Here is a 54,438-nt window from a genome sequence, read left to right on the forward strand (position 1 = left end):
ATCTGATCTGCGGGCCAGACTCGAAGGTCTCAGCTGAAGCACAGATTCACCTTCCCCCCTCCGCCTCGGCGTCCCGAGGCAGATTCAATAAACAAGATCGAAGATACCAATTCAAGATACAAGCTGAAGCGGAGCGTTATGTGCTCAATGAACAACCCTCACAGAATGAATGTTATAGGAAATAGAGCGGCATGACGTCGATGACAGAAGTTAACGGCTCTGCATATCAACCAATCAAGGAGAGTCAAAATGAGTTGATCAAATAGTCTGTGTATGATGATCGTATGCTTGATCTTTGCCGGTTATGTGGCCGGAGCAAATCAGGCAGCGGGTGCTGATAACGGGATCGCCGGAAAATATTTTCTTTCAGTAGACCCGTTCCAATATATTCAACTGCACCCCGATGGTACTTGTCTTGCGGGCGCAAGGGAGCTTACCCCCAGCGGTACGTTTAAAGGGAGCATCACGGTGCTTAAGATGACCTATGGAGTAAAGGGGGATATCATTACGCTGACAGGGGGACCTCAAGGGAACAGCATTGACTTCAGGCTCGAAGGCAATGCCCTTGTGCCGCTGCAGAAACAGAGAGGCACACCTGCCATGAAGAAGGCCATGGAAGGATCAAAATATATAAGAAGATAGGCTTTTCATCCCTGTATGAAGCCGAGGTGTTCGATGAAGTAGCGAGCAGATCAAGGAGGAATACCGTGAGATCCTTCATTGTCGTCTGTCTTTTGATGCTGGCAGTCGGCTCGGCAGGCGCCGAGCTTGGCACGGCGGTTGTCGAGACTCGGCCATACAGTCAGAACAACGCCTCGCTTGAGGTGAGCATGTGGGATGTGGGCGGGGGCAACTTCTTCAGGCCGAACGCGAATATCATACTGAACATTCATGGGGCAAGGGCATCAAGGGTTACGCTCTCATCGCTCGACAGCAATGGTGTCCTGACGGAGATCCAGGCTCTTTCCTGCCGGGACGGGGAGAGGGTCAACTTCAACACAAAATACAACATTGGCGGCACCCGCGCCTTGGTGATCCGACTATTTGACGCTCGGAACAACATGTTGGCTGAACTGACAAGGAATGTTCCTTAGCAGCGGCCGGGAGTCCGTGTTTCATGCGGTTCCTTGGGGCGACGAGGTTCCTCCTTGTCCATATTCCATCAATAAAAAAGGCCCGTATTATTTCCGGGTCTTTCGAAGATGTTCGGGCTTCTGAACGAGAGGCGAACGGCGCCCAAGCTAACGCACGGCCTGTCGAGCCATAGGCAAACCGAGCTGCCGTCCGCCAACGATCTCCGCTTCGACAATGCTCGAATCGGAGGCTGAAGGCAAGATACAAGGCATACAACCATAGGTGGTAAAGAAATGATCGTGTCCGTGATTCTCGCGCACCCAAATTCCCAGAGCTTCAATCATGCAATCGCGCGGACTGCCGCGGATGAACTGAGTCGGAACGGACACGAGGTCCGCTTTCATGATTTGTGCGCGGAAAAATTTGACCCGATTCTATCGAGCGCGGAAATCCCGGACACGGCCGTTGTTCCAAATATAATCGAAACTCATTGCCGGGAGGTTGCTTCTGCCGATGGAATTGTCATAGTTCATCCAAATTGGTGGGGACAACCTCCCGCCATTTTGAAGGGATGGATCGACAGAGTATTACGTCCTGGGGTTGCATATAACTTTCTGGAAGGGAACGCTGGTGAAGGGATTCCGATCGGATTATTAAAGGCGAAAGTTGCTATCGTCTTTAATACATCGAATACACCAGAAGAACGAGAACAGGAAGTATTTGGTGACCCACTCGAACTCATATGGAGACAATGCATATTTGATCTTTGTGGGGTAAATAATTTCTGTCGGGAAATGTTTCGGGTTGTTGTCACAAGCACGCAAAGTGAACGTGCTGAATGGTTAGAAAAGGTTAAGAAAACGATCAATATTTATTTTCCTCAAGAATTATATGTTGATGCCTAACAACGGGCTGAATCTGACGGCTAACCTCTTTCTCGTTCAGTTCCCGCAGCTTAGCCCGAGCGTTAGACGCACTTTCATTTTTACACCGTAGGCACCTTGCCATGTGTTTCTGCCAGTGGTACTCTTAGATGTACTATAGGAGGTGACTCTGATTGGCAAGGTGCCGAATATCATTCCGATCTCCGATCTTCGCCAAGATGCAGCAGCTATTGTGAAGCGTGTCCGGGTCTCGAAAGAGCCGGTTTTTATCACGCAGCGGGGGCGATCTGCTGTGGTGATAGAGAGTACCGAGTCATATGAAAAGAAGGAACACGATCTCGAACTTCTTCGCCTCTTGGCCCAGGGGGACAGGGAAATTGCAGCGGGGAAGGGGTACGATCTCGACACGGTTATGGCGGAATTGGATTCCCTGCTCGCGGAAGGCTAAATGGCGAAAATACTATTCACGCCATCCGCTCGCGCCCAGATCATTTCCGCTATCAATTATATCCAGAGAGAAAATCGTGAAGCCGCTCGTCGTTTCCGGCGGCGTGTTGAAACCGTCTTGCGACGGTTGAACAAGTTTCCTGACTCCGGGCGGCAGATCCCAGAGTTTCCAAGTCTTCCGCACAGGGAAGATATCGTTGCGCCATATCGATTTTTCTATCGCGCCGTTGGGAAAAAAGTATGGATTGTCGCGGTGTGGCATGGGGCGCAACTCCCCGAAGTTCCAGAAAATATTGAAGGCGTCTAACTACCGGCTGGAGCTGCCGGCTCGCCATTGTTGAGGCATGAGCGCCCGCAGAAGCGGAGCGTCTGGCCCGGCTATGCCGGGAATGATGAGAACCGATGGAAGATTTGATATCCTGCTTCGCAGAATGGTGTGAAGAGGACGGATTGCATTGCCGACGATAAAAATTATCGGGGCGTATCGGTTTTTCTTTTATAGCAACGAGGGAGAGGAGCCACCGCATATTCATGTGACGAGGGAAAAGAGCTCGGCAAAGTTTTGGCTTCGACCTATTCGGCTTGCATATTCCAACGGATTCAAGGGGGCGGAACTTCGTAATTTGGAAAAAATCGTCACGAGATATCAGGCACAATTTCTGGAGGCATGGGATGCGTACTTCAAAGGCTGAAGTTATTCCGCGTGCTCAAGCCGTGAAAGTAACGGCAGATGATCTGATCGTGGAACTGACTGATGGAAGGAGCATTATCGTTCCGTTGGCTTGGTTCCCGCGGTTACTTCATGCGACTACTGCACAACGAAGGAAATGGGAATTTGTAGGGGAAGGCGAAGGAATCCATTGGCCATTGATCGATGAGGATCTTAGTGTGGCAGGACTACTTCGCGGAACCCCCGCACCACAAAAATCTCGCCGAGCGGGCTAACAACGGGTTGAAGCTGACGGCTCCTTCGTCGGTCGCGCTTTTTATCTCTCCTCGTCGGGAAAAAGCGTTCCCTCCTCGGCCCGCAGCTTAGCGCGAGCGTTAGACCGGCATAGAGGTATAAATACAAAATGTGTCAGCGCAAACGAGTATTAGCATTAGTCCTCATCATCGTGTCATTTGCGCCCATTCAAAATTCACATTCCAATACAGTATGTTCAGTTGATACACAAGACGAAATATACCTAATAAATAATTGTAATTACAATTAAGACGAAATATAAATACACATTAGTAGAGCACAGTTGGTGGTGATAAAAATATTTCCGTCTAACTACCGCTTGCAGATGACGGCTCGCATCTTTTTCGATGAGCGCCCGCAGTTCAGCCGGAGCGTTGGGCAGAAAAAAAAGCTGAGTTGGAGAACCAAATTGGAGTGTTGCATTCCTCGACGAGTTGTGTAGGATTATGTGTAGATGCTGATGGGGGTGCATTATGCCGACGAATCTTCATATCGAAACGAAATTGCTCGAGGAGGCGCAACGGTTGGGGCAACACCGCACGAAACGCGAAACGGTCAACGAGGCGTTGCGCGAATATATCCAGTATAGGAAACGCTTGCAAGCGGTGAAGGCGTTCGGAACGATCGATTTTGACCCGGGCTATGATTACAAGAAAATGCGGAAAGCCCGTTGATCGTTGTCGACACGTCGGTTTGGTCGCTGGCATTTCGGCGGCGCAACTGGCCGAAGGGGGTTATGCCAGGGGTTGTCCAACTCTTGGAGAAATTGACTCGCGACAAACAACGAGTGGTCGTCCCAGGCATAGTTAATCAGGAACTATTGTCCGGGATCAAAGAGCCATCTCAAGCAGAGAAAATAATGGGGATTATGGAAGGGTACCCCATACTATTGGCAACCCAGGACCATCACATAAAAGCGGCAAATATTTCTAACGTTTGCAGAAAAGCGGGTGTTTCAGCCGCAACTGTCGATTGTCTGATTGCGGCTCAATGCATTATGGAAAAAGGAATTCTACTCACGATGGATGATGATTTTTCCCTCATGGCAAGACATTGTACGTTACGACTTTATCCGATTCCAATTGATTGAATATTACGCCACTTTCGCGGTGTTTTTTTTATTCTGCCCAACTACCGCTTGCAACTGACGGCTCGCACCTTTCTCGCTGGGCGCCCGCTGAAGCGGAGCGTTAGGAGCACGATATTAGCGAAGATCAATAATGATATGACGGCTTGACGCTATGGCGTCATGGCGGTATGATGGGCATATGAAAACAGCGATGAAAAGAGCAACGGTATATTTCGATTCCCAGATCCACAGGGCTCTGCGTCTTAAGGCCGCCGAAACGGAACTATCCGTCTCGGAATTGGTCAACAAGGCTGTAAAGTTGAGCTTGGCTGAAGACGCTGAAGATTTGGCCGCTTTTGAGGAGCGAGCCCACGAACCGAATCTTGCCTTCGAGGATTTCCTTAAGGATCTGCGGAAACGTGGCAAGCTATAGGCTTTCCATCAAGCCGTCTGCCGCCAAAGAGATAGAAGCCCTCCCTAAAAACGATCGTATCCGCATTATCAAGCGGATAAAAGGCCTCGCTGAAAATCCTAGACCTCCTGGTTCCGAGAAGTTAACAGGAAATGACAAATATCGTGTCCGCCAGGGGCAGTATCGAATTGTTTACTCGGTTTCAGAACAAGAGCTTATTGTTTTGGTTGTTAAAGTTGCACATCGTCGTGAAGTTTATCGGTGACGGCACCTAACTACGCGCTGAAGCTGGCGGCTCCTTCGGGTCACAGTTCTTGCAATTTGACGGCAGCTTGAAAAGCTTTGTCCTTCGGGGCAAGACCAGTGCCCCTCGACCCGCTTAGCGCGAGCGTTATACGGACTTTTGATGGGTATTGAATTGCTTGAAGCTTCGCCTCCACAACTTTTCGGATCGAAGAGATAACATCATCTCGCCCTCCGTCACGAAGCTCCAAGCATACTGTGAATACCGGATCCCGCCAGAACTCATCAGCCCGATCGTTCATATGAATAACTACAAATCCTCGGGTGTCAGGCCCGTTCGCTTCCCGATGCGGGCCAACATACGAGGACCAATTTCTTCACGGTCGTGAAAGGAAAAAATGAAGTCCGGAAATCCAGGTTATGAGAGCGTGCGGTGGGAACCGGATTGACGTTTGATCGTCTAACCGATTCGAAGTAGAGATGCTAATACCTGTCTGGCGCGGCTACTACGCCATTCGCTCATGCGGCTTCAAATGAAATGGTCGTTAGATCCGGTCCCGCCTCTCCGTTTTCTATACGATCCGCAATCACGCGCAGGGCAAGTGCTTGGACCCGCGGTTTCGCCTCTTCGAGGGTTTTTCCATAGCACATAACACCTGGGAGTTCGATCACCTCGGCGATCCAACGCCCATCAGACTCTTGCTCATTCTCGACCAAGAACTTCATGGCCTCGACTCCTTTCCCCTTCGCACTATCATACGCATTTTCCATATCGCTGGCGATAGCCGGCTCTTCAGAATTTGTAGTGGGTTGACGGGTTTTTGGGGTCACGGCCGTCAGTTTGTTTGTCGCTCTTTTCCATCTGTCGGATAATGTTGTCCGCCACGGCGCTTTTGAACGTCGTTTGTTCCCCGGAACGCGCAGCGGAGGGAGCCGATGCAGGACCGTGAGCTGTACGCCCGGATTCTGGGTATCACCGACCCGTGGCAGGTGGAGCGAGTCGAGTTGAAGTTGGAGATCGGAGAGGTGCATATCGTTCTCGGGCACGCCCCCGACTTGCGCTGGCCATGTCCGGAGTGCGGCGCTTCGTGCACGCTGCACGATCATCAGCCGGAGCGGCAGTGGCGGCATTTGGACACGTGCCAGTACAAGACGATCCTTCACACGGCTCCGCCGCGCAGCAACTGCCCCGAGCATGGGCCGCGCCCGGAATAAAGTGTTACCTATCAGCCCGATCATTCACTGAAACCTATTTATTGTAGACTTCTTTCCTGTTGCCTATCCTCAATATGATTACTTCCTCCCCGATAAGAACGTAAATAATGCGATAGTCCCCAAGCCGATATTTTCTGAGTCCAGCAAACTTGCCTTTCAGTACTGGAATGGAATCAGGATGCTTTAATAAGTCTTTTTCTATTTTATCCATAATGCGGGAAGCTTCTGGCTTGCCTAATTTTTTTAGATCTTTCAGGACCGATTTTTTATAAACGATCCTATAAGCCAAGTGCTTTTCTCATTTCTTCGCTTGTAATAACGTGATCAGACTTGTCTCGCAGTCGATCAAGGGCGACTTGGAGATCGGCGTAATCCTCAAGGTAAACCTCCAATGCCTTTTGCAATATGTACGACCTCGGCCTGTCCGTCTCCTTGGCGATACCTTCCAGTTGTTTCGCCAACCCATCAGGTAGTCGGATCGATATTGCGACACTCATGGCGACACCTCCTGCATTCTTTGTATTACATTGTACGCAATGTCGCCAACGATTGCAATGGTTGCTCTCCAAATAAAGTTGAAAATCTAACAATGCGCTTAAGCGGGCCGAGGGCCGCGCTTTTTAGCCCCGCGGCCCAGGATCTTCAACGCCCGCGGCAATTGCTAAAAGCGTGACCCGAAGGAACCGTCAGCTTTATGCGGCGGGATCCCACTTGATAGATAGACGTCTTCCCGCCCCAGCACAGTCGCGTAAATAAAGATTAATAAGCGTCTGATAGGGCATTCCCAAGTCAGCAGCCATTTTCTTAAAATAGTTGATAGTATTTTCGTCAAGGCGGATCGTAACCTGCTTCTTGAAATGCTTCGCGTACGGGTTACTCTTCGCCTTGGAAAAATCGTATTCCTTTCTCATTTTTAGAGTGACGCTTGACGTGAATATGGCCATCGGATAGCAGCATCCAACTACCGCTTGCAGCTGGCGGTTCCTTCGGGTCACGGCTCTTGCATTTTGACGGCAGATTGAAATACCAAGGCTGTCGGGACAAGACCAGTGCTACGCCGCCTGCAGCTTTAACCTGGCAGACAGGTACTTGGAAGTCCACAAAATAACAATACGGTGGAGATTCCGTGTTGAATAAATTCAAGCCGATGGATTCCGATTACGAGGCACGCATCCGATCCAGTTTCGAAAAACAAGTTGTCATGAAGACGATCGGCGCGGCCCTGACCAAAATCACGCCCGGAGAAGTGGTGATCGAATTCGCTTACGATATGTCGCTTACACAGCAGCACGGGTACGTCCATGCCGGCGTGGTAACGACGGTTGTCGATAGCGCATGCGGCTATGCTGCGTACACCCTGATGGCCCCGGATTCCGAAGTGTTGACCATTGAGTACAAAGTGAACTTCATGTATCCGGCCAGAGGCGAGCGATTCAAAGGAATAGGAAGGGTATTGAGATCCGGACGGACCGTCACGGTGTGCTCTGGGGACGTAGTCGCAGTTGAGAACGGTAAGGAAAAAGTTGTGGCGACCATGCTGGCAACAATGATCTCGGTGGTCAAATAAACATGCTGTGCTACAAGCATTTCGCTGCCAAACCGCCTATAGCTGACGGCTCGCCCATGTTGGGGCATGAACACCCGCAACCGAAACGGAGGGGTCGGAGTACATACTGCATGAAATGAGGATAGGGGGAAAATGAGAAAGATCTATTGGGACGACTTGCAAGAGGGGGAACGCCTTTTGTGCAGTCCCATTGTTTTCAAGAAGGAAGAAATAATCGGCTTCGCGGTCCGATTTGACCCGCTGCCGTTTCATGTCGATGAAGAAATTGCGAAGGCGTCGATTTTCGGAGGACTCATAGCGTCTTCGCTTCATACGCTTTCGGCGTGCACCCGCGCCGTGGTGGATGCCCAAGGCAACCTGGCCATATTGAGCGGACTGGGAATTGATGAGGTTAAGCTTTTCAACCCTGTCCGGCCGGGAGATGTTCTTTCCGTTGAAGCGTATTGGTCGGATCTCAAACGATCACGCAGCAAACCGGACCGGGGAATCGGAAATTTGAAGTGCAAGGTTTCAAACCAACGGGGAGAGCAGGTTGCCGTATATGGCTACAAATATTTGGTGGCTTGCCGCGATCCCGATACGGAATGACCGGTCCGGCACCGCAAGGCTTGCCGGACGGACGCATGGTGACCGATCAATTGGAGATGACGGCCGCACGAAATAAAGCTCCATTGCACGTGGTTACCGGCGCTTTCGGATACTCCGGGAAGTACATTGCCCGGCGGCTCATGGCCGAGGGCGTTCGGTTGCGTACGTTGACGAATTCGATCGATCGGGAAAATGAATTCGGGAACGCGCTGGAAATCCACCCTTACAACTTCGAAAATCCGGAGGTGCTTGCGGGATCGCTGGCGGACGCTTCGGTGCTTTACAACACCTATTGGGTACGGTTTGACCACAAGGAATTCAATCATGACAAAGCCTTGCGGAATACGCTTACGCTTATCGGAGCGGCGAAGAAAGCGGGAGTCAAGCGGATCGTCCACACAAGCATAACGAACCCGTCGGAAGATTCGGATCTCCCGTATTTCAAGTGCAAGGCGTTATTGGAGCGGGCTGTAAGGGACTCCGGTATCCCGTACGCAATCCTGCGCCCGACCGTGTTGTTCGGCAAGGAAGACATACTTATCAACAACATCGCCTGGATGCTCAGGTGCTTTCCCGTTTTCGCAATCTTCGGCGACGGAAAGTACAAGCTTCAGCCGATCTACGTGGATGACTTTGCGGCTCTCGCGGTCGAGCAGGGGAAAAAAAGCGGTCATGCGACGATCGATGCCGTCGGGCCGGAAACGTTCGCTTACAGAGAACTTGTCGAGGCCATCGGATGCGCAATCGGAAAGAAAAAATCGTTGATTAACGTACCGCCGCAGCTGGTATATCTTATCGGCCGTCTCGTCGGGGCAGTGGTCGGAGACGTTGTGATTACCATGGAGGAGATTCGGGGTCTCATGGCGAACCGGTTGTATACAAGCTCATCTCCGGCCGGACCGACTCGCTTCACCGACTGGATGGCGGATCATGCGGGCGAACTCGGCAAGCATTACTCGAGCGAGCTGGCGCGGCGGCGCGACCGCAGAACAGGCTATGATGTCTTGCGAAAAATATGAGGGAGAACGGGAAGAATCCGATCGGCGCCGTCCTGCAACGGCCAAGGTCAGGTAGCCTGTGATATAAAGATCGGGCAACCGATTGCAGATGTCGGCCGTACTGGTCGGGACCCGGGAGCGCATAACCAGGACGGTGCGTCAAGCGGTGGCCCACGGCCCGAACCGGAGGACAATCCATGCGGATAACTGAACGCGTCCATGCATTGAAATTACCGTTTCAGGTGACGACGCCGGCAGGCGTCAAGATAGACAGGTACGTTTATGTGTATGTAATCTTCGGGAAGCGAATAATCCTTGTCGACAGCGGTGTTGCGAATTCGGAGCGCGCAATATTCGAGTACATTCGGAAAGAGGGGCGGGATCCCGAAGATATATCCTGCTTGCTCCTCACTCATTCCCACCCCGATCACATCGGAGCCGCGCGCGCCGTCAAGGAAGCGACGGGATGTTCGGTCCATGCCCACCAATACGAAAAATCGTGGATCGAAAATGTCGAACTGCAAGCGAAGGAACGACCCGTTCCCGGTTTCGACGCCCTCGTCGGCGGTTCCGTAACCGTTGATCGATTATTGGAAGCTGGGGAAAAGTTCGAGATGGACGAAAACATTTTGGTCGATGTTTTTCATACCCCCGGGCATTCGAAGGGTTCGATCTCTCTTCGCCTGCAACCGGAGGGGATTCTGTTTACGGGGGATGCTATTCCGGTTCCCGGCGATATCCCGATCTATGAGGATGTCGAATCAACGGTCAGGTCCATAAAAATTCTTATGAATCTCGAGGGAACCAGGTATCTGCTTGCCTCCTGGGACGATCCCCGACAGGGAGAAAAGATCGACATGCTTTTTCGTTCAAGCCTGGAATATTTGCGGCGGATTTACGACGCGGTTTCGAAGGTCGCGGTTCCAGGATTGGCCCCTATGGAATTGTGCCTGCGGGTTCTGGATGATATAGGGCTGCCCAAGGCTGTCGCCAATCCACTGCTGGCGGCGGCATTCGTGTCGCATTCGAAGGTGCGTGCGAAAAACGATTTGTTCATCGCCTGACGTTCGCTTGCCGGCGGCGATCGGCAAGCCTTAAGACGCCGGTCCGAATCGTGGCCGGAGCCACGGGCGTTATCGAACGATATCGCAGAAAGCGAATCCCGAATGAGCGAGAAATACGTGCATGGCTACACGCCGAGGGAAAGCCTGAGACTTATCGACCAGGCCACGACTCTGGCGGACAAGCTGCATTCGGACACGGTGTATCCGTCGGGAAGCAGTGTGCTCGAAGCGGGGTGCGGCATCGGCGCGCAGACGGTCCTGTTGGCGCGCAATAACCCGGACGCGTCGATTACCTCCGTGGATTTATCGGAGGATTCGCTTCGCGCAGCGAACGAGCGCCTTTCTTCGCAGGGCATCACGAACGTTACATTCCTCCAAAGCGATATATTCCACTTGCCGTTCGGTGATGAAAGCTTCGATCATGTATTCGTCTGCTTTCTTCTCGAGCATCTGCCGAACCCGGTAGATGCGTTGCTTTGCCTGCGAAGGGTCTTGAGAAAGGGGGGGACGATCACCGTGATAGAGGGAGATCACGGTTCCACGTACTTCCATCCCGACAGCGCTCTCGCGAGGGAAACGATCCGGTGTTTGATAGACATACAGGCCGGAATGGGCGGGAATTCACTTATAGGAAGACAGCTGTATCCGTTGTTGAAGGAATCGCGATACCACGAGATAAGCGTATCTCCCCGAATGATTTATGTGGATTCAAGCAAGCCTGACCTTGTCGAGGGTTTTACGAAAAACACTTTTATCGCGATGGTCGAAGGAGTCAGGGAGCAGGCGATACGTGCAGGTCTGATCGAAGTGGAAAAATGGGACCGGGGAATAAGGGACTTGTTCGGAACTACGGAGGAAGGCGGGACGTTCGTATACACTTTTTTCAAGGGAGTTGCTTCGAAATAAGAGGGACGCACCGCCATCGCGCAGGTGAATGAGAGTGATAAACCGGCAAATATTCGACTCCCACCTGCACATCATCGACCCGGCGTTCCCGCTTGTGCCGAACAGGGGATATCTGCCCGAACCGTTCACCGTCGTCGATTACCGCAAGGCCGTGCGTCCGCTGGGCGTTACCGGCGGCGCGGTCGTTTCCGGATCCTTCCAGGCTTTCGATCAGGGGTATCTTGTAGATGCGCTCGCGCGTCTTGGCCCTACGTTCGTCGGCGTAACGCAGTTGCCGGTATCGGTTTCCGACGCGGAAATCCTTCGCCTCGACGAAAAAGGCGTGAGAGCGGTCCGGTTCAACCTGAAGCGCGGCGGCTCCGAGTCGGTCGAGCACCTCGAGTCGTTCGCGAAGCGGATCTTCGATCTTGCCCGCTGGCATGTGGAACTGTACGTGGATTCCCGCGAACTTCCGGGATTACAGGGGCCTTTGCTGCGTCTGCCGGCCGTCAGTATAGACCATCTGGGGCTGTCGAAAGAGGGCTTCCCCGCATTACTTCGACTGGCGGAAAAAGGCGTTCACGTCAAGGCCACGGGGTTCGGTCGCGTCGATTTTCCGGTTGGCGATGCCCTTCGTGCCATCCATGCCGCGAATCCGCATGCCCTCATGTTCGGGACCGACCTGCCGTCGACGAGGGCGCCGCGTCCCTTCCAGGCCGGCGATATCGAACTGATCTTCAAATCGCTCGGAGACGGTGACGCGGAAAGGACGCTTCTGTCCAACGCCGCCCGGTTTTATCGTCTTCCTGAATATGCGCCTTGACCATCGTCCGAAGCCGGGCGCCTGCGTGAACCATCCATATTTCTATCGTTGACGCGCCATGGCGGGTCATCGTGAGAGAAGGAGGGATGCCGAATGAAAACGACGATCGCTGCGGCGGCGTTTCTGATCTTTTTCGCCGCTATGGCGTGCGATGCGCAGGAAACAAGACCATCGTCCGATGAACCTTACCCGGTCGTCCTTAAGTTGGGCGAAACATTCAAGATCTGCCTTTCCGGACAGTTGGTCTGCCCGGCGACCGGCCCGATCTGCGACGATCTGAAAGTCGCCGCGCCCGTCGATACGCCGGACGGCCTGGCGTTCGAGGCTACTGGCCCTGGAACGACGCTTTGTTCGGCGGCGAACCCTTCCGGCATGAGGCGCGTATTCCGCATTCATGTGCGTAAGCAGGAAAAGAGATAGCGGCGGCAGGCAGACCGGCAATTTTCCGGTTCGCTCGAGGGGAGAGTAGCGAATTTACTCCTGTGATGCGCGGATCAGGATGTTGCGGGTCCGCGGTCCGTCGAACTCGCATAGAAAGATCGCCTGCCACGTTCCAAGAACCAGCTGGCCGGCCTCTATGAATACCGAGACGGACGATCCAACCAGGCTGGCCTTCGCGTGGGCGTGGGCGTTTCCTTCGGTGTGCAGATAATTTCCATGGGACGGGGCCAGCGCTTCGAGGATATTGATAATGTCCCGACGGACGTTCGGATCGGCGTTCTCGTTTAAGGTCACCGCGGCGGTGGTGTGGGGGATGAAAATCGTGCATGTGCCGCGCGCGACGCCGCTTTCACGAACCACGTGTCGAACGGTCGCAGTAATATCCACGAGCTGCTGCGCACTTTCCGTACGAACGGTAACGGTTTTGAGGCTCATCCCCACCTCTCTTGGCATCCCTTTGTAGCACAGGCCCTCCGGGGGGTCAAGGAATGATGCCTGTCGCCGAACTTCCCGCTATAATGTTTCTCCGTGGCTCCCGAGACATGCTTGATACTGGCCTCCGCTTCCCCGCGACGAAGGGAGCTGATGCGGTCAATAGGCGTCCCCTTCCGGGTGATTCCTTCCCGCATCGAAGAGATACCTCGCCCGGGAGAGGCACCGCTCCGGTTCGTGCGGCGGGCAGCCCGGGAGAAGGGGGAGGAGGTTTCCTCCCGCCACCCCGATGCGTTCGTCATTTCGGCGGATACCGTGGTCGTTGTCGGGGGGCGGCTTCTCGGGAAGCCCACGGACCGGCGGGAGGCGCACCGGATGCTTTCGCTGCTCGCGGGACGGGAGCACCGGGTGCATACGGCTGCGTGCCTTGTGCAGGAGCGGCGTGGATATATGGATGAGACCTGCGTGACAACGAGGGTGCGGTTTCGCCCGCTGACGGGCCGGGAGATCGCCGCGTATACGCGAACGGGTGAGTGCGACGACAAGGCGGGCGCATACGCCGCGCAGGGGGCGGGGAACCTCCTGATAGAAAGGATCGCCGGCTCCTTCACGAACGTGGTCGGACTCCCGATGACTCAAACGCTTGCGATGCTTCAGCGGGCGCGCATACTCTCCGTTGCCCGAAGCGGTTCCGGCTGGTACGAGCTTGCGGGATAATGCATGGAAGAGACGATAAAGGAACGCGTGGAAGCCGTCCTGGAGCGGATAGCGCGGGCAGCGTCCCGGTCCGGGCGTTCCCCGGAATCGGTGCGGCTGGTGGCGGTGTCGAAAACCCAGCCGGTCGAACGGATCGCCGAGGCGTACGAAGCGGGCCTTACTGTCTTCGGCGAGAACTACGTCCAGGAGGCGGAAGAAAAGATCCGTGTGTTCCCCGAGGCGGAGTGGCACTTCATCGGGAAGCTCCAGGGGAACAAGGTCAAGAAAGCGGTTTCCCTGTTCGGATGGATCCAGACGGTCGATTCGAACCGGGCGCTGTCCGAGATCTCCCGCAGGTGTGAGGAAGCAGGCAAGACAATGCCGGTGCTCATCGAGGTCAACCTCGGGGGTGAAGAGAGCAAAGGGGGCGTATCACCGGTCGAGCTGCCGTTCCTGCTTGCATCGGCAGCGGGGTTGCCGGGTATCCATGTTAGGGGGCTCATGGCCATACCGCCGCTGACGGATGACCCCGGGGAAAGCAGGCCGCGGTTCGTTCGTCTGAGGGAGCTGCGGGACCGGTATGCTTCCAACTGCGGAATGGAAGGGGAGAGGATGGAGCTGTCGATGGGGATGTCGAACGATTTCGAGGCGGCGATAGAGGAGGGGGCGACGATGGTCCGGATCGGCACCGCCATCTTCGGGATCCGCTCGCGGAGGGAACGATGAAAAAGGTAGGGTTCATCGGCGCCGGGAACATGGCGGAGGCGATGATCAGGGGAATGGTCGGCGCGAAACTGCTGCCCTCCCGGGGCATCTTTGTCCATGACGTGCGTCCGAAGCGAATGTCGGAGCTTTCCAGAATGTACGGCGTTTCCGTTTCAGCTTCCCTTGCGGACCTTGTCGGAAAGTGCGGGACGATAGTATTCTCCGTGAAACCGCAGGTCGTTCCGGATGTGCTGCGAAAGATGCCGAAGGACGGCGGGATGGGGAAGTTGTTCGTGTCGATCGCGGCCGGGGTAAAAACGGGTGTGTTCCTCTCCACGCTCGAAAACGCCCGCATCGTCAGAGCGATGCCGAACACCCCGGCGCAGGCAGGAATGGGGAGCACGGGGCTATACTTCGCAGACGGAGTGACTGCCGCGCAGAAGGAGTGGGCGCGGAAAATCTTTTCTTCCTTCGGCATCGTGGCCGAGTTCGGGCGGGAGGATCTCCTTGACGTCGTGACCGCGCTGTCGGGTTCCGGACCTGCCTACGCCTTCCTGTTCATCGAAGCGCTGGCCGACGGAGCGGTCCGCAGCGGCATGGGACGGGAAGAGGCCTTGCGGCTCGCGGCCGCCACCGTGGAAGGTGCGGCGCGGATGGTGCGGGAATCGGGAAAGCATCCGGGGGAACTTAAGGACATGGTCACCTCGCCGGGAGGAACCACGGCGGCGGGGGTCGCTGCGCTGGAGCGGGGGGCCTTCCGCGGGACGGTGATGGACGCGGTGTTCGCCGCCTGGCAGCGCTGCAAGGAACTCTCGACGTGAGGGGAATGCTATGTTCGTCATGAAGAACCTGATCGTTGCGGTGGCCACGATCCTGGATTACGTGCTTTGGGCCTATATGTGGGTGCTCGTTATACGGGCCGTGCTCTCCTGGGTCAACCCGGATCCGTACAATCCCATCGTCCGTGCGCTCTACTCGATCACGGAGCCTGTCTTGTCCTTCCTGCGCCGTAAGTTCCCGCTGATGGCCGGCAGCATAGACTTCTCGCCTATGGTGGCGATCCTGGCCATCCTTTTCCTCCAGCACTTTCTCGTGAAAACGCTCCTCGACCTGGCCCTGCGGATCCCCTGACGTGAAAATACGCGGGGGGGCGGAAAGCCTGCAGGGCGCCGCTTCGACGACGCTCTCCGTCCGAGTGCTTCCCCGCTCTTCGAAGGAAGAAGTGGCGGGGTTTGCCGAAGGAACGATTCGAGTCCGCTTGACCGCGCCTCCCGTGGAGAACAGGGCCAATGAAGCGCTTGTGCGCTTTCTTTCGAGAATTCTGGACGTCCCGCGCAGGTACGTGGAGATAGTGTCAGGCGGAACCGGCCGCAACAAGATCGTGCGTGTTTCGGGAATGACAAGAGAAGACATACTGAGAAAACTCGGTTTGAAGCACCCCACGGATCCGACTGAACGATGATGGTTCTTGATAATGATAGGAGGGGGTGCCGGAGGGTTATTTTTGGGGTGGGGTATAACCCTCCGGCTAAGGGCAGGGAAACGCTGCGTCAAGACGCAACGGTTCCGCTACATATTTATTCTACAGCAATAGGAATGCCAAATTTAACATAAATGAAAACACGTTAATAATCGATATGTTAAAGTTAGCAGGAAAATTTACTGGCGTTGTGAGTTGGTGAAATCACTCATTGCATGTGGTTATTTCGAAACATTTGGAATTCCTACTCCACTTTGTTTATCCAGCCATACCGGTCCGGAATCTCGCCGTACTGGATTCCCATGATTTCATTCTGGAGCTTTTGGGATAGCTCGCCGATCCGGCCACCGTTGACGGAGATCTCTTCCTCCTTATAGCTTAAAGCGCCGACGGGAGATATGACAGCGGCTGTGCCCGTACCGAAGGCCTCGCGCAGCGATCCGTTACCGGCGCCCCTGCGAACTTCCTCGATGGAAACCGGACGCTCCGACACTTCGAATCCCCAGTCGCTCGCGATGCGAAGGACGGAATCGCGCGTGACGCCTGGAAGGATCGACCCCGAAAGGGGAGGTGTGGCGATCTCGTCGCCGAAAACGAAGAAGATGTTCATGGTGCCGACTTCCTCGACGAATTCCCTCCGGCTGCCGTCGAGCCAAAGCACCTGATCGAAACCCTTTTCCTTCGCCGTCCGGGCGGCGAGGAGGCTTGCGGCGTAATTTCCGCCGGTCTTTGCTTCACCCACCCCGCCGACCGCAGCCCTGACGAAGCTCTGCTCGACCAGGATGCGGACCGGTTCGAACCCGCGCGCGTAGTAGTTGCCGACGGGTCCCGTGATGATGAAATACAGATACTCCGCCGACGGACGCACGCCGAGCCCCGGCTCGATCGCGATCATGGTGGGACGGATGTACAGCGAAGTTCCTCTGGAAACGGGAATCCAGTCGCGATCCACGCGCAACAGTTCGGAAACCGCCTGGAGTTGGACTTCCGGCGGGACCTCCTGCATGCAGAGCCTCGATGCCGACCGGTTCATCCGCTCGAAATTCATCAAGGGTCGAAAAAGGCAGATCCCGCCTCCCGCCCCCCGGTATGCCTTGAGCCCCTCGAAAATTTCCTGGCCGTAATGGAACACCATCGCCGCAGGATCAAGGGTTATCGGCCCGTACGGCACGATGCGGGCATTCCTCCAGCCGTGTTCCTGTCCGTATTCCATGAGGAACATGTGGTCGGAGAAGATCTTCCCGAATCCCAGCGACGATTCGTCCGCCGGTTTTGCCCTCCTCTGCGAGGGCGTAGCGGGTTGGATCGCGATTTTCATCGATTGCCGTCCTTCCTGTTTTCTTCGGCTGGCGGCCGAAATGGCGCATCCCCTGACACGGATGAAAAAAATTATGGACTTATTGGAGCCGTCGTTCAAGAGAGTATCGGCTATGCAACGAATTAAAGAATTCGACCGAAATGCGCGATATACATATCGGTATGGGGACCGGCGCAGGTTTCGATCGAATGACGGGGCAGGGAATGGGGGAGAAGAAGAACTGTTGGGAAGTGATGCAGTGCGGGCGGGGTCCTGGAGGATCTAACGGCCACTTGTGTCCCGCGGCGAAGGAGATTCGCCTGAACGGCATACATGGCGGATTGAACGGCGGCCGCGGATGTTGGGTCGTGGCCGGAACGTTATGCAAAGGAGAGGTCAGCGGAACGTTCGCGAAAAAGATGGAGAACTGTTTTACATGCCCCTTCTACCGGCAGGTACGGGGGGAGGAATCCAGCGTGACTCCCCACCAGGAACTGCTGATCCGCCTCCATAAGCAATAATCAGGAGAGTGGTGCCGGAGGAGGGGGTCGACCGATCAGCCTCCGCGATCACGCGATCGGCCCCTGCGGCGGCTCGCCCGCCTGTCGCCCTCCACAAGGTCGGGCTTTTCCTCACTAATCGTTCGGCGGCGGGCTCGCGTTCGCCCCCCTCCGGTCATGCACCATGCGACGAGCGAATAAATGGTGCCGGAGGAGGGGGTCGAACCCTCATGACCTTGCGGTCACGGGATTTTGAGTCCCGCGCGTCTGCCAGTTCCACCACTCCGGCGTAAAATCCTTTATACACTAAGGACTTTCGAAAGCCAACCGCTTCTTATTTTTACCATTATTCCTTAAGGATTTTTCAATCACTTGCCGAAAAGACATATCGAGCGGCCGGAAACGGTGCGGGGGTGCCATGCGTCCGTTACACAGGTTGTCTGGAATGTGCGGCGCAGTAATGTTCGCCGTAACGGTCGCCTTATGTTTTATTCTCGGCCTGCTTCGTGAACCCAACGTCGTTGCTATCATCGGGACGCTCCTTGCCGGGTTAGGTATCCTGTATGTCCTCCTGTGCATGATGATCCGGCGGGCGAACCGACTCATCGAGCAGAGCCGGGAGGACCTGCGTCTCTCGCAAAAAAAGGTCCAGTCTCAAAGGCTCGAGCTACTCAAACGGATCGGCGCCTCCGCGCTCGGGGAAGCGGGTGTCGAAGCCCTGCTCGATGCGGCGGCGCAGGACGTCCGCGGATTGCTGGAGCTGCCGCGCTGCGTTATCCGTCTCTTCGGGAACCCCGACAAGCTCGTGGAAAATTGCGCTCAGGGGTTTCCTTCCTCCGATCCGTTCTTTCCCTGGTCCCTGCGTCCCTCCGATTCGCGGGAAACCTATGAAAAAGGATCGGCTCTCGTCATCGACGACATCCGGCAGTCGCCGCACCATGCGGAATGGAAAGAAACGGCCGAGCGTGTCCGCCTGGGTGCGTACATCGGCGTTCCGCTGAGGGTCCACGAAGACCTGGTCGGCATCCTGTATCTCGACAGCGACGAGCCCCATGCCTGGACCGAGGACGAAATAGGCACGGCGGAAGCGGTGGCGAAACAGATTTCCGTCGCGATCCGGCACACACGGCTGTTCGAAATGCAGCAGGAGCTGTCGAGCAGGTTGCTGTCCCTGATGGATAATGTGCCGGGTGTGGTGTATCGGGGATTGCGGGATTGGACCCTCACCCTCGCGGGGGCCGATATCGTCCGGCTTACCGGCCATCCGGCAAAAGATTTCCTGAACAGGACGGTCCGATGGCGCGACTTCATCCATCCGGACGACCTTGAAGGAGTCAAGCAAACCTTCCGGGAAGCCGTCGGCAGGGGCGAGAAGGTGCTCCGCGTCGAGTACAGGATCCGGCACAGGGACGGAAACATCCGGTGGCTTGCGGACCGCCGCCAGCTCGTCTACGACGAATGCGGGGAATTCGCCTACGTCGACGGACTTCTCCTGGACATCACGAACCGCAAGAAGTCCGAAGAGGCGCTACGGCTCATGCAGTTCGCCGTGGACCGGGCGGGCGACGCGGCATACTGGATGGGCCCCGACGGGCGCCTTATTTACGTCAACGATCAGGCATGCAGGGTCCTGGGGTACACGCGGGACGAGCTGCTTTCCATGACGATCCACCAGATAAATCCGGAATTCCCGGAGGAAAAGTGGGCGGTCCATTGGGAGGATCTGCGAAAAAGGCAGTCCTATACGATCGAGTCCCGCCACAGAACGAAGGACGACCGGATCATTCCGGTCGAGGTCACCGTCAATTACCTCGAATTCGGCGGAAGGGAATACAACTGCGTCTCCGCGCGGGACATCACGAAGCGCGTCGAGGCCCAGGAGATGAGCCGTTTTCTGGAATCGGAACTGCTGCAGTCCCAGAAAATGGAGGCGATCGGCAGCCTTGCAGGAGGCATCGCGCACGATTTCAACAACCTTCTGACGGGGATACTCGGCTACGCCAACCTGCTCAAGATCAAGGCAAAACCGGGGAGCGAAGTACTCAAGGCCGCCAACGTGATCCAGGATGCCGCCGACCGCGCTTCCCAGCTTACGGCGCAGCTCCTCGGGTTCGCGAGAAGGGGGAAGAACCTGGCCGTACCGGTGAACATCCATCGGACGATCGAGGACGTCGCGAACATCCTCGAGCGGACGATGGATCGGCGCATCAGGATTCTCAAAATCTTCACCGGGGACGACGTCACGATCCTCGGCGACCCGACGCAGATGCAGCAGATGTTCATGAACATGGCCGTCAACGCCCGCGACGCGATGCCGGAAGGCGGGGTCCTGACGTTTTCCACGAACATCGTCCGTTTCGACGAGGCGGGCACAGGAAGCCACGCGGGCCTCGCGCAGGGCAACTACGCAAGGATAGACCTTTCCGATACCGGCAAGGGGATCCCCGCGGGCAACCTCGAAAAGATTTTCGACCCGTTCTATACGACTAAGGAGCAGGGGAAAGGGACGGGACTGGGACTTGCGATGGTATTCGGCATCGTGAAGAACCACGGGGGGCACGTCGAGGTGGAGAGCAAGGTCGGCGCCGGCACACACTTCCGGATCTTCCTGCCGCTTGCCGAAGGAACCGGGAAGTCCGAAGCTGCAGCTCTTTCACAATCCGGAAGCGTGGAGGCAGGAAGGGGAAGGGTCCTGCTGATCGACGACCAGGAGACAGTCAGGGAAGTGTGCAGCGCGATGCTTCAGACGCTTGGCTACATGGTCAGCACGGCCACGGACGGCAGGGAAGGTGTGGAACACTACCGGAGAAACGGGCGCGATATCGATCTCGTCATCATCGACATGATCATGCCGAACCTGGGCGGGCGCGACTGCTTCCGGGAGATAAAGGCGATCAACCCAGGCGTGCGGGCAATTCTTTCCACCGGCTTCAGCCTGGACGGGGCCGTTCAGGAGATCATCGATGAAGGGATTTCGGGGTTCATCCAGAAACCCTACCGCCTGGAGCAGCTCTCCCGCGTCGTGTCGAAAGCCATGGGCAGGGACAACTGACTCCGCCGTCTCTTTTTCCGTACCTCCACACGCTGGAAAGCCGTTCGGTCTTAATGTAGAGTGGGGCCGATGAATCCGCTCGACCTCGGCATAGTTGCGTTGTGCGTCGTCCTCGCGCTCTTCGGCCTGATGCGAGGATTCGTCCGTCAGGCGGCCTCCCTTACGGGGCTCGTTCTCGGACACATTCTTGCCGTCAAATACAACGGGTGGGCGCAGAAGCTTCTACGTCTCGACTTTCCGCATGCCGGCATCGTCGCGTACCTCATCGCGCTCCTGGCCGTTTACATCGCCGTCCGGCTGATCGGTCTACTCGTGGAACGCTGGGTCCGCGCCAGCAAGCTGTCGGGCACGGACCGGTTCCTGGGGGGCCTGGCGGGCGCGGTAAAAGGGTCGCTTGTATCCGTACTGCTGGTCTTCGTGCTCGTCGTCCTGCTGCCGCGGGACGCTTCGCTTCTGAAAAGCTCGAAGCTGGCTCCCCACGCGCTGGTAGCCGCGGGGTGGCTGGAGAAGACATTTCCCGAAAGGATCCGCGAGTCGTTCCGCGAGAAGATCGGACCCGGGGAAGCGCGTCCGCCGGAGAAGGGCGGAAGGAGCGGAACGGAATCCGTCCCGGCGGATCAATCGAAGAAGCGGTCAAGGAAGTAGTCGCGCAGGCACAGGGAGAGGTTTCCGGCGATGTCCCGCTTCGAGTTGGTCAGATAGAGCCTTCCTTTCCATCCGAACGTTTCCTTCTCTATCCGGTCCATGTCCGCGTCCTCGACACCTTCTTCCCGCAGCGCCTCCGAGAGCAGCGGCACGAGCTTGTCTTTCATGCGGAGGTGCGTGTCCACGAGAAGTATGGCGAAGTCGGGCGAGAGCATCCCGACGCGCCGGACGAAGGCGCGGACCTCCTTCAGCTCGATATGCTTGGGCGGAGACGTCTTGGTCTCGACGTAAAGCAGTTTCCCCGAGAGGAGCGCAAGGACGTCGAAGTCCCCGCCGCAGGAGAGGCCTGGAATCGTCACACCCCAGAGCGGCTCCGCCCGGAACTCCCGCCGCAGGATTTCGGCCACGAACCATTCGAAGGTGTCGCCGAAGTCGGTCACGGATTCCGCGAGAAGGCGGACCGTGCCGGACCTTCCCCGCTTCATGAACCCGAGGCGCTCCACTTCCCAAGCCATTTCCTCCACTGATTCGGGCGAGAAAAAGGGCCCGAGCCGCTCGGGAAGATACCGGTTCCGCAGAACCAGGATATCGCGCAGGAAAAGCCGGAAGGCGTAGGAATGGAGGAGACGGAGGAAGGTCTCGCGTTTCCGCGCGCTGGGCAGATACGGGAGGAATGTCCTCCCTTCGACGCAGCTTTCTCCTGTCTCGAGGCCGCGCTGGGCAAGGGCGCGCGCCACGCCGGTGGAACCTGCAACGCGGGTTACGCGCGCCGTATGGCTTTTTGCGACGTTTTTATGGCGCACAGGTCCGCGCACATCGTGCAGACTGCCTCGTCGACCGTCGGAAGACTCCCCGACCTCATCCCTCTCGCCGTTTCCGGGTCGAGGGAGAGCTCGATCTGCGCCTTCCAGTCCAGCCGGCGGCGGGCATCCGCCATCATGTTGTCCCTCTCCATGGCACCGGGAATCCCGCGGGCGATGTCCGCGGCATGGGCCGCGATGCGGGATGCGATCACGCCGGTCCGGACGTCCTCCACCGAGGGGAGGCGCAGGTGCTCGGAAGGTGTGACGTAGCAGAGGAAATCCGCCCCGTTCCATGCGGCGATCGCCCCGCCGATTGCGGAAGTTATGTGGTCGTAACCAGGAGCGATGTCGGTAACCAGCGGCCCCAGGACGTAGAAGGGGGCGCCGTGGCAGAGGCGTTTCTGGAGTTGCACGTTGGCGGCGATCTGGTGCAGCGGCACGTGGCCCGGCCCTTCGATCATAACCTGAACGTCGCGTTTCCATGCGCGTTCCGTGAGTTCCCCCAGAACGATCAGCTCGTGCACCTGGGCGCGGTCGGTGGCGTCCGCAAGGCATCCGGGACGGAGGCCGTCGCCCAGGGAAATCGTGATGTCGTATTCACGGCAGATGTCCAGCAGCCGGTCGTAATGCTCGAAGAACGGGTTCTCTGCGCCGTTGAATTCCATCCATTCGGCCAGGAGCGATCCCCCGCGGCTGACGATGTCAAGCCGTCGCCCCTCGCGGACAAGGCGCGACAGCGCCTCCCTCGTGACTCCGCAGTGGACCGTCATGAAGTCGACGCCGTCCTCCGCCTGCTTCAGTATTCCGTCGAAGAAATCTTCGGGGGAAAGTTCGACCCAGGATTTCCCGCGTGAGGCTGCATCTGCGGCTGCCTGGTAGACCGGTACGGTCCCCACCGGGACGGGGCATTCGGCGAGGATGGCCTTCCGGATCCCGTCGATCGGGCCGCCGGTGGAAAGGTCCATGACGGCATCCGCGCCTGCGGCGACGGCGACGCGGGTTTTTTCAAGCTCGGCGGATATGTCGGCCCGGTCGCGCGAGGTCCCCACGTTCGCGTTGATCTTGACGCGCAGCCCTTCGCCGATGGCCACGGGCCGGATGTCGCGCCGCTTGCGGTTCCGCGGGATGACCGCCCTGCCGGCCGCCACCAGCTCGTTCATCCTTTCCGGCGCGATCCTTTCCTCCGCGGCGGCTTTCGCAATTTCCGCGGGAATCCCCCCCGTCCTTGCCCGATGCAGCAACGTCATGGCGCACCTTCCTTTTCCGCTGCGTTCCGTTTCCGCTGCCTTCAGGTCTCCGCCTTCAGGCGAAGCGCTCCGTGAGTTCCCTTGCCGCCGCCCGCGGGTCCGCCGCCGCGACGATACCGGATATAAGCGCGATTCCGAAACACCCGGCACGCGCGACCTCCGCCGCGTTGTGCGCGGCCACTCCTCCCAGCGCGAATACCGGGATGCGGGCCTTACCGCATGCCTCCGCAAGCGCCGCGACGCCCAGCGGGCGGCCGAACGCCGCCTTCGAGGGCGTTGCGTAAACCGGCCCGAATGTCGCGAAATCCGCTCCTTCTTCTTCCGCTCCCCGCAGTTCCTCAAGACTATGGGCCGAGCAGCCGATGAGGGACTCCTTGCCGAGCAGGCTCCTTGCTTCGCGCGGTGTGATCGAAAATACTCCCAGGTGGACGCCGTCCGCTCCGACCGACTTCGCGACGTCGGCCCTGTCGTTCACCAGGAGCTTCGCCCCGTACCGCGCCGTGGAGGCGCGCAGCTTTTCCGCGAGGCGGAACAGCTCCTTCCCCGGCAAGTCCTTCTCGCGCAATTGAACGGCGCGTACGCCTCCCTCCAGCGCCTTTTCGACCGTTCCCGCAATATCCCCGCCGGAAGCCAGTTTCCGGTCCGTGATGAGGTATACGCGGAAATCGACCTTCAACGGATGCTCCGCCGGTCAGAAGAAAGTTCCGTCCAGGGGCGACGAGGCCGTCGCGTACAGCTTCCTTGGGATCCGGCCCGCGAGAAACGCCTTGCGCCCTGCGGATACCGCCTCCCGCATCGCCTCCGCCATGGTCACCGGGTCCTTCGCGCCCGCGATCCCGGTGTTCATCAGTACCCCGTCGCTGCCGAGCTCCATCGCCACGGCGGCGTCGGAAGCAGTCCCCACGCCGGCGTCGACGATAACCGGCACCTTGACGGCGTCGATGAGGATCCGGAGGTTGAACGGATTGCGGATCCCGAGGCCCGAGCCGATCGGGGCAGCAAGCGGCATTACGGCCGCGCAGCCCGCGTCTTCCAGCTTCTTCGCCATGATGGGATCGTCGTTCGTATATGGCAGGACGACGAACCCTTCCTTCACGAGGACCTTCGCCGCCGAGAGAAGCCCTTCGGTGTCCGGGAAAAGGGTCTTCTCGTCGCCGATCACTTCGAGCTTCACCATGTTCGACATGCCGGCCTCACGGGCGAGCAGGCAGGTGCGTATGGCGTCGTCCGCGGTGTAGCAGGCTGCCGTGTTCGGCAGGAGGGTGTATCGTTTCGGGTCTACGTGGTCGAGCAGCGATTCCATGCTCCGGTCCAGGTTGACCCGCCGCACCGCCACCGTTACGATATCCGCGCCGGAGGCCTCCAGCGCCCTTACCATCGTCGGGTAGTCGGGATATTTTCCCGTCCCGACGAGAAGCCGTGACCGGAACGTTTTTCCCGCGATCGAAAGCGGCGTATCCATCGTTATCCACCTCCTACGAATGTGACTATCTCGATCCGGTCTCCCTCGGCGAGCTCCGTGCTTCCGAAATCGGCTTTTCTTACGAGGGCGCGGTTGCGCTCCACCGCCACCCTGGATTCCGGCAGCGAGAACTCGCGCAGAAGAGAAAGCACGGTGGCGCCTTCACCGATATTCCGGCATTCCCCATTGACGAGGATCTCCATCGGTTTCCGTCCTGACTTCAAAAATGATGGTCCCTTCCGCCTTCAAGCGTCATCGCAAGCTTTCGCTCGAACTCGGACAGCAGCGCCGATCCTTCCATCTCCATCTTCGCTTCCCGGACCGCGGCAAGGCATTCTTCCCGCAGCGCGACGTCTTCCGTGGAAAGCGCGAACTCCGCGATCGAAAGCAGCGCGTTGGGGAGGCAGAATTCCCGGATGTGCCCGTCCACCGCCATTTCCGTGAACGTGTCTCCGGTGCGCTGCCGCCGGTAGCAGCTTGTGCAAAGGGATGGGAGGTATCCGCGCGCGAGCACCATTCGAACGATATCCTCCATCGGCCGCACGTCGTCCACCTCGAACTGCTCCGCTTCTTGACGCCGGACGCCCTCGCTGTACCCCCCGGGATCGGTTTTCGATCCCGCACTGATCTGTGATGCGCCGATGTCAAGCGTCCGCTCGCGCAGGGAAGCGGGCTCGCGGGTCGTCACGACGACCCCTGCCGAAGGAACAGCCAGGCGATAGACGATGACGATCCTCTCGAACTCGGCGTCCGAAACCGGGCGGGGCGCACCCGTGAGCGGAGAACCGAAAGCATGCTTGAATCGCGGAACCGAGATCGTATGCGGGAATGTCCCGAACGATTCAAAAAGGTGCTCCGCGTGCCGGATGACGGAGAGAACCTCGAACCGGTAATCGTAGAGACCGAGGAGCGCTCCGATCCCGACGTCGCCGAACCCGGCCGCGATCGCACGGTCCATGCAGGTAAGACGCCAGGCGTAGTCCGATTTCGCCCCGGACGGATGCATGGCTGCATAGGTTTCCGGATGATACGTCTCCTGGAATACCTGGAAAACTCCCGCGCCTGCTTCCTTGATCGCGCGGAGATCGTCCACGTGCATGGGTGCGGCGTTCACGTGAAGGATGCGCATGCCGGTTTCCCTGTAGATCGCTCGAAGGACTTCGGCGATGTAGGCCGGCTGCGTTCGCACGGGATGTTCGCCGGTCACAAGGAGCAGCCGGTGGAACCCTTTCCTTTCGAGGAAGCGCGCCTCGGCGGCGGCGGCCTGCGGCGAGAGGGTGATCCGCCGCGTCTCCCGGTTTTCCCGCCGGAAGCCGCAGTAGAGGCAGCTGTTTCCGCACTCGTTTGAAAGGTAGAGGGGGGCGAACAGGACGATCCTTCGCCCGAACACTTCCTCGCGCATCGCACGGGCGGCCGCCGCGGCCGTTTCCCATACCAGTATGTCGTCGGTCAGAAGAAGCCTTGCCGCTTCGTGGTGGCGAAGTCTCCGGTGGGGAGACAGGGAGGAGAGCAGCGCGAACGCTTCCTTCCGGCGAAGCGGTTGCGCTCCTGCGAGCAATCTCGATATTTCATCCGCCGCAACGGGAAGTGCGGCGGAGTTCCGGATGTCGTTCCGCGGAAGCATCGAAAAGCCCCCTTGAATCTTGCAATAAGGAATAACCGCGCCCGGCAGGCACGGTTCGTGAAACCAGCTCCCTGCGCCGGCATTACCCGGATCAGGTTCGACGGGTTGCCCGGGACTTTCCCCGGGCTCTCAGCGAATGGCACCCCAGGCGGTTGTGGGTATAAATGATACGCTCCGGCCCGGTTCGATGTCAAACCGATGCGCCTCGTTTCTTCCGCCGCCTTTACTTGGAGTGGGGCGGTAGAGTAGACTTTTTTAAAATACATTCCTGTTTTTACAGTGCGCGAGGTGTTCCTGTTGGCAAGGCCGACGACGGCTGAAATCAACCTCTCGGCGCTCCGGCATAATTACCGGATCCTCCGTTCCCTCCTCCCAGCCACCACCGGCATTTTCGCCGTCGTGAAGGCGGACGCGTACGGCCACGGCGCCGTGGCGGCGTCCCGCGCGCTCGCCGAGGAAGGCGCCGGGATGTTCGGGGTCGCCACGGTGGAAGAGGGTGTGGAGCTGAGGCAGGCGGGCATCCGGAACCCCGTCGTCGTGCTGGGAGGAGTGGACGAGCCGCAGGCCGAAGAGGCGCACGCCAACGGCCTTTCCGCCGCCCTGTTCGATCCGGAGCAGATCCCGTATCTGGCGCGCACCGCCGCGGAGCGGGGGAAGCCGTTCTCCCTGCACCTGAAGGTCGATACCGGCATGGGCCGGCTCGGTTTCCTGCCCGGCGAGAGTGCGAAGATGATCGATGCCGTGCGATCCCGCAAGGAGCTGCGGGTCGATGGATGGATGACGCACCTTTCCTCCGCGGACGGGCAGGGGAAGGAGGACCGCGAGTTCACACTTGGGCAGCTGGAAATCTTTTCGCGCGGGATCACGGCGGTGCGGGAAGCTTTCGGGCAGGGCGTTGCGGTGCACGCCCTGAACAGCGCCGGAATACTCTCCTTCCGCGAGTATGCGTTCGACATGGTCCGGCCCGGGATCGCGATGTACGGCAGCCTTCCCGCGGAAGGCCTGGGAGCCGGGCTCGGTCTCCGGCCGCCGATGCGGCTGGTGACCAAGATCGTGTCGGTGAAGGAGATTCCCCCGGACCACCCGGTGAGCTATGGACGCACCTATCGCCGGCCCGAACGAAGGACGATCGCGGTGGTGCCGCTGGGTTACGCCGACGGGTACCGGCGTTCCTTCTCCGGAAAGGCGTCGATGGCCGTGATGGGGCAGCGTGCGCCTGTCGCAGGAAGGGTGTGCATGGATCACACGATGCTGGACGTGACCGGGATCCACGGCGTTCGCCCCGGCACGGATGTCGTGGTCATGGGGGAGGGCGCGGAGACCGCGGACGATCTCGCCCGCATCTCCGGGACCATTCCCTATGAGATCCTTACCCAGGTTGGACGCCGTATCCCGAGGCGGATCGTTGGCTGACGAGGCGAAGAAAAACGGTTTTGCCGCAGCCCTGGAAGGGTTCGGCGCCCGGGTCTACCGCATGGTCGAGGACCTGGGAAACGTCTTCGTGCTCTTTCTGCAGTGCGTGAGCTGGCTGCTCCGGCCACCTTCGGAGTTCAAGAACATCATCAAGCAGATGGAGGAAGTGGGGATACGCTCGATGCCCGTCGTCCTCGTGACGGCGACTTTCACCGGGATGGTGCTGGCTCTCCAGAGCTGGTCGGGGTTCCAGAGGTTCCAGGCGACGAGCTTCGTCGGATCGGTGGTGGCGCTTTCCATAACGCGGGAACTGGGCCCGGTGTTCGCGGGACTCATGGTCTCCGGCCGCGTCGGAGCGGCCATGGCCGCGGAGCTTGGAACGATGAAGGTCACGGAGCAGATAGATGCGATGGTGACCCTGGCCACCAACCCGGTCAAGTATCTCGTGGTGCCGCGCGTGGTCGCCTCCACGGCGGTGCTGCCTGTCCTGGTCATCTTCGCGGACCTGGTCGGAATTCTCGGCGGCTACTTCGTCGCCGTGTACCTGCTGGGGGCGAACCCTTACGTATACGTCAACAAGACTTACCAGTACCTCGAGTTCAGGGACATCTACACGGGGCTGGTCAAGGCGGCGGTGTTCGGATTCCTCATAGCGCTCATCTCCTGCTACAACGGGTTCATCGCGGAGGGGGGCGCCGAAGGGGTCGGCAGGGCAACTACGCGGGCGGTGGTGGCATCTTCCATGGTCGTGCTCATTTCGGACTACTTCATGACGTCGTTGATGTTCTAAGGAGTCGAGGGTGCCGGCTATCGAAATCCGTGGGCTGTCGAAAAGGTTCGGCAGGAAGGTCGTTCTCGACGGCCTCGATCTGACGATCCCCCCGGGGAAGAACACGGTCGTCATCGGCGGCAGCGGAACCGGGAAATCGGTCCTCATCAAGTGCGTCGTGGGGCTTTTGCGGGCGGACGCCGGCGAGATCAGGATCGACGGCGAAGACGTTACGAAGATGGACGAGCGGGAGCTGGTCCGGGTCCGTAAAAAATTCGGCATGCTTTTCCAGGGAGCGGCGCTCTTCGACTCGATGAACGTGGAAGACAACGTGGCCTTCTCCCTGCGGCGGCTGCACAAATACCCGGAGGGACAGATCCGGAACGTCGTGGAGGAAAAGCTCGCCATGGTGGGGCTTTCGAGGATACAGGGTCTCATGCCGGCGGAGCTGTCCGGCGGGATGAAAAAGCGCGTCGGCCTTGCCCGCGCGATCGCTTCCGAGCCCGAGATCCTGCTTTACGACGAGCCGACCACGGGACTCGACCCCATAATGGCCGACGTCATAAACGAACTGATCATACGGCTGCGGGAATCGCTCGGGGTGACCTCGATATCCATCACCCACGACATGGCCTCGGCCTACAAGATCGCGGATTACATCGCGATGCTGTATAAAGGTAAGATCATCGAGGTGGGGACGCCGGAGGAAATCCGGCACAGCGCCAATCCCGTGGTATCCCAGTTCGTGGAGGGACGCGCGCAGGGGCCGATCACGGCCGAACACGAAGAGTTCATACGCTTCGTCCGCCGGTCGGGCGAAACCGGGGGCCAGGAGGAGCGGTAATGTCGAGAGAGGCCAAAGTGGGGATCTTCGTCGTCCTTGGCCTGGTGATCCTCACGTACTTCACGTTCCGCGTCAGCAAATGGGGAGGGATCGCGGAGCGGGGGTACAAGCTGAGCGTGGATTTCGAGAATGCCGGCGGGCTCGAGCCGAAAGCGAACGTGAAGATGGCGGGGGTCCCGATCGGAAAGGTCGAGGAGATCCGCCTGGTGGGCGACCGCGCGAGGCTGGACCTTCGCATCGACTCCGGTATCCGCATTCCCGTCGATTCCGTCGCGTCGATCCAGACCCAGGGTCTGTTGGGGGAGAAATACGTCGAGATCATGCCCGGGAAGCGGGCGGACCAGACGCTGCCTCCCGGCGGCCGGATCGCCAATACGCAGCAGCCGGTGAACCTGGACGAGATGGTCCGAAAGCTATCCCTCATCGCGGACGACGTCAAGCGCTTCACCGATTCCCTTTCCAGTACGATAGGAACCGAAGAGGGCAAGCAGGCCATCGCGGAAATCCTCAAGAACGTCCGCGAGGCGAGCGCGGTCTTGAGGAACGTCTCCACGGCGAACGAGGAGCGGCTGAACCGCATACTGGTCAACGTGGACCGCTTGTCCGCGGACCTCTCGCAAATGGCATCCGCCAACAAGGAGGACGTTCGGGCGACGATCGCCAACCTGCGGGCGTTCTCGCAGACGCTGAAGGAGGAGACCCCCCAGCTTGCCAAAAAACTCGAGGCGATGGGAGAGCAGGTGAGCGGGGTTTTCGGCGAGAACCGGGAAAACATCAAGGTGGCCATCGCGAACTTGAGCACCGCCTCAACGAAGCTCGACAACACGCTGGCCTCTGCGGAAAAGGTGATGGGGAGGATAGAGCGGGGAGAGGGAACGCTCGGAAAGCTCGTGTCCGACAACACCACCATAGGTTCGCTCAACGACACCCTGGAAGGGATCAACCGGTACGTCAGGAAAACCGAATCCCTCAAGACGTTCCTGGATTACCGCCTCGAGTACCAGACCAAGCCTTCCGAGTACAAGCATTACGTGAACCTGCGGCTTCAGCCGTCCGCCGACAAGTATTATCTCCTCGGAGTCGTCGACGATCCCCGCGGGAGGGAGAGTTCGGACGAGACCACCTCGACGATCAACGGGGTGACAACGACTGAGCAGCGGACCACCTTCAGCAACAAGCTGAAGCTCAGCGCCCAGGTGGCGAAGCGTTTTTCGAGGCTGACGCTGCGCGGGGGCGTGCTCGAGAACACCGGAGGCGTGGGAGCGGACTTCGACGTCATCAGGGACAAGCTTTCGGTGGGAATCGACGCCTACGACTTCGCCCGGAAGGGTGACCAGCCCCCGCATTTGAAAGCGTACGGCAACTATGATATCGTGAAAAACCTTTTCATCACCGGCGGCGTGGACGACATCCTAAACGACGAGAAAAACCTGAGGACCTTCTTCCTCGGCTTCGGGATCAAGTTCGCGGATGAGGACCTGAAGACCTTGCTGGGGGCCGTCCCGATCCGGCCGTAAGCGCGGTCATTCGACCGAAAATTTTTGGACATGGCGAGAGGATAGCGCACCATGGCGAGAATCCTGCGGGCGATTCTGAGCGTATCGGACAAAACCGGCATAGTGGAATTCGCGAAAGGCATTTCGCGTCTCGGCGTGGAATTGTACGCCTCCGGCGGCACGGCGAAGCTGCTTAAGGAAAAGAAGGCGCCGGTCCGCCTCATCGAGGAGTACACCGGCTTCCCCGAGATGCTTGACGGGCGCGTCAAGACGCTCAACCCGAAGATCCACGGGGGGATCCTGGCGCTGCGGGACAACCCCGCCCACATGAAGACGATCGAATCGCACGGCATCGTGCCGTTCGACATGGTTGTGGTCAACCTCTACCCGTTCGAGGCGACGATCGGCAAGCAGGGTTGCACGCGCGCCGAGGCGATCGAGAACATCGACATCGGAGGCCCGTCGATGCTCCGGTCGGCGGCGAAGAACTGCCGGCACGTTGCCGTAGTCTGCAACCCGGCCGATTACGCGGACATCCTGGCGAAACTGAAAAAAGGGAACGGAAACCTGGATCCGCAGACCATGGAGGAATTGGGACGGAAGGCTTTCGCGCTCACCGCCGCGTACGACGCCGCCATATCCAATTACCTGGGACGCGGGGAATCGGCCCAGGATGAATACCCGGCGACCTTCACCGCTCAATGGAAAAGGCTGCAGTCGCTTCGGTACGGCGAAAATCCGCACCAGAGCGCCGCATTCTACGCGGACCTGAAGCTTTCGGACGAGCCGACCCTCGGCGGGGCGCGGCAGCTTCAGGGCAAGGAACTTTCCTACAACAACATCGTGGACATAGACGCGGCGCTCCAGCTTGCCATGGAGTTCTCCGATCCGGCGGCGGCCATCATAAAGCACACCAACCCTTCGGGGGTCGGGCTTTCGAAGCGCCGTTTGGTCGATGCCTTCAAGAAGGCGAGGGAGTGCGACCCGGTGTCCGCCTACGGAGGGGTTGTGGGATTCAACCGGCCCGTGGGGGCGGATACGGCCCGGGAGATCGCTTCGACTTTTTTCGAGGCGGTCATCGCACCGGGCTACGACAGGACGGCGAAAAAAATCCTCTCCGCCAAGGCGAACCTCCGTGTGCTTGAGACCGGTGGAGAGTTCCGGTGGGGGAACCAGGCCGGTTTCGAGATGAAGAAGGTGAGCGGGGGACTTTTGCTGCAGGGCCGCGACCGGCACGTGCTCGATCCCGCGAATCTCAAGGTGGCGACGAAGCGCACTCCTACGCCGGAGGAACTCGAAGCGATGCTGTTCGCGTGGAAGGTCTGCAAGCACGTAAAGTCCAACGCCATCGTCTACGCCTTGAAGGACCGGACGGTCGGAGTGGGGGCGGGGCAGATGAGCCGCGTGGACTCGGCGAAGATCGCGGTGATGAAGGCCCAGCGGCCTACGAAGGGGACGGTGGTGGCGTCCGACGCATTCTTCCCGTTCCGGGACGGCCTGGACGCCGCCGCGGCGGCCGGGGCGACGGCGGCCATCCAGCCCGGCGGATCGGTGCGGGACGCGGAGGTGATCGCGGCCGCCGACGAGCACGGCATGGCCATGGTCTTCACCGGCGTCAGGCATTTCCGGCATTAGCTGTGGGGAACCTGCGGACATTTCATCCAGGGGGGATCGCGTGGGACTGAAAGTTCTGGTCGTGGGTGGAGGCGGCAGGGAGCACGCGCTCGTCTGGAAGATCGCGCAGAGCCCGCTTGTGGAGAAGATTTTCGCGGCGCCTGGAAATCCGGGGATAGCGCGCAACGCGGAGCTGGTGCCTGTGACCGTCGACGAGGTGGGGAAGCTGCGGGACTTCGCCGTGGCGAACCGGATCGACCTGACCGTGGTCGGGCCCGAAGCGCCCCTGGTGGCGGGGCTCTCCGACGCGCTAGCGAAGGAAGGGCTTCTTGTGTGCGGGCCGAGCAAGGCGGCGGCGCAGCTCGAGGGCTCCAAGGTTTTCACGAAGAACATCCTGGCCAGGTACGGCATACCCACGGCGGATTTCCGGGTCTTCGACGAATACGACGAAGCGGAAGCATACGTGCTGACGCATCGCCTTCCCGTCGTGATCAAGGCGGACGGGCTGGCCGCAGGAAAAGGGGTGGCGGTCGCCGGGACGTACGAGGAGGCGGTAGCGTTCCTAAAGGATGTCATGGAGAAGAGGATCTTCGGCGACGCCGGGGAACGGGTCGTCGTGGAAGATTGCCTTACAGGCGAAGAGGCTTCCTACATCGTCTTCACAGACGGCGAGAAGATCGTTCCCCTTCCCACGTCGCAGGACCACAAGCGGATCGGGGACGGTGACTCCGGACCCAATACCGGAGGCATGGGGGCGTATTCTCCGGCGCCGGTGGTGACGCCGGAGGTGGAGCAGAAGGCCATGAAGAAGATTTTCGAGCCTCTCCTCGCGGGCATGCGTGCGGAGGGGACCCCGTTCCGCGGTATCCTGTACGGCGGGCTGATGATCGAGCGCGGGGAGCCGAAGGTTCTCGAATTCAACGTGCGGTTCGGCGATCCCGAAGCGCAGCCGCTCTTCATGCGGCTTTCGAGCGACCTGGTGCCGCTTCTCATGCAATGCGCCCAGGGGAAGCTCACGGACGCGGTGATGAGGATCGACCCGCGCCCGACCGTGTGCATCGTGATGTCCTCGGGAGGCTACCCGGGTCCATACAAGAAGGGATTCCCCATTTCCGGGATCGAGGAAGCGGAAAATGAGGGCGGCGTCCAGGTGTTCCACGCCGGCACCGCGGTGAAGGACGGACGGCTGGTGAGCAACGGCGGGCGCGTGCTGGGCGTGACGGCTGTGGACAAGGACATCCGCAGCGCGATCGAGCGCGGGTACCGGGCCGCCGAAAAGATATCCTGGGAAGGGGCGTACTTCCGCCGGGACATCGGGCGGAGGGCGCTGGAGCGAAGCGGGGCTTGAAAGGACTTTAATGTCCGGCAAAATCCTCATCCTCATGGGAAGCAAGTCGGACGCGGAGGCCATGGGAGAGGCCGCGCGTATCCTCGAATCGCTCGGGATACCTTCGGACTCGACGGTTGCCTCGGCCCACCGTTCCCCCGCCCGCACCCAGAAGCTGGCGCGGGACGCGGAGGGGAACGGATATTCCGTGATCATCGCGGGGGCCGGGGCGGCAGCGCACCTTGCGGGCGTCGTCGCGGCGGAGACCGTGCTGCCGGTCATCGGGGTGCCGCTGGCGAGCTCCCCCTTGTCGGGGCTCGATTCGCTGTTGTCCACCGCGCAGATGCCGGGAGGCGTCCCGGTCGCAACCATGGCCGTCGGGAAAGCGGGTGCGCAGAACGCCGCGTACCTTGCGGCGCAGATCCTGGCGCTGTCGGACCCGAAGATCAGGAAGAAATTGAAGGAGCGCCGCAGGAAAATGGCGGAGGCCGTCGCAGCGTCGGCGATGGAGATCGGGTGATCTTCATTTCGCCGGAGTGCTTCCCCTGTTTCCTTCGGCAGGCGGATCTCGCGGCCCGGGCGCATGGAGCTTCGGAGGCGCAGAGGAACGGGCTCGCTGCGCGGATTTCGGCGATGCTCTCCGACCTCCCGCCAAACGGGGTTCCCGCCGAGATCGCCACGCGCCTCCAGGCGATCGTTCGCGAAGAGCTGGATACCCCCGATCCGTTCCTCGCGGTCAAGCGCAGGGAGCTTGACCGGTTTTCCGAAACGTCGAGACGCGCCGAGGAGATCGTCGCGGCATCTCCCGACCCGCTGGCGGCGGCGGTGAAAGTGGCGGTTTTCGGGAACATCATGGACTCCGGCATCATCGAGCGGGATTGCATCGAAAAGGAATTCGACGGGTTCGCGGGGCCGGCGGGAGTCGCCGAGGTTCCGCAAGGGCTTCTCGAAAGGATCCGCGGAGCGAAGCGGATAGGCGTCCTTCTCGACAATGCCGGCGAGGCCGCGTTCGACGTTCCCCTCCTCGCGCGGCTCGGCGCGGACGGCAGGAAGCTCTGGATCGGCGCCAAGGGCGGCCCGGTCATAGACGACCTGACGGCGGAAGAAGCGCGCAGGATCGGGCTTTCGATGTACGGAGAGATCGTCTCCAACGGCAACCAGGGTGTAGGCACCATCCTGGATCTCTGCACGCCGGAGTTCCGGGACCGGATCGATTCTTCCGACCTGATCCTTTCCAAGGGGCAGGCCAATTTCGAGACGCTAACGGGGCGGGCGCAGAACGCGGTGTTCCTCCTGCGCTGCAAGTGCCCCGTGGTGTCCCGCGCTCTCGGGAAGCCTGAGGGAGACATCGTCATACTGGACGGCGCGGCGACGGCATGACCCGCCTGGCGCGCTTCGACGGGACGCACGTCGCATATTTCCCCCCCGGGATCGTCGAGTCGCTCCTGGCGGGCGGGATGGTTATCTATCCCACGGATACGCTGTACGGCCTGGGAGTGGATCCTCGTTCCGGGGAGGGATTGCAGAAGCTCATTGCGTTGAAGGGGAGGGAGAACAGGAAACCCATACCTCTCCTTCTCGACGGCCCCGGCCGGGCCTCCCTTTGGGCGTCGCATATCCCAGGGGCTGCGTCGCGATTGATGGAAAAATACTGGCCGGGGGGACTGACGATCGTGATGCCATCCTGGCCGGACGTGCCGGCAGGGATCACTGGGGGCAGCGGCACCGTCGGGCTGAGGGTGCCGGACCACCCGATCCCGAGGGCGCTGGCGAAAGCTCTGGGGGGTGCGATAACCGGAACGTCGGCGAACCGGGCGGGAAATCCGGGCAACTGGAATACACCCGAGGAGATCGTGCTGGAATTCACCGGAGAGGTGGATTGGGTCCTCTGGGATGGGCCGGCGCCTTCGCCCGCTGCGGACGCTTCCCGGTCTCCCGGCTCGACGGTGGTTCGGGTAGAGGGAAACGATATCTTGCTTCTGCGGGAGGGGGCGATCCCTTTCCGCGGCATCACCGAATATTTGAAGAAGGGATAACGCCATGGCGATCGTCGCTCCGTTTCAAGGAATCCACTACGACCCCGGGAAGGTCGGAGACCTTTCCAGGGTAGTCTCCCAGCCTTACGACGTGATATCTCCGGAGGAGCAGAAGGCCCTTCACCAGCGGCATCCCCGCCAGATCGTCCGGGTCGACTTCGGTCTTGCGAAGGAAGGGGACGGCCCGCAGGAGAACAAGTACACCCGCGCAGCCGCCCACTACAGCCAATGGCTCTCCGAGGGGACGCTGGTGCAGGATTCCCGGCCCGCTTTCTACTACTACGAGCAGGAATTCACCATCGCCGGGAAGGGAACCTTCGTCCGCAAGGGGTTTCTGGGGGCCCTGCGCCTCTCCGCTTTCGGCGAAGGGGAAGTGCTGCCTCACGAGAAGACGCTTTCCCGGCCGAAGGAAGACCGGCTGGCCCTCATGCGCGTAACTGACGCGAACATGAGCCCGATCTTCGGGCTCTTCTCAGACCCGAAGGACGAAGTACTTGCCGCGATGCGGAAGGGGATGGGAGCCGCGCCCGATTTCACCGCGACCGACGACCTGGGAATCCTGCACAGGGTATGGACCGTGGCGGATCCGGCGGTCCAGAAGTCCGCGGCGGCGAAAATGGCTGACAAAAAGGTATTCATCGCGGACGGCCACCATCGGTACGAGACCGCCCTGGCGTTCCGTGAGGAGATGCGGAAAAAATTCGGGAAACGTGAAGACGCAGCGTACGAGCACGTCCTGATGTTCCTGTGCAACATGGACGACCAGGGGATCGTTATTCTCCCCACCCATCGCGGGGTGCACTCCCTCCCTTCCTTCTCCGAGAACGATTTCGCCGCGAAAGTGCGCGCCGTGCTGCCCATGGAAACCCGCGACGGGTCGCCGGAGGACGCGATCCGGGCCCTGGAAGCCGCCGGGAAGAAGGGTAAGGCTATCGCCTGGACCGCGGGGGGGGGGAAATTCCACCTGGTCGCTTTCCCCGACATCGAGAATTTCTGCGCGGAGCGGTTGGCCAAATTCCCGGCGCAACTCCGCAGCCTGGACGTCGTGCTCCTGCACGGATTCCTGCTGGAGCAAGTGCTGGGCGTCACCCCGGATGCGGTGACTGCGGGGACCTGCGTCAAGTATTACAAGGACCCGGCGAAAGCGGTATCGGACCTGTCGAGCGGAGCGATCCAGGCCGGATTTTTCCTCAATTCCGTGACCGTCGAAGAATTCCGGAACGTGTCGCTCTCAGGCCACGTGCTCCCGCAGAAGTCCACGTTCTTCTACCCGAAGATCCTGACCGGCCTCCTGATCTTCTCCACGCGCGGTGATGAGCGGGTCCCGGCGCAGGCATAAAGAGGGCGTTGAGGGGCGGAAGCGGGCGCTCCCGCGGGCGGGGACCTGCCCGCCTTCGCCCGTCCGGCAAAATGCCGAAGCCCATCGGGACCGCGACGGGGCGGCCTTCGCCTCGCTCACCATCCGCCAGCCGCAGAGCGGCTACCGTTTCTCGATCGACTCGGTGCTCCTTGCCGATTTCGCATCGGCCTTCTGCGGAGAAGTGGTCCTTGACCTCGGAACCGGCTGCGGAGTGGCACTTCTGCTGCTTTCGAGGATGTGCGGGTCCTTAAGGTACGGCGTCGGAGTGGAGGTACAGCGTGAGCTGTACGAATTCGCCAGGGGAAACATAGAGGAAAACGGTTTTTCGGGGAGCCTCTCCGCAGTCCACGGCGATTTCAGGGAAAAACTCCCCGGGTTGTCGGGTGGGTCTTTCGACCTTGTCATCTCCAATCCCCCATACCGCAGGGTCGGAGACGGCAGGAGAAATCCGGATCCGCAAAAGGAAATCGCCCGCCACGAAGTGATGTGCACGATGCCCGAGCTCTTCAGATCGGCGGGCAGGTATCTCTCCCCGACGGGGCGGTTCGCGATGCTGGGACTTCCACAGCGGCTGGGCGAGATGCTCTCCTGCGCGACGGCCGAGAGGATCTTCCCGGACACACTGCGGTTCGTGCATCCGTATCCGGACAAGCCCGCCAACCTCCTGTTGTTCGCGGCGAGCCGCCGCAAGCCCCCCGAGTTCTCCGTCCTCCCCCCTCTTGCCGTCTATTCGGAAAAGGGACGTTATCACCCCGACGTGGAACGGATCTACCAGGCCGTCAATCCCGCTTCGCCAGATTGAGCGCCGCGGAATTCATGCAGTAACGCAGGCCGGTCGGCTTCGGTCCGTCGGGAAAAACGTGCCCCAGGTGGGCGTCGCAGCGCGCGCACAGCACCTCCGTGCGCCGCATGAAAATGGTGAAGCGGGCTAACGCTTCCGCGAGGCGATTCGGCGGGCGATGGAGCGGAGGATCCGGCGGGTTTCGGGGTCGGCAATGCCCTCCATTCCCTCCGGATCGGGGACGAGCGGGAGGGGTTCCTTTCGCTGCCGTTCTGCCTCCCGGCCGTCCTCTTCACCTGAGGCGAGGGACCCCACGGAAAAGCGTATGTCCTTCACGGAATCCGTCCCGAGGGCAGTGTTCGCCTGTTCGATCATGAAGGGTTTTTTGAGATGCAGCTCCTGGGCCCACGCATGGTTTTGCACGAGCACCGTGAGAACCCCGTTTTTCAGCTTCAAGGGGGAGGTCTTTTCGGAAAGAAGAGGACCGACGATACCGGGCCAGGCCGCGCGGAGGCGGACCGTCCACGCAATCGAGGCGAAGCCCTGGCCGGAAAGGAGTTCTTCGAGGAAATCGGAGATCCTTGCAGCCCGTTTCATGCCGTGCCCTTCCTGCGGTGGCGCATCCTGCCGCCGGCGTACTGCCCTATCAGCGTGCAGATTATGATCAGGGGTATCGCCCATGCAGATACGTGATTGCTGATACGGAGGAACGCTATCAAGGGAACGGACAGATGGATATAGACGAACCACATGAGGGAAAACTTCCGTGTGCCTTCCCGGAGGTACCCGAGGGGAAGGTTGATGACCAGGGCGGCGAGGCCTATCAGGGAGGCATGGAGCGTGATGGCGTCGCTCATGAAGGGTGGCCGCAGGAAGTCATCGAATATCCATTATAATGGCAAGACGGCCGCAACGGTGAAAGAGGAGGATTCTTGGCGCGTCCGGCTTCGGCGGAAATGGTGCTGATATTCCGGGGAACCCACCAGGTCATGTCGGCGGAAAAGCATTTGAAAAAAAAGGGCGTGGCGATGCGCCTGATCCCCGTGCCCCGGCGGCTTGCTTCCGACTGCGGCCTCGCAATCCGGATACCGGGGGACCAGCAGGCGAAGGCTCGGGAAACGCTTGCGGCAGCGAAACTTCTTCCCCAATCGGCCCACATCTTGCGGGAAAAGGAGAAGTACGAGAAAGTACCTTTTTGAACCGATGTTTCATATCATTGGGTTGGAGTCGATATTGGGCTTGACAAGTCGAAATTGGCCAATCAAAATAAGTATTTATTTGAGTTGTGCCGGAGGTGGGGTGCGCAAGGGAAGATCATACCCGGGTTTCCTTGGAATTACCGTTCTTGCCCTCCTGATAACATTTACGGTATCCGGGGTCGCCGGAGAACCGCCGGCGCTTCAGGGATCGCAGGCGTCCAGCCCGGTTTCCCTGCCCCCATCGGCCCCTGCAACCAGGCCGGTCCCCCCGGACTTGAATACAAACGCGGTACAGTCTTCGAGCATTCAGGCGGCTCCGAAGGAATCGGCATCCTCCGCCCAACCGGCGGGTTCCCCTGCAGCGAGCGTCGAAACGCACTCCACCAAGCCCTTGCCGCTTCCCGTCTCTATCGTTTCCAACCCGAAACCTGTTCCCGTCCTTTCCGCGCCGGCGGAAGAAAAGGAACCGGACCGCGTCCTGTCGCACACTGAGGTAGACCACGAACTGGCAAAGGAGAAGGACGAAGGAAAAGCGGGGGACACGTCGGGATTCTTCGTCAGCGCCAAAGGGGAAACCGGGAACCAGGAGGAAGGTCTCTACGACGGCCTCATGGGCCGAATCGGAATGTGGATGCGCTATTTTCAGACCACCGGCAGGGGGAAATTCGAGCTGTACCTGACCAGGTCCGGAAAATACGCGGACATGATGCGGGGAATCCTGGCCAAGTACGGCATGCCGGGCGACCTCATATACCTCGCTCTCATCGAGAGCGGTTTTTCCCCGAAGGCCTATTCGGTGGCTAAGGCCGCGGGCCCCTGGCAGTTCATCGCCGAGACCGGCCGCCGGTACGGGCTGCGCATAGATTGGTGGACCGACGAACGACGGGACTACGAAAAATCTACCCACGCCGCCGCTTCGTACCTGAAGGAGTTGTACGACATGTTCGACTCCTGGCCGCTGGCCACCGCCGCGTACAACGCGGGGGAAGGGAAGATCCTCCGTGCGGTGAACCGTTACAATTCCGCCGATTTCGTGGAGTTGATCCGCCACCGTTACCTGAAGCAGGAAACGAAGGATTACGTTCCGAAGATGATAGCCGCCCTGACGATCGCCAAGGAGCCGGAGAAATTCGGGTTCGGGGACGTGAAGTACGAGGCGCCGCTGGAGTTCGACAAGGCCACCGTTCCCGGCGGAACGGGGCTCGCGGCCCTGGGCAAGGTGATCGGCGTCCCCTACGAATCGCTGCGCGAGTGGAATCCCGAGCTTCGGCGGTTTTGCACCCCCCCCAACCGGGAGACTTACGAGCTTCGTCTTCCCAAGGGATACGGAAGAATCGTCGAGGAGCGGATGGAGGAGATCCGGGCGAACACACGGGTGACGTTCCTGCTCCACTCGGTAAAGAAGGGAGAAACGCTATCCTCCCTCGCCGAAAGGTACCAGACTCCGGCATCCACCCTCCAGGAACTGAACGGGATGAAGAAGCCCGGCCTGGGGCGCAATGCGCGCATCATCATCCCCGTGGTGGGACTGTCCCAGGAGGAAGCCGTTCCGGGTAAGGAGGTCTCAGCGCAGCAGGTGGAAGCGGCGTTCAAGCGGCTGGATGACGGGACCCGGAAGAGCCGTATCGTAAAGGTAAGGAAAGGGGAGTCCCTGAAGGCCGTCGCGAACCGGGCGGGCGTTTCCGTCGATGATCTTGCCGAGGCGAACGGCTTGAGCGTAAAGAGCCGCGTGAAGGCGGGCAGGAAACTTAAAGTTCCGGGCGGCGGCGTCATCGTGGCGAAGAAAGGATCCGCCGCGGAGCATGACGGAAAGAAGGAGATGCGGCACGTGGTTCGGCGCGGCGACACCCTTTCGAGGATCTCAAGGGTTTACGGCGTTTCCCTCGAAAAACTGAGCGAGAAAAACAGCATGAAACATGGGCAGGTTCTGGTCCCGGGGCGCGTCCTGCTCATACCGGTAGGGTCTTAAGATTTTCGATCCTCGCGCTTTTCTTTACCTCGACAACGCGGCGACTTCCCTTCCGAAACCACGGGGGGTGGCGGATGCCGTCCGCAATGCGATTCTGCGGGCGGGAAACCCGGGGCGTTCGGCCCACGCCCTGTCGATCCGTTCCGCGCGCGACCTGTTCGAGGCGCGCGAAAGGGTTGCCCGCTTCTTCGGCGCCACCGACAGTTCCCGATTCGTATTCACCGAAAACGCAACAACGGCGCTGAACATCGCGATCAAGGGGATCTTAAGGCCCGGCGACCACGCGGTGACTACTTCCGTCGAACACAATTCGGTGATGCGACCCTTAAGGAGGATGGAAGACGGGGGGGTGTCGGTGACGGTTGTGCAGGCGGGACGCGACGGTTCGGTCGACGCGAAGGCGGTCCTGTCCGCCGTCCGGCGGAACACGCGGCTGATTGCGATGGTCCATGCGTCCAACGTTTCCGGGGCGATTCAACCCGTCGGCGAAATCGCGCGCAAGGCGCGCCGTCTTGGCGTGTACACGCTGGTCGACGCGGCCCAGACGGCGGGCTCGCTGCCGATCGACCTCGCGGACCTTCCGGCGGATCTCGTTGCCGCTCCGGGTCACAAGGGACTCCTGGGGCCCCAGGGGACGGGATTCCTGTACGTCCGCGACAGGGTACCTCTCGTGCCTCTTATCGAGGGCGGGACGGGAAGCCGCTCCGAGAACGACCGCCAACCGGATTTTTTCCCCGACGCGCTCGAATCGGGAACGCAGAACAGCGTGGGGGTGGCGGGACTTGCCGTTTCCCTTTCCTGGCTTCTGCGCAGGGGGGTGGAGGACATCCGGAAGAAGGAGGCGGGACTGCTGGCGCAGGCGATCGAAGGCCTGGAGCGCATCCCGCGCGTGACCGTATTCGGACCGAAGGACCCGGCGCGGTGCGTGTCCGTGCTTTCATTCCTGGTGGAGGGGATGGACCCCGCGGAAACGGGACGGCGGCTTGAGAAGGACTTCGGCATTCTCGTTCGGGCGGGGTTGCACTGCTCCCCCAATACTCACCGGACGATGGGAACGTTTCCGGAAGGCACGGTGCGCGTGAGCCCCGGGCCGTTCACGACCCGGCGGGAGATTGCGCGTTTCCTCGCTGCGATGCGGAGGATCAGCGCTTCACGCCGATAAGGGACGCCCGACCGAGGATGGAGGTCGTCGAGCGCCCGGGGACGAAGCGCAGCGCCTTGACGCTGCCGCCACGCGAGCGGACGAACTCCGAGCCGACGATATCCTTTCCCTTCCAGTCGCCCCCCTTGACGAGGACGTCGGGCACGACACGGCGGATCAGGGCTTCCGGCGTATCCTCCCTGAATATCACGACGTAGGAGACGCAGGCGAGCGACGCCAGCACGTACGCGCGATCTTTCTCCCCCTGCACGGGCCGTCCTTCCCCTTTCAACCTTCTCACGGAGGCGTCCGTGTTGACGCCGACGACCAGCACGTCCCCCATTCCCGACGCCTGCCGAAGGTACCGCGCATGGCCTGCGTGAAGTATGTCGAAGCACCCGTTCGTGAATACGATCCGCTTTCCCTCGCGGCGCAGGCGCGAGAAGAAGGGGGCGACCTTACCCGAAGGGATTATTTTTTTTGACGGGTCGGCCGATAGGCGTGAACGTTCCTGTCCTGCGCGCACGGGATCCTCCTCCTGACCTTTTCTATCTCCGCAGGGTCGATCGTCGCCGTCGCCAGCCCTTCCTCCTCCCCGCAGGCGGCCAATTGCGCGCCCCAGGGAGACACGATCATCGATCCCCCCGCGAACCGGAAGTCCCCCGATCGTTCGACGGCGTTGGAGGCGAGGACGAAGAGCTGGTTCTCCACAGCCCTCGCCGTGATCAACAGATCCCAATGGGCCTTTCGGATGGACGGCCACTGCGCGCTGACGCAAAAGAGAGACGCCCCTTCCAGGAAATATTTTCGCGACAGCTCGGGGAACCGCAGGTCGTAGCATATGAGGGGACCGACGCTCCCGACAGCGGTCTCGACGACGCGGGCGCCGGTCCCTTTCAGGAAGTGCAGGTGCTCGCCTGAAGGCTGGAACAGGTGGGCCTTCCGGTATTTACCTGCGATCGTGCCGTCGCGGTCGATCGTGTACAGCGTGTTGTACACGGATCCGCCTTTCCTCTCGGGGAGGGAACCGGCAATAGCCATGCGATGCCCCGATGCAAATGCGCGAAGCCTTTTCAGCATTCCGGGAGTGGTGGATGAGAGCGCAACCAGCCTGTCGTAGGCGAAACCGGTGCTCCACATCTCCGGCAGTACGCAGAGTGCCGCCCCGCTTGCGGCGGCTTTCCCGAGAAGGGCGAAGGCGCGCGCGGTGTTGGCGTCCACGTTTCCCATGTCGATGCGGAACTGTACGACGGACGCCTGGAACGGTCGGGTCATCTGCTCTCCGGATTCGTGTATTCAGGGGACGGCGCGGGCCACCGTCAGCACCACTATATTCTTCGCCCCCGCGGTTTTCAAGGCGCGCGCGGCTTCCCTGGCCGTGGCCCCGGATGTGTAGACGTCGTCCAGCAGCAGGACGTCGCCGGGCGCTGCAATTCCCTCAGGAACCAGGAAGGCGCCGCGGACGTTTTCCTCCCTGACTTTGATTTTCAGCCCCGCCTGGGGGCGGTTGCCGCCGGACCGCCTGAGTGCCCCGGGATCGAACTGCCACCTCGCACGCCGCGAAAGGGCCGCACCGACGAGCGCGGGCAGGTTGAATCCGCGCCGGAAATATTTGAGCGGCCGGATCGGTACCGGGACGACGGACGGCCGGAAGCCGTCCGGAAAGCGGTCGGCCCACTTTCCACGGATCGCCTCGAACAGCCGGTCAGCCAGCGCTTCCGCGGGCAGGAAGCGGCGGGCGTACTTCGCCCCGCGTATCCCTTCGCGGACATGTCCTTCATACACGAACAGGGAACGGGCGAAAAGGAACGGGGGTGGAACGGGGCAGGACCGGCAGGCAGGGGGCTTGTTTTCCGGCCAACCGCCGTGGCGCAGGAATTCGCCGCACGAGGGGCATTCGTCCCCGGCCCACGCGGGCCACCCGCGAACGTCCGCGCGGGAAAAACCGCCTCGCAGGAGGGGAACCAGCGCGTTGAAGTTGCGTATTTCCGCAAGGAATCCACGGAGGGCACGACGGGGAAACGTCTCGCGCAGCCGGTCCGAATCCGCTGCAGCGGAGGCTTGGAGAGAAAAGCGTGCTAAATCAGCGGATGGAAGCCGGGATTGCGTACTCCCGGCTGCCGTGGTCGATGGCGTACCCGTTCCAGGTTCCGCATGCGGCGCAGCGAGGCGCCCACTTGATGGTGCCTTTGCCGCATTTCGAACAGCGGAATGGGATAAGATAGCGCCGCTTGTAGGCAAAGGCGCGCTGGTAGTGCTGGCAGGCGGGTTCATATCGGCCCCTCCGCCGGAACGCCTCCGCGAGGAGGATGTGCACCGACTCCCGCTCCGGCTCCAGCGACTCCGCCTTCAACAACTGTTCCACCGCCTCGTCGTTCATCTCGAGACGCAGGAAGAATTTTCCCATGAACAGGTTGGCGTCGAAGTCGGACGGGATCTCCTGGAGCAGCTCTGTGTAGACGGCGATCACGGACTGTGGATTCACCGTCTCGACGCCCAGGTCCTCGAGCTTGATGAGGAAGACCGCGTTGTGCGTGGCCCGGTAGCCCTTGATGAGCAGGTCGGTGGCTTCCTCGAGGTTTCCGCGCGACCGCTTGTGCTCGGAAAGGGCGATGTACGAGGGGGAGAATTGCGGCTGCTCCTTGATAAGGTCCCGCAGTCGCCGTTCCGCGTCGTCGGTCTTCCCTTCGGCCATACGTACCACGGCCTTCTCGTAACGGAGAGCGATGAAAAGATCCTGGTCCGCTGCGGACGCGGACTTCCCGTTCCGTTTCATGATCTTCTTCTGCATCGCGTACGCCGGAACCATTTCGTTGCGGAGAATGTGGATGTCCCGCAGTCCCTCCCAGGCGCGGGGGTTTTCCCCCTCGCTGTCCTCTATGGTTTCAAGGAGGGAAAGGGCGTTGTCCAGGTCGTTCATCCGCCGGTAAAGCGCGGCAAGACGGAAGAAGACGGAGAGGTCCGAGGGATCGATCTGCTTCAGACGGGTCAGCGCCTTCACCGCTTCGAGCGAATTTCCCCGTTCCGTCTCCACCGCGGAGAGAAGCTCGAGGGCTTCGCGGTCGTCCGGATTGACGGACAGGCTGCGCTCCAGCTCCTTTACCGCTTCGTCGAGCATCCCCCTCCTGTGGAAGTCCTGCGCCTTGGCCACCCGGGCGCGGGCCGCCTCCTTGCGCTGCTTTTCCCTGCGCTCCTTCCAGTTCTTCGACGCGAGGGTGACGTCCTTGACCAGCGTGCCCAGGATGACGAGCGCCGCTCCGAGCGAGAAGGAGAGGATGGCGAGCTCGCTTACGCTCACCTCCGCCATGCGCGTGGCGGAGAAGAAGAACTGGATATGCTGGCCGTTAAGGAGGGAAATGTAGGTGAATCCCACCAGGATGATGACGAAAAGCAGGAAGAGCAGGCGGACGGCCATGCAGGGTCCCTCCGGGGTTATGGCTCCTCTGGGAGGGGGATCTCAGGGGCCGATCCCCACAACCGGTCGAAGTTGTAGAAATCCCTCACGCTGGAAAGAAATACATGCACCACGAAATCGCCGTAGTCGAGCAGGGCCCACCGCCCCTCGCGGATCCCCTCCAGCCCCAGCGGCCGGACTCCTTCTTTTTTAAGCGACTCCTCGATGTGATGGGCGACGGCGGCGACCTGCCGGTCGGACGTTCCCGAGCAAAGGAGGAAGTAATCGGTGAAGGAGGCCCACTCCCGTACGTCCAGTGCGCGGATGTCGGCGGCCTTCTTTTCCCGGGCGAGCCGCGCGCACCGGAGCAGCGTTTCCCTTGTCCCTATGACCGTCTTCCCTCCCCAGGATCGAGGTAAAGCCCATGGTCGTAAATATACCGTTCCACATCCGGCGGGACGAGTCCCCGGATGCACTTGCCCGTCCGAACTTTCTCCCGGATGGAGCTCGAGGAAATCTCCAGGGCCGGCAGCGACGGACAGAACAGCCGTCTTCCGCCGGCGATGCGGTAACTTTTCCCCTTCCAACTATAGCAATGAGGCTCCTCTTTTTCAATACGGACCCCGGCCGGGGAAGCGGGCTCGGCGTCGGAGCCCGGGCGGGGAAGAAGTATGAAATCGCAAGCGGAAAGGAGTTCCTCGTACCGGTGCCAGGTCGAGATCTCGGCGAAGGCGTCGGCGCCGATGATGAAAATGAATTCGGAGGAAGGGGAGTCGCGCCGGAAGTCCATGACCGTCAACAGGGAGTAGGAAGCCCCGCCGCGCCGGACCTCGACGTCGGAAACCTCCAACCCGGAGATGCCGGTTGTGGCGGCGGCGACCATCGCCAGCCGGTGGCGGTCCTCCGTAAGGGGCTGCTTCGGCTTGTGGGGCGGGCGGTGCGAAGGGAAGAGCACGACTCGGGGCAGCCCCAGCGCCTCCTTCACCTCCACCGCCATCCGCAGGTGCCCGTTGTGGACCGGGTCGAAGGTGCCGCCGAAGAGCGCGACCGATGTCGCCCCGGGGTTCACTTATTCCCGGACCTGGCCGTCCCCGAATGCGACGAACTTAGTCGTGGTCAGCTCTTCGAGGCCCATCGGGCCGAAGGCGTGGATCTTGGTTGTGCTGATCCCGATCTCCGCGCCCAGGCCGAGCTGGAACCCGTCGTTGAACCGGGTGGATGCGTTTACGAGCACCAGGGAAGAGTCCACCTCGCGAACGAACCGCATCGCCCTTGCGTGGTCCTTCGTGAGGATCGCCTCGGTATGCAGCGACCCGTAGCGGCGGATATGCTCCATCGCCGCATCCATCGACGGTACCACCCGGACGGCCAGGATCAGGTCCAGGTATTCCGTCCCCCAGTCGTTTTCCGTTGCGGGTTTCGCGCCGGGCACCAGACGCACCGTTTCGGGGCATCCGCGGATTTCGACGCCTCTCTTCGCAAGCTCGGCCGCGATTTCCGGGAGAAACCGCGGGGCCGCCTTCTCGTGAACGAGGAGCGTTTCCATGGCGTTGCAGACGCCCGGGCGCTGGACCTTGGCGTTGACGCAGATAGAGACCGCCTGCGCGAAGTCGGCGTTCTCGTCGACGAAAATGTGGCAGACTCCCTTGTAGTGCTTGATCACCGGGATACGGGATTTCTCCGCCACGCTTCGGATGAGCCCCTCCCCCCCGCGCGGGATGATAAGGTCGATGTATTCCTCGGCCGCGAGCATGACGTCGATCGCCGACCGGTCCGTCCGCCCGATGACCGACACCGCGTCCGCCGGCAGGCCGCTCGCCGAGAGCGCATCGCGCAGGATCTGCGCGATGGACGTATTGGAATGGATGGCCTCCGACCCTCCGCGAAGAACCACGGAGTTCCCCGACTTTACGCACAAAGCCGCCGCGTCCGCCGTCACGTTCGGCCGGGACTCGTAAATGATCCCCACGACGCCCAGCGGTATGCGCATCCTGCCGACCAGCAGGCCGTTGGGCCGCCGCCACATCCGAAGGACTTCGCCGACCGGGTCTGGCAGGGCTATCACTTCCTCGATCCCGTCCGCCATCTGACCGATCCGCGCGTCGGTGAGCAGGAGACGGTCGAGCATCGCGGCGGAAAGCCCCTTCGCCTTTCCGGCGGCCATGTCCTTTCCGTTCTCGTTCTTAAGCCACTCCGACCGCTCGCGAAGCCCCATCGCCATTCCGGCGAGCGCCGCGTTCTTCGCGGAGGCGGACGCGCGCGCCAGTCCGGCCGCCGCAGCCTTCGCCTGGCGACAGGTTGCTTCTACGCTTTCCTTAATCGAAGTCATCAAATGCGCTCCTGTTTCGCTGCGCCGTCGCGCAAAATGGTGAGGTTGTCGCGGTGTACCACTTCCGACGGGGTCTCCTGCCCGAGGATCGCCCTGACCTCCGCGCTCTTCCGGCCCATGCCCCTGTCCACATCTTCGCGTGACCAGGAGGAGATCCCCCGTGCGAAGACCCGGCCTTTCCGGTCGCCGATGGACACCGTGTCGCCCTTCCTGAACGTGCCGACGGCTCCCAGGATCCCGGCGGGAAGCAGGCTCTTCCCTCCATGCAGGAGCACTTTCCTCGCCCCGTCGTCCACGATAATCGTCCCGTGCGTCTGCCGCGCGTGCGCGATCCACATCTTTCGGCTGGGCGCCCGTGAAGTCCCGCGCGGCAGGATCAGGGTGCCGGTGTCTTTTCCTTCGAGGACGTCGATGATGGAGCGGCGGGACCGACCGTTCGCGATGGCTACCGGGGTTCCCCAGTCGGCGACGACGCGCGCCGCGAGCAGTTTCGATTTCATCCCGCCGGTGCCCACCTCCCCGCTGTGACTGCCGCCGGATACCTTGAGCAGCGAATCGTCGATCGCCGAGAGCAGGGGGATCCGCCTGGCGTCGGAGAAGCGGCGGGGGTCCTTCGTGCAAAGCCCGTCGCTGTCTGTCAGAAGCAGCAGCAGGTCCGCGCCCATCAATTGTGTCACCAGCGCGGCAAGGTGATCGTTGTCGCCCAGCCGGATCTCCTCCGTCGCCACCGTGTCGTTCTCGTTGACGATCGGGACGATGCCTCGGGAGAGCAGCGTCTCCATCGTGTTCTTCGCGTTCAGATACCGCTCCCTGTTTTCGAAGTCCTCGTGAGTGAGGAGGAGCTGCCCTACTTTCAGCCCCCGCCGCTCGAACGCCCGCTCGTATGCTCGCATCAGGGTGGTCTGCCCCACGGCGGCGGCGGCCTGCTTAAGAGCGATCGTCCTGGGGCGGTCGGCCATCCCGAGCTTCCTGCGGCCGGCGGCGATGGCGCCCGAGGTAACTACGACGACTTCCGTCCCCCGCTCGTCCCGGATCCGAGCCACCTGCTCCGCAAGGGAGCGGATCGTCGCGCCCCGCAGGCCCTGCGTGGCGTCGGTCAGCGTGCCGCTGCCCAGCTTGACGATGATCCGGCGCACCTTTCTCGAAGCGAGAAACGCGCTCCTGTCCGTCGTCTCAGTCCGCATCGCCCTTTCGTTCCTTTCTCAGCGCCGCAAGCCCGTCCAGCAGCGCCGTGATGCCGCTGCCGGTGGCGGCGGAAATATAATAGGCATCCCCCTCCGGTAAATTCAACAGCTCGCGGGCTTCCTTCGCGGATTCCCCGGCGCCCGTCACGTCCGTCTTGTTGAAGGCGAGAAGCGTCGGCCGCTGCGCCAGCTCCGGCCGAAATTTCTCCATCTCGTCGCGGACGATCCGATAGGCCTCCGCGATTTCTTCCGCGGAACGCGCGGAGTCCAGCACGTGGACGAGAGCTTCCGTTCTCTCGGCGTGCTTCAGGAAGCGGTGGCCGAGGCCCGCCCCTTTGTGGGCGCCCTCGATAAGCCCCGGCAGGTCGGCAACCACGAATTCCTCGTCCCTGTGCAGCACAACCCCAAGAACGGGAGACAGGGTGGTGAAGGGGTAATCGGCGATCTTCGGCCGCGCCCTCGAAATCCGCGATAGCAGGGTGGACTTCCCCGCGTTGGGAAGTCCCACAAGTCCGACGTTCGCTATCAGCTTGAGGGAAAGCCTGAGCTTCCGCTCCTCGCCCGGCCTGCCCGGATCCGCCCGGTCCGGCGCCTGGCGGGTCGAGGAGACGAAAACTGCGTTGCCGCGGCCTCCGCGCCCTCCCGTGGCGGCGACAAGCGTCTCACCCGGCTTCGTGAGATCGGCGATGAGATCGCCGTTCTCGTCGTCGTAGACGAGCGTGCCCGGGGGAACGGAAACGACCAGGTCGGGGGCGTTTTTCCCGTGCATGCATTTTCCCATGCCGTGCCGGCCGCGCTTCGCCTTGAAGATTTTCCGGTACCGGAAGTCGAGCAGGGTGGAAAGGTGAGGGCTGACCTGGAGGAGAACGTTTCCGCCGTTTCCGCCGTTTCCGCCGTCGGGGCCGCCCCGCGGGACGAACTTCTCCCTGCGGAAGCTTGAGCATCCCCGGCCGCCGTCACCCGCGCGAACGGTGATGGCGGCCTCGTCGATGAAATGCATGAAGGAGCAGGAGACTCAGGAAAGAGCGAGGACGGACACCTTCTTGCGGTCCTTGCCGAGTCTTTCGAACCGGACCGTGCCGTCGATCAGGGCGAACAGGGTGTGGTCCCTGCCGATGCCCACGTTCTCGCCGGGGTGCATCGGCGTTCCCCTCTGGCGGACGAGGATCGATCCCGCGGTGACGTATTGGCCGCCGCCCCGCTTCACGCCGAGCCGCTTGCTGTGGCTGTCACGCCCGTTCCGTGAGCTTCCGACACCTTTTTTATGCGCCATATTCCCTCGACCTTCCCCCCGGGGGGATCACCCCACCAGGATCTCCTGGACGGAGAGCTTGGTGAACGGCTGCCGGTGGCCCGCCTTCCGGGCGTATCCCTTGCGCCGCTTGTATTTGTAGATGACGATCTTTTTCCCCTTGCCGTCTCCAAGCGATGTGCAGACGACCTTCGCATTGGGGACGGTGGGAGTTCCCACGACCGTTCCGCTTTCGGAAGAGACGAGCAGCACGTCCGTCAGTTCGACGGTCGCGCCGGCCTCGACCGGCAGTTTCTCCACGCTTACGATTTCGCCGGGGGAAACGCGCAGCTGCTTCCCGCCGGACCTTACCACAGCGTACATTTCTCTACCCCCGTCATTCCGCAATCGGAATTGCATAATATAGAAGAGCCAAGTCCGCCTGTCAACTCCGAAAAGGCGCCGGACCGGTGGTATTATCTATATGCTGTCGATTTCTCCGGGGGAAACGAGCTGCGTGTCGAGGAACGTATTGATCGTCGGAGGAGGACCGGCCGGGCTTCTGCTTGCGTACCATCTGCGCGAGCAGGGGATAGATTACAAGGTGCTGGAGCGTGGAAAGATCGCCCAGTCGTGGAGATCGATGCGGCCGGGGATGGTGCTCCTGTCCCCCGCGGTACCCGGAACCGACTGGACTTCCCTGACACTCAAGCATCCTATCTGGGCGCTTCCCAGGACCCGGAGGCCGTTTCCGTCCCGTGAGGATTTCCTTTGTTACGTGGAAGCGTTCGCCCGCGAGAACGGCCTTAACGTTGCGGAGAACACCGCCGTCATGCGGGTGTCCGCGGAACCGGGAAAATTCATCGCATCGACAACCGGTGGGGAGGAATCCTGCCGGTTCCTCGTGCTGGCATCCGGGGCGTCGACCGAGCCGGCGTTCCCGGACGTCCCCGGGATCGGGAACAACCCGAGGGTTGTTCACTCCTGCGACTTCGTCAATTGCACCGCTTACGCGGGCAAACGCGTGCTTGTCGTGGGAGGGGGGAACTCCGCCGCGGAAATAGCGATCGACTTGGCCGGCACGGCGACAGTCACCATGTGCACCAGGGGGCCGATCCGCTATTTCAGCGAAACGGGGAACCTTGAGGACATCCGCGGGGCTTCGGAGAGCGTGCTGAAGGAACTGTTCAAGTTCGGGATAGTCCGCCTTCGCGAGGACGATCCCGTAGTTTCCGTCTCCTACCGCAGGATCAGCTACCGGGGCGGCGACGAACGCGAGTACGACTGGATCATGTGCGCGACGGGCTACCGGCCGAAGTGCATACCGCTGTCGGGCGGTGAACTGAGGGTCGACCCCGACGGTTACCCCGCGATCTCAAACGCCGGAGAGACCAGCGTCCCGGGACTGTACGCCTGCGGCTCGCTGGCACGCTTCAACCGGCGCTGCGCCTTCATCCACGGCTTCCGCAATTACGTGGAGAATGTGCTCTGGGACATCGCCGACCGGTTATAGCGCCGGCTCCGGTTCATTGGTTCGGGCGAAGTCGGGGAGGCGGAACTGGATCGCCTCCGCGATGTGGGGCAGCGCGACCGTTTTTTCCGCGGCTATGTCGGCGATCGTCCTTCCGATCCGTGCCACCTTGCAAATAGCCCTTCCGGAGAGTCCGAAACGGTCCGCGGCGCGGGTCAGAAGCGATCTCGCTTCCGGCGAAAGGTGGGACGCCAGTTCCGGGAAGGAAGCTCTCACCTCACCGTTGGTCCGGCGGGGACGACGGGCGTACCTCCTTTCCTGGATTTTCCGGCACCGCATCACGCGTTCACGCACCGCCGACGTCGGTTCTCCTTCACCGGAGCGGCACCAATCTGTTCCCGCCAGCGGGGGGACGGAAACCGCCAGATCTATCCGGTCAAGCAGCGGCCCCGAGAATTTCCCCGCGAATTGCGAGATCTGGTGAGGGGAACAGCGGCAGATCCGCCGGGAATGGCCGGCGTTTCCGCAGGGGCAGGGATTGGTCGCCGCGACGAGAAGGAAGCGGCAGGGGAATCTGTAGACGTTGCCCGCCCGGGCGATGCGGATCTCTCCGGATTCGATGGGCTGCCTGAGCGCTTCCCTGGCATCGCGACGGAACTCGGAAAACTCGTCGAGGAACAGCACACCGCCGTGGGCGAACGTGATCTCGCCCGGTCGGGGGGGATTGCCGCCGCCGATAAGTCCTGCGGGCGTTACCGTGTGGTGCGGCGCGCGAAAAGGCCGCCGCGCAATGAGGCGAGGCCAGGGAGGCTCGCCGGCCGCACTGTAGACCTGCGCCGTTTCCAGCGCCTCGCCGTCCGAAAAATCCGGAAGGATGCCCGGTATCCGTTCGGCGAGCATCGTCTTGCCGCACCCCGGCGTTCCGGCGAGGAGAAGCGCATGGCCGCCCGCCGCCGCGATCTCCAGGGCGCGCCGCGCCGTCGGCTGCCCGACGACGTCGCGCAGATCAGGTAATTCCCCTTCCGGGGGGACGGTCTCGGGCGCCGGGGAAGGGGGGCGAGAACCTCCACCCAGGACGGAGACCGCATCCCGCAGCGTTCCAGCCGCGATCACGTCGATGCCGGGGACGAGAATCGCTTCGGACGCATTGGAGGATGGGACCAGGAGCCCATCGAGGGAAAGCCGTTGCGCGAGGAGTCCCTGCGAAAGGACCCCCCGGACCGATTTGATGGATCCGTCGAGAGATAATTCCCCCGCGACGAGGTACTTGCCTATGGCTTCCGCCGGAAGCAATCCTTCAGCGCAAAGAATGGAAAGCGCGATGGGGAGGTCGAGCAGCGCGCTCTCCTTCCGCAGGTCGGCAGGCGCGAGGTTTATTGTCACCTTTCGACCGGGGAACGGGAACCCGGAGTTGCGGATGGCGGCGCGGATGCGGTCCCCGCTTTCGCGCACCGGCGTGCCGGGAAGCCCCACGATAGTGTAGGAGGGGAGGCCCTGCGAGATGTCGGTTTCCACTTCGACGGGGACGGCGTCGATTCCCATGAGCGTGGAAGCGCGGACGCGGACGAGCATGGCCCTCCTTTCCCTTGCCGGCGAAATCGACGATCATTAGGACAGAGCAGCAAATCCCGTACCGGGTTACCCGCAACAAGGTAATACGCCACAGGGCGCTCACGTGCCCGACATGCCTCACGGGGTACCCCCTGCGGCTTACGCGACATATTCCGGTCATTCCGGGTACGACAGGCGGAACCGTAAGGTCGGATTTTCGAACGGGGGCGGGGAAGGGGTCAGCGTTCGAGCATGTAATAGAATCCCGAAGGCTTGACGCGGTATCCCATTTTCTCGAGGAACGACTTGGCGAGCTCCCGGATCCCGCGGACCGGGTCGGAAAGGCAGCTCTCGAGCCGGCGCAGGGATTCGTGGTCCAGCATGAACGGCCCCCCCTTCCGCCTGGAAAGGCGGGTGACCCATTCCTGCAGTGCGAGAAAACGCACCCGCTCGTCCTGGTCGCCCAGGCCGGCATCGCTCCATTTGACGGATTCGCCCGAGAGCAGGAGACCCCGGAACGCCTCCACGCGCAGTTCGGGATCTTTCGTCGTGTCCCATACCTGCCGGAAGAGGGACATGGCCGCGGATGGGTCGGATTCGACGAGCCCCCGTATGGCGTAGAGTCTCACGAGGGGGTCTTCGTCCTTCACGCTCTCGATGAGAGGGATCGTCGCATCCGGCGTCCGCAGGCGCGCGAGCGCCTCGGCGCTCA

69 protein-coding genes, 1 tRNA gene, 1 pseudogene and 1 riboswitch (1 of these 72 only partly in view) are annotated in these 54,438 nt (G+C 60.7%); of the genes and pseudogenes, 42 read left to right on the plus strand and 29 right to left on the minus strand.

Going from position 1 to position 54,438, the window contains the following annotated elements; translation table 11 throughout:
* Positions 1-288: 288 nt before the first annotated feature.
* The 11 genes from HY896_09200 to HY896_09250 all read left to right on the plus strand — a co-directional run bounded on the left by HY896_09200 (position 289) and on the right by HY896_09250 (position 5,115).
* Entirely contained in the window at positions 289-642 is a 354-nt protein-coding gene (locus HY896_09200; GenBank protein MBI5576522.1) for a hypothetical protein, read from the plus strand.
* 65 nt (positions 643-707) lie between these two features.
* On the plus strand, positions 708-1,094 hold the full coding sequence (locus HY896_09205; GenBank protein ID MBI5576523.1) for a hypothetical protein: 387 nt from the start codon (positions 708-710) through the stop codon (positions 1,092-1,094).
* Positions 1,095-1,367: 273 nt separating this feature from the next.
* Entirely contained in the window at positions 1,368-1,979 is a 612-nt protein-coding gene (locus HY896_09210; protein MBI5576524.1) for an NAD(P)H-dependent oxidoreductase, read from the plus strand.
* A gap of 151 nt (positions 1,980-2,130) precedes the next feature.
* Positions 2,131-2,406 carry a type II toxin-antitoxin system Phd/YefM family antitoxin gene (locus tag HY896_09215; GenBank protein ID MBI5576525.1) on the plus strand — a complete coding sequence of 92 codons (276 nt, stop codon included), beginning with the start codon at positions 2,131-2,133 and terminating at the stop codon, positions 2,404-2,406.
* Positions 2,407-2,712, plus strand: coding sequence for a type II toxin-antitoxin system RelE/ParE family toxin (locus HY896_09220; GenBank protein MBI5576526.1), 306 nt, complete (start codon positions 2,407-2,409; stop codon positions 2,710-2,712).
* 148 nt (positions 2,713-2,860) lie between these two features.
* Complete coding sequence (locus HY896_09225; GenBank protein ID MBI5576527.1) at positions 2,861-3,097, plus strand: DUF4160 domain-containing protein; 237 nt, start codon at positions 2,861-2,863, stop codon at positions 3,095-3,097.
* A complete protein-coding gene (locus HY896_09230) occupies positions 3,078-3,350 on the plus strand; it encodes a DUF2442 domain-containing protein (protein MBI5576528.1) in 273 nt (90 codons plus the stop codon). The genes HY896_09225 and HY896_09230 overlap by 20 nt, the downstream gene beginning before the upstream one ends.
* Before the next feature lie 492 nt (positions 3,351-3,842).
* Positions 3,843-4,043 (plus strand): type II toxin-antitoxin system VapB family antitoxin, encoded by a 201-nt coding sequence (locus tag HY896_09235; GenBank protein ID MBI5576529.1) that lies wholly within the window; start codon positions 3,843-3,845, stop codon positions 4,041-4,043.
* Positions 4,040-4,459 (plus strand): PIN domain-containing protein, encoded by a 420-nt coding sequence (locus HY896_09240; GenBank protein MBI5576530.1) that lies wholly within the window; start codon positions 4,040-4,042, stop codon positions 4,457-4,459. Before HY896_09235 ends, HY896_09240 begins: the two co-directional genes overlap by 4 nt.
* A gap of 178 nt (positions 4,460-4,637) precedes the next feature.
* Positions 4,638-4,871 (plus strand): CopG family transcriptional regulator, encoded by a 234-nt coding sequence (locus tag HY896_09245; GenBank protein ID MBI5576531.1) that lies wholly within the window; start codon positions 4,638-4,640, stop codon positions 4,869-4,871.
* A complete protein-coding gene (locus HY896_09250; GenBank protein MBI5576532.1) occupies positions 4,858-5,115 on the plus strand; it encodes a type II toxin-antitoxin system RelE/ParE family toxin in 258 nt (85 codons plus the stop codon). Before HY896_09245 ends, HY896_09250 begins: the two co-directional genes overlap by 14 nt.
* A gap of 497 nt (positions 5,116-5,612) precedes the next feature.
* Here HY896_09250 and HY896_09255 read toward each other — a convergent pair whose 3' ends face one another.
* On the minus strand, positions 5,613-5,819 hold the full coding sequence (locus HY896_09255; GenBank protein ID MBI5576533.1) for a type II toxin-antitoxin system HicB family antitoxin: 207 nt from the start codon (positions 5,817-5,819) through the stop codon (positions 5,613-5,615).
* Positions 5,820-6,029: 210 nt separating this feature from the next.
* On the opposite strand from HY896_09255, the gene HY896_09260 reads away from it, so the two are divergent.
* Positions 6,030-6,308: a transposase family protein gene (locus HY896_09260; GenBank protein ID MBI5576534.1), complete on the plus strand. Its 279-nt coding sequence runs from the start codon at positions 6,030-6,032 to the stop codon at positions 6,306-6,308.
* A 34-nt stretch (positions 6,309-6,342) separates the two neighbouring features.
* Here the strand turns inward: HY896_09260 and HY896_09265 are convergent, their stop codons facing one another.
* The 3 genes from HY896_09265 to HY896_09275 form a co-directional block, all read right to left on the minus strand.
* Positions 6,343-6,597 (minus strand): type II toxin-antitoxin system RelE/ParE family toxin, encoded by a 255-nt coding sequence (locus tag HY896_09265; protein MBI5576535.1) that lies wholly within the window; start codon positions 6,595-6,597, stop codon positions 6,343-6,345.
* Positions 6,587-6,805 (minus strand): ribbon-helix-helix protein, CopG family, encoded by a 219-nt coding sequence (locus tag HY896_09270; protein ID MBI5576536.1) that lies wholly within the window; start codon positions 6,803-6,805, stop codon positions 6,587-6,589. Before HY896_09270 ends, HY896_09265 begins: the two co-directional genes overlap by 11 nt.
* Positions 6,806-7,000: 195 nt before the next feature.
* Positions 7,001-7,219 (minus strand): BrnA antitoxin family protein, encoded by a 219-nt coding sequence (locus HY896_09275; GenBank protein ID MBI5576537.1) that lies wholly within the window; start codon positions 7,217-7,219, stop codon positions 7,001-7,003.
* A 236-nt stretch (positions 7,220-7,455) separates the two neighbouring features.
* Between HY896_09275 and HY896_09280 the strand changes: the two genes are divergently transcribed.
* The 7 genes from HY896_09280 to HY896_09310 all read left to right on the plus strand — a co-directional run bounded on the left by HY896_09280 (position 7,456) and on the right by HY896_09310 (position 12,653).
* Positions 7,456-7,875 (plus strand): PaaI family thioesterase, encoded by a 420-nt coding sequence (locus HY896_09280; GenBank protein ID MBI5576538.1) that lies wholly within the window; start codon positions 7,456-7,458, stop codon positions 7,873-7,875.
* A 132-nt stretch (positions 7,876-8,007) separates the two neighbouring features.
* Positions 8,008-8,463, plus strand: coding sequence for an acyl dehydratase (locus HY896_09285; protein ID MBI5576539.1), 456 nt, complete (start codon positions 8,008-8,010; stop codon positions 8,461-8,463).
* 56 nt (positions 8,464-8,519) lie between these two features.
* Entirely contained in the window at positions 8,520-9,482 is a 963-nt protein-coding gene (locus HY896_09290; GenBank protein ID MBI5576540.1) for an NmrA family NAD(P)-binding protein, read from the plus strand.
* Positions 9,483-9,658: 176 nt separating this feature from the next.
* Positions 9,659-10,525, plus strand: coding sequence for an MBL fold metallo-hydrolase (locus HY896_09295; GenBank protein MBI5576541.1), 867 nt, complete (start codon positions 9,659-9,661; stop codon positions 10,523-10,525).
* A gap of 102 nt (positions 10,526-10,627) precedes the next feature.
* Positions 10,628-11,431, plus strand: a complete 804-nt coding sequence (locus HY896_09300; protein MBI5576542.1) for a methyltransferase domain-containing protein — start codon at positions 10,628-10,630, stop codon at positions 11,429-11,431.
* 28 nt (positions 11,432-11,459) lie between these two features.
* On the plus strand, positions 11,460-12,233 hold the full coding sequence (locus HY896_09305) for an amidohydrolase family protein (protein ID MBI5576543.1): 774 nt from the start codon (positions 11,460-11,462) through the stop codon (positions 12,231-12,233).
* Between the two features lie 93 nt (positions 12,234-12,326).
* Positions 12,327-12,653 (plus strand): hypothetical protein, encoded by a 327-nt coding sequence (locus HY896_09310; protein ID MBI5576544.1) that lies wholly within the window; start codon positions 12,327-12,329, stop codon positions 12,651-12,653.
* Between the two features lie 54 nt (positions 12,654-12,707).
* On the opposite strand, the gene HY896_09315 is transcribed toward HY896_09310, so the two are convergent.
* Positions 12,708-13,109, minus strand: a complete 402-nt coding sequence (locus HY896_09315) for a YjbQ family protein (protein MBI5576545.1) — start codon at positions 13,107-13,109, stop codon at positions 12,708-12,710.
* Positions 13,110-13,259: 150 nt separating this feature from the next.
* On the opposite strand from HY896_09315, the gene maf reads away from it, so the two are divergent.
* The 5 genes from maf to HY896_09340 are packed head-to-tail and all read left to right on the plus strand — an operon-like array spanning position 13,260 to position 15,969.
* The gene (gene maf / locus HY896_09320; GenBank protein MBI5576546.1) at positions 13,260-13,823 is read left to right on the plus strand and encodes a septum formation protein Maf; all 564 of its coding nucleotides are present in this window, start codon (positions 13,260-13,262) and stop codon (positions 13,821-13,823) included.
* Positions 13,824-13,826: 3 nt separating this feature from the next.
* Complete coding sequence (locus HY896_09325) at positions 13,827-14,528, plus strand: YggS family pyridoxal phosphate-dependent enzyme (protein MBI5576547.1); 702 nt, start codon at positions 13,827-13,829, stop codon at positions 14,526-14,528.
* Positions 14,525-15,328, plus strand: coding sequence for a pyrroline-5-carboxylate reductase (gene proC / locus HY896_09330; protein ID MBI5576548.1), 804 nt, complete (start codon positions 14,525-14,527; stop codon positions 15,326-15,328). The genes HY896_09325 and proC overlap by 4 nt, the downstream gene beginning before the upstream one ends.
* 10 nt (positions 15,329-15,338) lie before the next feature.
* Entirely contained in the window at positions 15,339-15,638 is a 300-nt protein-coding gene (locus tag HY896_09335) for a YggT family protein (GenBank protein ID MBI5576549.1), read from the plus strand.
* A gap of 28 nt (positions 15,639-15,666) precedes the next feature.
* On the plus strand, positions 15,667-15,969 hold the full coding sequence (locus HY896_09340; protein ID MBI5576550.1) for a DUF167 domain-containing protein: 303 nt from the start codon (positions 15,667-15,669) through the stop codon (positions 15,967-15,969).
* A gap of 262 nt (positions 15,970-16,231) precedes the next feature.
* On the opposite strand, the gene HY896_09345 is transcribed toward HY896_09340, so the two are convergent.
* The gene (locus HY896_09345) at positions 16,232-17,305 is read right to left on the minus strand and encodes a branched-chain amino acid aminotransferase (GenBank protein ID MBI5576551.1); all 1,074 of its coding nucleotides are present in this window, start codon (positions 17,303-17,305) and stop codon (positions 16,232-16,234) included.
* 140 nt (positions 17,306-17,445) lie between these two features.
* On the opposite strand from HY896_09345, the gene HY896_09350 reads away from it, so the two are divergent.
* Positions 17,446-17,805, plus strand: coding sequence for a hypothetical protein (locus HY896_09350; protein MBI5576552.1), 360 nt, complete (start codon positions 17,446-17,448; stop codon positions 17,803-17,805).
* Positions 17,806-17,986: 181 nt separating this feature from the next.
* On the opposite strand, the gene HY896_09355 is transcribed toward HY896_09350, so the two are convergent.
* Positions 17,987-18,073: transfer RNA gene (locus HY896_09355), tRNA-Leu, on the minus strand.
* Between the two features lie 156 nt (positions 18,074-18,229).
* Here HY896_09355 and HY896_09360 point away from each other — a divergent pair.
* Positions 18,230-20,836 (plus strand): PAS domain S-box protein, encoded by a 2,607-nt coding sequence (locus HY896_09360; protein ID MBI5576553.1) that lies wholly within the window; start codon positions 18,230-18,232, stop codon positions 20,834-20,836.
* A 69-nt stretch (positions 20,837-20,905) separates the two neighbouring features.
* The gene (locus tag HY896_09365) at positions 20,906-21,481 is read left to right on the plus strand and encodes a CvpA family protein (GenBank protein MBI5576554.1); all 576 of its coding nucleotides are present in this window, start codon (positions 20,906-20,908) and stop codon (positions 21,479-21,481) included.
* On the opposite strand, the gene HY896_09370 is transcribed toward HY896_09365, so the two are convergent.
* From HY896_09370 to hydG, 6 genes are read right to left on the minus strand one after another with little or no spacing between them, the layout of a single operon-like run.
* On the minus strand, positions 21,454-22,218 hold the full coding sequence (locus HY896_09370) for a hypothetical protein (GenBank protein MBI5576555.1): 765 nt from the start codon (positions 22,216-22,218) through the stop codon (positions 21,454-21,456). The two genes, HY896_09365 and HY896_09370, sit on opposite strands and share 28 nt — an antisense overlap.
* A 23-nt stretch (positions 22,219-22,241) precedes the next feature.
* Positions 22,242-23,531, minus strand: a complete 1,290-nt coding sequence (gene thiC / locus HY896_09375; GenBank protein ID MBI5576556.1) for a phosphomethylpyrimidine synthase ThiC — start codon at positions 23,529-23,531, stop codon at positions 22,242-22,244.
* 55 nt (positions 23,532-23,586) lie between these two features.
* Positions 23,587-24,207, minus strand: coding sequence for a thiamine phosphate synthase (thiE, locus tag HY896_09380; GenBank protein MBI5576557.1), 621 nt, complete (start codon positions 24,205-24,207; stop codon positions 23,587-23,589).
* Positions 24,208-24,222: 15 nt separating this feature from the next.
* Positions 24,223-24,993, minus strand: coding sequence for a thiazole synthase (locus tag HY896_09385; GenBank protein ID MBI5576558.1), 771 nt, complete (start codon positions 24,991-24,993; stop codon positions 24,223-24,225).
* Between the two features lie 2 nt (positions 24,994-24,995).
* Positions 24,996-25,196 (minus strand): sulfur carrier protein ThiS, encoded by a 201-nt coding sequence (thiS, locus tag HY896_09390; protein ID MBI5576559.1) that lies wholly within the window; start codon positions 25,194-25,196, stop codon positions 24,996-24,998.
* Positions 25,197-25,213: 17 nt separating this feature from the next.
* Positions 25,214-26,617, minus strand: a complete 1,404-nt coding sequence (gene hydG / locus HY896_09395) for a [FeFe] hydrogenase H-cluster radical SAM maturase HydG (protein ID MBI5576560.1) — start codon at positions 26,615-26,617, stop codon at positions 25,214-25,216.
* 51 nt (positions 26,618-26,668) lie between these two features.
* Positions 26,669-26,774: riboswitch (TPP riboswitch) on the minus strand.
* Positions 26,775-26,914: 140 nt separating this feature from the next.
* Here hydG and alr point away from each other — a divergent pair.
* The 11 genes from alr (at position 26,915) to HY896_09450 (ending at position 38,278) form a co-directional block, all read left to right on the plus strand.
* Positions 26,915-28,030 carry an alanine racemase gene (gene alr, locus HY896_09400; GenBank protein ID MBI5576561.1) on the plus strand — a complete coding sequence of 372 codons (1,116 nt, stop codon included), beginning with the start codon at positions 26,915-26,917 and terminating at the stop codon, positions 28,028-28,030.
* Between the two features lie 61 nt (positions 28,031-28,091).
* Positions 28,092-28,820, plus strand: a complete 729-nt coding sequence (locus HY896_09405; protein ID MBI5576562.1) for an ABC transporter permease — start codon at positions 28,092-28,094, stop codon at positions 28,818-28,820.
* Between the two features lie 10 nt (positions 28,821-28,830).
* Positions 28,831-29,643, plus strand: coding sequence for an ABC transporter ATP-binding protein (locus tag HY896_09410; protein ID MBI5576563.1), 813 nt, complete (start codon positions 28,831-28,833; stop codon positions 29,641-29,643).
* Complete coding sequence (locus HY896_09415) at positions 29,643-31,160, plus strand: MCE family protein (GenBank protein MBI5576564.1); 1,518 nt, start codon at positions 29,643-29,645, stop codon at positions 31,158-31,160. Before HY896_09410 ends, HY896_09415 begins: the two co-directional genes overlap by 1 nt.
* Positions 31,161-31,211: 51 nt before the next feature.
* Complete coding sequence (gene purH / locus HY896_09420; GenBank protein ID MBI5576565.1) at positions 31,212-32,774, plus strand: bifunctional phosphoribosylaminoimidazolecarboxamide formyltransferase/IMP cyclohydrolase; 1,563 nt, start codon at positions 31,212-31,214, stop codon at positions 32,772-32,774.
* 46 nt (positions 32,775-32,820) lie between these two features.
* The gene (gene purD, locus HY896_09425) at positions 32,821-34,101 is read left to right on the plus strand and encodes a phosphoribosylamine--glycine ligase (protein MBI5576566.1); all 1,281 of its coding nucleotides are present in this window, start codon (positions 32,821-32,823) and stop codon (positions 34,099-34,101) included.
* 10 nt (positions 34,102-34,111) lie between these two features.
* A complete protein-coding gene (purE, locus tag HY896_09430; protein MBI5576567.1) occupies positions 34,112-34,600 on the plus strand; it encodes a 5-(carboxyamino)imidazole ribonucleotide mutase in 489 nt (162 codons plus the stop codon).
* Positions 34,597-35,460, plus strand: a complete 864-nt coding sequence (locus HY896_09435; GenBank protein MBI5576568.1) for a DUF89 family protein — start codon at positions 34,597-34,599, stop codon at positions 35,458-35,460. Before purE ends, HY896_09435 begins: the two co-directional genes overlap by 4 nt.
* A complete protein-coding gene (locus HY896_09440; GenBank protein MBI5576569.1) occupies positions 35,457-36,116 on the plus strand; it encodes a threonylcarbamoyl-AMP synthase in 660 nt (219 codons plus the stop codon). Before HY896_09435 ends, HY896_09440 begins: the two co-directional genes overlap by 4 nt.
* Before the next feature lie 4 nt (positions 36,117-36,120).
* Positions 36,121-37,455: a DUF1015 domain-containing protein gene (locus HY896_09445; GenBank protein ID MBI5576570.1), complete on the plus strand. Its 1,335-nt coding sequence runs from the start codon at positions 36,121-36,123 to the stop codon at positions 37,453-37,455.
* Positions 37,430-38,278, plus strand: coding sequence for a methyltransferase (locus HY896_09450; protein MBI5576571.1), 849 nt, complete (start codon positions 37,430-37,432; stop codon positions 38,276-38,278). The genes HY896_09445 and HY896_09450 overlap by 26 nt, the downstream gene beginning before the upstream one ends.
* Here HY896_09450 and HY896_09455 read toward each other — a convergent pair.
* The 3 genes and pseudogenes from HY896_09455 to HY896_09465 all read right to left on the minus strand — a co-directional run bounded on the left by HY896_09455 (position 38,256) and on the right by HY896_09465 (position 39,114).
* Positions 38,256-38,396 (minus strand): annotated as a pseudogene (locus HY896_09455) (peptide-methionine (R)-S-oxide reductase). The gene HY896_09450 and the pseudogene HY896_09455 sit on opposite strands and share 23 nt — an antisense overlap.
* Positions 38,397-38,404: 8 nt before the next feature.
* Positions 38,405-38,854 (minus strand): DUF721 domain-containing protein, encoded by a 450-nt coding sequence (locus tag HY896_09460; GenBank protein ID MBI5576572.1) that lies wholly within the window; start codon positions 38,852-38,854, stop codon positions 38,405-38,407.
* Entirely contained in the window at positions 38,851-39,114 is a 264-nt protein-coding gene (locus tag HY896_09465; protein MBI5576573.1) for a hypothetical protein, read from the minus strand. Before HY896_09465 ends, HY896_09460 begins: the two co-directional genes overlap by 4 nt.
* Before the next feature lie 99 nt (positions 39,115-39,213).
* Here HY896_09465 and HY896_09470 point away from each other — a divergent pair, with 99 nt between their 5' ends.
* The 3 genes from HY896_09470 (at position 39,214) to HY896_09480 (ending at position 42,587) form a co-directional block, all read left to right on the plus strand.
* Complete coding sequence (locus HY896_09470) at positions 39,214-39,456, plus strand: DUF3343 domain-containing protein (GenBank protein ID MBI5576574.1); 243 nt, start codon at positions 39,214-39,216, stop codon at positions 39,454-39,456.
* 100 nt (positions 39,457-39,556) lie between these two features.
* Positions 39,557-41,425 carry a LysM peptidoglycan-binding domain-containing protein gene (locus HY896_09475; GenBank protein MBI5576575.1) on the plus strand — a complete coding sequence of 623 codons (1,869 nt, stop codon included), beginning with the start codon at positions 39,557-39,559 and terminating at the stop codon, positions 41,423-41,425.
* Between the two features lies 1 nt (position 41,426).
* Positions 41,427-42,587: an aminotransferase class V-fold PLP-dependent enzyme gene (locus HY896_09480; protein MBI5576576.1), complete on the plus strand. Its 1,161-nt coding sequence runs from the start codon at positions 41,427-41,429 to the stop codon at positions 42,585-42,587.
* On the opposite strand, the gene rfaE2 is transcribed toward HY896_09480, so the two are convergent.
* The 11 genes from rfaE2 to rplU all read right to left on the minus strand — a co-directional run bounded on the left by rfaE2 (position 42,568) and on the right by rplU (position 51,088).
* Positions 42,568-43,041, minus strand: a complete 474-nt coding sequence (gene rfaE2 / locus HY896_09485) for a D-glycero-beta-D-manno-heptose 1-phosphate adenylyltransferase (GenBank protein ID MBI5576577.1) — start codon at positions 43,039-43,041, stop codon at positions 42,568-42,570. The two genes, HY896_09480 and rfaE2, sit on opposite strands and share 20 nt — an antisense overlap.
* Complete coding sequence (locus HY896_09490) at positions 43,038-43,841, minus strand: carbon-nitrogen family hydrolase (GenBank protein ID MBI5576578.1); 804 nt, start codon at positions 43,839-43,841, stop codon at positions 43,038-43,040. Before HY896_09490 ends, rfaE2 begins: the two co-directional genes overlap by 4 nt.
* Before the next feature lie 21 nt (positions 43,842-43,862).
* Positions 43,863-44,351, minus strand: a complete 489-nt coding sequence (locus HY896_09495; protein MBI5576579.1) for a ComF family protein — start codon at positions 44,349-44,351, stop codon at positions 43,863-43,865.
* Positions 44,352-44,649: 298 nt separating this feature from the next.
* Entirely contained in the window at positions 44,650-45,981 is a 1,332-nt protein-coding gene (locus HY896_09500) for a tetratricopeptide repeat protein (GenBank protein ID MBI5576580.1), read from the minus strand.
* Between the two features lie 17 nt (positions 45,982-45,998).
* On the minus strand, positions 45,999-46,349 hold the full coding sequence (rsfS, locus tag HY896_09505; protein ID MBI5576581.1) for a ribosome silencing factor: 351 nt from the start codon (positions 46,347-46,349) through the stop codon (positions 45,999-46,001).
* Entirely contained in the window at positions 46,346-47,029 is a 684-nt protein-coding gene (gene nadD / locus HY896_09510; GenBank protein MBI5576582.1) for a nicotinate (nicotinamide) nucleotide adenylyltransferase, read from the minus strand. The genes rsfS and nadD overlap by 4 nt, the downstream gene beginning before the upstream one ends.
* Complete coding sequence (locus HY896_09515) at positions 47,030-48,289, minus strand: glutamate-5-semialdehyde dehydrogenase (GenBank protein MBI5576583.1); 1,260 nt, start codon at positions 48,287-48,289, stop codon at positions 47,030-47,032. It abuts the gene before it with no gap.
* Positions 48,289-49,473, minus strand: coding sequence for a glutamate 5-kinase (proB, locus tag HY896_09520; protein ID MBI5576584.1), 1,185 nt, complete (start codon positions 49,471-49,473; stop codon positions 48,289-48,291). Before proB ends, HY896_09515 begins: the two co-directional genes overlap by 1 nt.
* Positions 49,463-50,473, minus strand: coding sequence for a GTPase ObgE (gene obgE / locus HY896_09525; protein ID MBI5576585.1), 1,011 nt, complete (start codon positions 50,471-50,473; stop codon positions 49,463-49,465). The genes proB and obgE overlap by 11 nt, the downstream gene beginning before the upstream one ends.
* Positions 50,474-50,488: 15 nt before the next feature.
* Complete coding sequence (gene rpmA / locus HY896_09530; GenBank protein ID MBI5576586.1) at positions 50,489-50,746, minus strand: 50S ribosomal protein L27; 258 nt, start codon at positions 50,744-50,746, stop codon at positions 50,489-50,491.
* Positions 50,747-50,773: 27 nt separating this feature from the next.
* Positions 50,774-51,088 carry a 50S ribosomal protein L21 gene (gene rplU / locus HY896_09535; GenBank protein ID MBI5576587.1) on the minus strand — a complete coding sequence of 105 codons (315 nt, stop codon included), beginning with the start codon at positions 51,086-51,088 and terminating at the stop codon, positions 50,774-50,776.
* 133 nt (positions 51,089-51,221) lie between these two features.
* Here rplU and HY896_09540 point away from each other — a divergent pair, with 133 nt between their 5' ends.
* On the plus strand, positions 51,222-52,217 hold the full coding sequence (locus HY896_09540; protein ID MBI5576588.1) for an NAD(P)-binding domain-containing protein: 996 nt from the start codon (positions 51,222-51,224) through the stop codon (positions 52,215-52,217).
* On the opposite strand, the gene HY896_09545 is transcribed toward HY896_09540, so the two are convergent.
* Both HY896_09545 and HY896_09550 read right to left on the minus strand, forming a co-directional pair.
* The gene (locus tag HY896_09545; GenBank protein ID MBI5576589.1) at positions 52,212-53,747 is read right to left on the minus strand and encodes a YifB family Mg chelatase-like AAA ATPase; all 1,536 of its coding nucleotides are present in this window, start codon (positions 53,745-53,747) and stop codon (positions 52,212-52,214) included. The genes HY896_09540 and HY896_09545 overlap by 6 nt on opposite strands.
* A gap of 218 nt (positions 53,748-53,965) precedes the next feature.
* A protein-coding gene (locus tag HY896_09550; protein MBI5576590.1) for a HEAT repeat domain-containing protein crosses the window boundary here: on the minus strand, positions 53,966-54,438 show its end. Its footprint extends 520 nt past the window's final position; only the last 473 of its 993 coding nucleotides appear in the window; its start codon lies off the right edge, out of view; its stop codon occupies positions 53,966-53,968.

This window comes from Deltaproteobacteria bacterium, from assembly GCA_016218975.1.
Classification (GTDB): domain Bacteria; phylum Desulfobacterota; class Deferrimicrobia; order Deferrimicrobiales; family Deferrimicrobiaceae; genus JAENIX01.

Coding starts and splice junctions, on each gene's coding strand:
- HY896_09210 (MBI5576524.1), top strand. CDS start 1,368: ATGATCGTGTCCGTGATTCTCGCGCACCCAAATTCCCAGAGCTTCAAT.
- HY896_09220 (MBI5576526.1), top strand. CDS start 2,407: ATGGCGAAAATACTATTCACGCCATCCGCTCGCGCCCAGATCATTTCC.
- HY896_09230 (MBI5576528.1), top strand. CDS start 3,078: ATGCGTACTTCAAAGGCTGAAGTTATTCCGCGTGCTCAAGCCGTGAAA.
- HY896_09235 (MBI5576529.1), top strand. CDS start 3,843: ATGCCGACGAATCTTCATATCGAAACGAAATTGCTCGAGGAGGCGCAA.
- HY896_09245 (MBI5576531.1), top strand. CDS start 4,638: ATGAAAACAGCGATGAAAAGAGCAACGGTATATTTCGATTCCCAGATC.
- HY896_09255 (MBI5576533.1), bottom strand. CDS start 5,819: ATGAAGTTCTTGGTCGAGAATGAGCAAGAGTCTGATGGGCGTTGGATC.
- HY896_09260 (MBI5576534.1), top strand. CDS start 6,030: ATGCAGGACCGTGAGCTGTACGCCCGGATTCTGGGTATCACCGACCCG.
- HY896_09270 (MBI5576536.1), bottom strand. CDS start 6,805: ATGAGTGTCGCAATATCGATCCGACTACCTGATGGGTTGGCGAAACAA.
- HY896_09275 (MBI5576537.1), bottom strand. CDS start 7,219: ATGAGAAAGGAATACGATTTTTCCAAGGCGAAGAGTAACCCGTACGCG.
- HY896_09280 (MBI5576538.1), top strand. CDS start 7,456: ATGGATTCCGATTACGAGGCACGCATCCGATCCAGTTTCGAAAAACAA.
- HY896_09285 (MBI5576539.1), top strand. CDS start 8,008: ATGAGAAAGATCTATTGGGACGACTTGCAAGAGGGGGAACGCCTTTTG.
- HY896_09290 (MBI5576540.1), top strand. CDS start 8,520: ATGACGGCCGCACGAAATAAAGCTCCATTGCACGTGGTTACCGGCGCT.
- HY896_09295 (MBI5576541.1), top strand. CDS start 9,659: ATGCGGATAACTGAACGCGTCCATGCATTGAAATTACCGTTTCAGGTG.
- HY896_09300 (MBI5576542.1), top strand. CDS start 10,628: ATGAGCGAGAAATACGTGCATGGCTACACGCCGAGGGAAAGCCTGAGA.
- HY896_09305 (MBI5576543.1), top strand. CDS start 11,460: ATGAGAGTGATAAACCGGCAAATATTCGACTCCCACCTGCACATCATC.
- HY896_09310 (MBI5576544.1), top strand. CDS start 12,327: ATGAAAACGACGATCGCTGCGGCGGCGTTTCTGATCTTTTTCGCCGCT.
- HY896_09315 (MBI5576545.1), bottom strand. CDS start 13,109: ATGAGCCTCAAAACCGTTACCGTTCGTACGGAAAGTGCGCAGCAGCTC.
- maf (MBI5576546.1), top strand. CDS start 13,260: ATGCGGTCAATAGGCGTCCCCTTCCGGGTGATTCCTTCCCGCATCGAA.
- HY896_09325 (MBI5576547.1), top strand. CDS start 13,827: ATGGAAGAGACGATAAAGGAACGCGTGGAAGCCGTCCTGGAGCGGATA.
- proC (MBI5576548.1), top strand. CDS start 14,525: ATGAAAAAGGTAGGGTTCATCGGCGCCGGGAACATGGCGGAGGCGATG.
- HY896_09335 (MBI5576549.1), top strand. CDS start 15,339: ATGTTCGTCATGAAGAACCTGATCGTTGCGGTGGCCACGATCCTGGAT.
- HY896_09345 (MBI5576551.1), bottom strand. CDS start 17,305: ATGAAAATCGCGATCCAACCCGCTACGCCCTCGCAGAGGAGGGCAAAA.
- HY896_09350 (MBI5576552.1), top strand. CDS start 17,446: ATGCGCGATATACATATCGGTATGGGGACCGGCGCAGGTTTCGATCGA.
- HY896_09360 (MBI5576553.1), top strand. CDS start 18,230: ATGTGCGGCGCAGTAATGTTCGCCGTAACGGTCGCCTTATGTTTTATT.
- HY896_09365 (MBI5576554.1), top strand. CDS start 20,906: ATGAATCCGCTCGACCTCGGCATAGTTGCGTTGTGCGTCGTCCTCGCG.
- thiC (MBI5576556.1), bottom strand. CDS start 23,531: ATGACGTTGCTGCATCGGGCAAGGACGGGGGGGATTCCCGCGGAAATT.
- HY896_09385 (MBI5576558.1), bottom strand. CDS start 24,993: ATGGATACGCCGCTTTCGATCGCGGGAAAAACGTTCCGGTCACGGCTT.
- thiS (MBI5576559.1), bottom strand. CDS start 25,196: ATGGAGATCCTCGTCAATGGGGAATGCCGGAATATCGGTGAAGGCGCC.
- hydG (MBI5576560.1), bottom strand. CDS start 26,617: ATGCTTCCGCGGAACGACATCCGGAACTCCGCCGCACTTCCCGTTGCG.
- HY896_09405 (MBI5576562.1), top strand. CDS start 28,092: ATGGTCGAGGACCTGGGAAACGTCTTCGTGCTCTTTCTGCAGTGCGTG.
- HY896_09415 (MBI5576564.1), top strand. CDS start 29,643: ATGTCGAGAGAGGCCAAAGTGGGGATCTTCGTCGTCCTTGGCCTGGTG.
- purH (MBI5576565.1), top strand. CDS start 31,212: ATGGCGAGAATCCTGCGGGCGATTCTGAGCGTATCGGACAAAACCGGC.
- purE (MBI5576567.1), top strand. CDS start 34,112: ATGTCCGGCAAAATCCTCATCCTCATGGGAAGCAAGTCGGACGCGGAG.
- HY896_09440 (MBI5576569.1), top strand. CDS start 35,457: ATGACCCGCCTGGCGCGCTTCGACGGGACGCACGTCGCATATTTCCCC.
- HY896_09445 (MBI5576570.1), top strand. CDS start 36,121: ATGGCGATCGTCGCTCCGTTTCAAGGAATCCACTACGACCCCGGGAAG.
- HY896_09450 (MBI5576571.1), top strand. CDS start 37,430: ATGAGCGGGTCCCGGCGCAGGCATAAAGAGGGCGTTGAGGGGCGGAAG.
- HY896_09460 (MBI5576572.1), bottom strand. CDS start 38,854: ATGAAACGGGCTGCAAGGATCTCCGATTTCCTCGAAGAACTCCTTTCC.
- HY896_09465 (MBI5576573.1), bottom strand. CDS start 39,114: ATGAGCGACGCCATCACGCTCCATGCCTCCCTGATAGGCCTCGCCGCC.
- HY896_09470 (MBI5576574.1), top strand. CDS start 39,214: ATGGTGCTGATATTCCGGGGAACCCACCAGGTCATGTCGGCGGAAAAG.
- HY896_09490 (MBI5576578.1), bottom strand. CDS start 43,841: ATGACCCGACCGTTCCAGGCGTCCGTCGTACAGTTCCGCATCGACATG.
- HY896_09500 (MBI5576580.1), bottom strand. CDS start 45,981: ATGGCCGTCCGCCTGCTCTTCCTGCTTTTCGTCATCATCCTGGTGGGA.
- HY896_09515 (MBI5576583.1), bottom strand. CDS start 48,289: ATGACTTCGATTAAGGAAAGCGTAGAAGCAACCTGTCGCCAGGCGAAG.
- proB (MBI5576584.1), bottom strand. CDS start 49,473: ATGCGGACTGAGACGACGGACAGGAGCGCGTTTCTCGCTTCGAGAAAG.
- obgE (MBI5576585.1), bottom strand. CDS start 50,473: ATGCATTTCATCGACGAGGCCGCCATCACCGTTCGCGCGGGTGACGGC.
- rpmA (MBI5576586.1), bottom strand. CDS start 50,746: ATGGCGCATAAAAAAGGTGTCGGAAGCTCACGGAACGGGCGTGACAGC.
- rplU (MBI5576587.1), bottom strand. CDS start 51,088: ATGTACGCTGTGGTAAGGTCCGGCGGGAAGCAGCTGCGCGTTTCCCCC.
- HY896_09545 (MBI5576589.1), bottom strand. CDS start 53,747: ATGCTCGTCCGCGTCCGCGCTTCCACGCTCATGGGAATCGACGCCGTC.